Below are 57671 nucleotides of genomic sequence, written 5' to 3' on the forward strand. Positions count from 1 at the left end.
CCCCGGACCCCGCCGGCCACGCCGCCGGACCACCCGCCGGGGGGCCGCCGTCCCCTGCCGTCCCCGCCCGAGAAGGAGCACACCGTGGCCACGATCGATGACGTCGCGAAGACCGCCGGGGTCTCCGCCTCGACCGTCTCCTACGTCCTGTCGGGCAAGCGCCCGATCTCCGCGGCGACGCGGCACCGGGTCGAGCGTGCGATCGAGCAGCTCGGCTACCGACCCCACGCGGGGGCGCGCGCCCTGGCCTCGGCACGCACCAACGTCATCGCACTCATGGCGCCGCTGCGCGTGGGCGTCAACGTCGGGGTCATCATGCAGTTCGTCGCCGGGGTCGTGACGAGCGCGCGGGCGGTCGACCACGACGTCCTGCTCCTGACCCAGGACGACACCACGGGCCTCGACCGGGTCGCGAGCGGCTCGATGGTCGACGCCCTGGTCATGATGGACGTCGAGGACGACGATCCCCGCATCCCGGTCCTGGTGGGCCTCAAGCAGCCGACCGTGCTGATCGGGCTCCCCCGCGACCCCGCGGGCCTGAGCTGCGTGGACCTGGACTTCGAGGCCGCCGGGCGCACCGCGGTCCGGCACCTGCTCGACCAGGGGCACCGGCACGTCGCGCTGATCGGCTCGCCGCCAGCGGTGCTCGAGCGGCACACGTCCTACGCCGAGCGCATGCTGCGCGGGTTCACCACGGCGTGCGAGCAGGCCGGCGCGACGTACGCGATCGAGCCCGCCGAGTCGTCCGTGGCCGGGGCGTACGACGCGGTCGACCGGCTGCTCGACGCGATGCCGGGCGTCACGGGCGTCGTCGTGCACAACGAGGTCGCCCTGCCGCACGTGCTCGCGCACCTGCGCGAGCGCGGCAAGTCGGTGCCCGAGGACGTCTCGGTCGTGGCCGTGTGCCCCACCGACGTGGCTCTCGCGATGCAGTCCCCCGTGACGAGCGTCGACATCCCGGCCGAGGCGATCGGCCGGGTCGCGGTCGAGATGGTCGTGGCACGCCTCGGGGGCGACCAGCCGGCCGAGACCAGGCTGCTCGCCCCCGTGCTGACCGACCGTGGCAGCACCCGCAGGGCGCCGCGGTAGCCGCCGGTCGTTCGTCCGGAGCCGTCAGTTCACCCCTTGATGGCCCCGAAGATCACGCCCTTGGTGAAGTGCCGCTGGACGAACGGGTAGATCGCGAGGATCGGGATCACGGCCAGGACCATGACGGCCATCTTGACCGGCAGTCCCGTCACGGCCCCCGCCGCGACGTCCACCTGGTTGACCCCGCTGCCCGGCAGGGTCACGCCCTGGAGCACGTACGAGCGCAGCACGAGCTGGAGCGGCCACTTGGCGTTGTCGTTGATGTAGAGCATCGCGTTGAAGAACGCGTTCCAGTAGCCGACCCCGTAGAACAGCGCGACGACCGCGATCGACGCCTTGGACATGGGCATGACGATCCGGCCCAGGATGCGCCAGTCCCCCGCGCCGTCGATGCGCGCGGCGTCGGTGATGCTCCGGTCGATGCCCATGAAGAAGGCACGCAGGATGAGCACGTTGAACGCCGACACCGCGCCCGGCAGGATCAGCGACCAGTACGTGTCGATGAGCCCGAGCGCGCTGACCAGCAGGTAGGTCGGGATCATGCCTGCCCCGAAGAACATGGTCACGAGCAGCGTGAACAGCAACGGGCGGTGCCCGAACGAGCCCGGACGGCTCAGCCCGTAGGCCGCGAGGACCGACACCGACGTGGACAGCAGCGTGCCCACGAGCGTGACACCGATGCTCACGAGCGCGGCCTGCGTGACGATCCCGCCCGCGAGGATCTGCGAGTACGCGCTCAGGCTCAGCGACCCGGGGATCGTGACCAGGCCCCCCGAGCGCGTGATGTCGGCCTGCGAGGACAGCGACGTGAGGATGATCGTGTAGAGCGGGAAGACCACCACGAACACGATCGCGGCGAGGATCACCACCTTGGCGACGGCCCCCACGGGGTGCGGGTCGCCCTCCCACGGGGCGCGGTGCTTGGACCGCCGGCGCCGCTTGAGGGGCGTGGCTCCGCCCGACGCGCCGGGGGTCGCTCGGCCGGGATCGCCCGGGGCGCCCGTGGTGTCGGGCCCGCTGCGCGGGGCCCGGTCCGCGTTCGTCGTGGTGCTCATGCTCGCTTGTACACTCCCGCTTCTCCGAAGACGTGCGCCAGCTTGTTCGCGCCGAGGACCAGCAGCAGGGAGACGATCCCCTTGACCAGCCCTGCAGCGGCCGCGAAGGCCCAGTCGCCGTTGACGACGCCCTGGTAGTAGACGAACGTGTCGATGACCTCGGACACGCCCGCCCCGACGGCTCCTCGCTGGAGGATGAGCTGCTCGAACCCGACCGTGAGCGCGTCGCCCAGGCGCAGGATGAGCAGCAGGATGATGACGGGCCGCAGCGCGGGCAGCGTGATGTGCCACATGCGGCGCCACCGGCCCGCGCCGTCCATGGCCGAGGCCTCGTACAGCGCCGGGTCCACGGTGCTGAGCGCGGCGAGGAAGATGATGATCCCCCAGCCCGCGTCCTTCCACACGGACTGCGCCGTGATGAGCAGCAGGAACGTGTCGGGGTTCGTCATGAGGTCGAACCCCTGGTGCCCGGCCGCGGCGAGGTGCTGGTTGATGAAGCCGGCCCCGCCGAAGATCTGCTGGAAGATCGTCACGACGAGCACCCAGGAGAAGAAGTGCGGCAGGTAGACGATCGACTGGATCATGGTCCGCACGCCCGGTGTCACGACGCTGTTGAGCAGGAGCGCGAGGACGATCGGGACGGGGAAGAAGAACACGAGCTGGAACGCCGTGATCGTCAGGGTGTTGACGATCGCGTCGAGGAAGAGCGGGTCGGTGAAGATGCGCTCGAAGTTGGCCCACCCGATGAACGGGCTGCCACCGATCCCGACGTAGGGCGAGTAGTCCTGCCACGCGACGACGTTGCCGAGCATGGGGACGTACGCGAAGACGACCAGCAGGATCACCGCGGGCAGCGTCATGAGGATCAGCGACCGGTCGCGCCGGAGGCGGACCCGCCAGGGGATCGTGCGGACCGCCGGGGCGGGCGGGGCTGCGGGGTCCGCGACGGCGGCGGCGCCCCCTCCCGGGCCCGACGGCGTCGCGTCCGCCGGGCCCGGAACCTCGCCGTCGCCGGTGGCCGCGGTGGGCACCCGGCCCCGGTCTCCGACGTGGAGCGTCACTGCGCGTCCAGGATGTCCTGGTAGAACGCGCGCAGCTCGTCACCGCCGGCGGACTTCCACGTGGTGATCGCCGCGTCGAGGTCCGTCATGGACTTGCGGCCGCGCGCGATGTCCTTCTCGAGGTCCTCGAACGGCTGGGCGATCGAGGCGTACTGGTTGGGCTCGGTGATCTGCTGTCCGTAGAAGACCGGGTCGACGGTCGTCTTCGCGGCGTCGGCCATCCAGGTGCAGAAGGCCTCGACGAAGCCCGGGTACTGGACCTTGGCGTTCACGACCGGCGGGTCGGTGAGGAAGATGAAGGTCGGCTGGAGCTCGGTCGCCGCCCGGTCGGTCGAGACGGGGAGGTTGTTCTCGTCCAGGTCGTAGTGGACGCCCTCGACCCCGTAGTTGATGAGCGCGAACTCCTCGGTGCCGAACGGGGACGCCAGGAAGTTCGCGACCGTCAGCAGCTCTTCGATCTTGGCCTTGTCGGAGTTCTTCTTGAGGAAGCTGAAGATGTTCGCGGGGTTGCCCTTGAAGAGCGTGGCCTTGCCGCCGTCGGCCGCGAAGGGGGCGAAGGGCAGCTGCGAGTAGGCGGCGTTGATGGGGAGGTTGCGTCCCAGCGCCTCGTGCCAGCCGCCCAGGCCGTCGCTCGAGATGAGGACCTGGCCCGACTCGAAGCGCTGCTTGGCGTCGCCGGAGTTGTCCGCGACCGCGTCGGGGTGGACCGAGCCCTGCGCGTAGAGCTTGGACTGCCACTCGAGCGCCGCTCGGTACTCGTCGGTCTCGACCCGGTGGACCAGCTTGCCCGCGTCGTCGACCTTCCACTTCGGGGGGACGGAGTACATCTGCGTGGCCGTGACCCACAGGTCGTTGGCCCCCCACCGCTTGGCCGCAGGGTCCGTGACCTCCTTGGCGAGGTCGAGCAGCTCCTGGGCGTTCGTGGGCTGCGCCGTGATGCCGAGCTCGTCGAACACGTCCGCACGGTAGAACGTGGCGTCGGTGATGATCTCGCCGGGGAAGGGCAGCGCGTACAGCTTGTCGTTGAAGACGCAGAACTTCCAGGTGTCGGTCGAGATGTTCGCGAGGTTGGGGTACTTCTTGACGGCGTCCCCCGCGAGGAACGGCGTGAGGTCCTCGAACAGCGCGTCGACGGCCTGACCGAAGCGCGGCGGCACGTTCCAGGAGGGGATCGAGACCCAGTCCGGGACGTCCTTCGCGGAGGCGAGCACGGCAGCGAGCTTGTCCCCGTAGGTGTTGCCGTCGCTGATCTGGAACGCGAGCGTGGTCCCCGACGCCTCGTTGACCGCGTCGAAGTACTGGTTGCCCTTGGTCGGCGGGATCGTGCCCCACAGCGGCGTCATCGCGGTGTAGGTGCCGCCGCTCCCGGGCGGCTTCGGGTACGCCTTGACGAGCTCCTTCGGGATCGAGGCGTAGCCCGCCGTCGAACCGTTGACGCTCGGGAAGTCGGGCGAGACGTACTCGACCGGGAAGTACCCCGGGAGCACGCCCGCGCTGACCTTGCCTGCCGTGGCGGCGTTCACCCCGGCGCCCGCGGTGCTGCACGACGAGAGCAGCGAGGGCACGCCGACCACGGCGATCCCGGCGCCGAGCAGGCCGAGGAACGAGCGGCGGTTGAGCGTGCCCTGCATCGGTGCGGTAGCTGATTGCCTCTTCATGGGCGTTCTTCACTCCTTCGTGGATAACGCGGCACGGCATCGTGCCATGGTGCGGACCGGCGGAGCCAGACCGTTCGTGGATGCTCGTCGTCAGCCTCGAAGAACGTCGAAGCGGTTCGACGCCCAGGACTCTATGGCACGCGCACCGGGTGAAGCAATAGCAACCGTGGAAACGCGACCACCTTGCCTCGGCGCACGATCTGGTGGACGATACCGACACCCCTCTTGGCCTGTACGTACCCGGTTCATTGTCGAACCGTTTCGAAGAACGAGGAGCCATGCACTCTCTCCACGACGCCCCCGACCTGGCTCGGGACGCCCCGGTCCTGGACCCCGCCGAGGCTCGGGCCGGCGCGGTCCTCGCGCTCCTGACGCTCGACGAGAAGGTCGCAATGCTGCACCAGGCGGCCCCGGCCGTCGAGCGCCTGGGGCTCGCCCCGTTCCGCACCGGCACCGAGGCCCTGCACGGGGTCTCGTGGCTCGGCACCGCGACGGTCTTCCCCCAGCCCGTGGGCCTCGCGGCCTCGTGGGACGAGGACCTGCTCACCCGTGTGGGCGACGCGGTCGCGACCGAGGTGCGGGCCAAGCACGCGGGCGACCCGTCCGTGAGCCTCAACGTCTGGGCGCCGGTCGTGAACCCGCTGCGCCACCCCCTGTGGGGTCGCGGCGAGGAGTGCTTCTCCGAGGACCCGCACCTGACCACCGAGCTCGCGACCGCCTACTCCCGGGGCCTGCGCGGCGCGCACCCGACGGTCTGGAAGACCGTCCCGACCCTCAAGCACTTCCTCGGCTACTCGAACGAGGTCGACCGGTCGGTCACGAGCTCGCACCTCCCGCCCCAGGCGCTGCGCGAGTACGAGCTCCCCGCCTACCAGGGCGCGGTCGCCTCAGGCGCGGTCGGGGCCGTCATGCCGTCCTACAACCTCGTCAACGGGCGTCCCAACCACGTCGCGCGCGAGCTCCTGGACGAGCTGCGGAGCTGGGCCCCGGGCTCGATCGCGGTGGTCTCCGACGCCGCCGCCCCCACCAACCTGGTCGAGTCCGAGCGCTACTTCCCGACGCACACCGCCTCGCACGCGGCTGCCCTGCGGGCCGGCGTCGACTCGTTCACCGACAACGACGCGGATCCTCGGCTCACGATCGAACGTGTCACGGCGGCGCTCGCCGCCGGGCTGGTCACCGAGTCCGACGTCGACCGCGCGGTTCTGCGCCTCCTCGTCCTGCGCGCCCGGACGGGCGAGCTCTCCCCGCCCGACCTGGATCCCTACCGGTCGATCGCCCCCGACGCGATCGACCTGCCCGAGCACCGTGCGCTCGCCCGCGAGGCGGTCGCGCGAGGCGTCGTCGTGCTCTCGAACGAGGGGGTGCTCCCGCTCCGTGCCACCCCGACCCGGGTCGCGGTCGTCGGCCCGCACGCCGACCGCGTGGTCCACGACTGGTACTCGGGCACGCCGCCGTACACCACGTCGATCGCCGCGGCCCTCGTCGCGCGCTACCCGGACGCCGAGGTCCTCGTCGCCGACGGAGCCGACCGGGTCGCGCTGCGCTCACGCTCGACAGGCGCGTACGTCGCGGTGAGCGACGACGCGTCGGTCCTGACCGCGTCGTCCCCGACCGCGTCCCCGAGCACCCACCTCGACGTGACCGACTGGGGCGAGGGCGTCCTGACGCTGCGCTCGGTCGTCAGCGGCCGGATGCTCACGGGGGCCTCGTGGATCCTCGCGGCCGACGCCGAGCGGATCGGCGGCTGGGTCGCGCAGGAGACCTTCCGCTCGCACCGCCACCCGGACGGGTCCTGGTCGCTCCAGCACGTCGGGAGCCGCCGGTGGGTGCGCGTCCAGCACGGCAGCGGCCTGCTGGTCGCCGACGCCGACGACACAGAGGCCGCCGAGCGGTTCACGGTGCGGACCGTGCGGGCCGGCGCCCCGGAGGTCGCCCGGGTCGCCGCGGAGGCCGACGTCGTCCTCGTCGCCGTGGGCAACGACCCGCACGTGCTGGGCCGGGAGACCGAGGACCGCCCGAACCTCGACCTGCCGGCAGGCATGCAGGAGATCTGGAGGGTCGCGCACGAGTCGGGCCGCCCCGCCGTGCTCGTGGTCGTCTCGAGCTACCCCTATGCCCTGGGACCCGTCGCCGACGAGGCCGCCGCGGTCGTGTGGACGTCGCACGGCGGGCAGGAGCTGGGGCCAGGACTCGTCGACGTGCTCTCGGGCGACCTCGAGCCCACGGGACGCCTCGCCCAGACGTGGTGGCGCGACACCCGGGACGCGGGCGAGATCCTCGACTACGACGTCGTGTCCGCCGGGACGACCTACTGGTACAGCGACGCCGACCCCCTGTACGCGTTCGGGCACGGCCTGTCCTGGTCCGCGGTCGCGTACGACGCGATCACGCTCTCGACGCCCGGGCTGACCGCCACGACCGGGACGACCACCGGGGAGCTCGCGGCCGCGGTGTCGCCCACCTCGGGCCCTGGGGGCGTTCCCGGCACACCCCTCGTCGCGACCGTGCGCCTGCGCAACACGGGCGCCCGGCCGGTCGACGAGCTCGTGGCCCTGTACGCGCTCGCCCCGGACCTCCCCGTCACGGCGCCGCGACGTCGCCTCGTGGCCCGCACGCGGGTCCACCTCGCGCCGGGCGAGGCAGCGAGCGTCGCGCTCGAGATCGACGTGTCGCGCCTCGCCGTCTGGGACGTCGGCGTGAGCGCGGACGGCCCCGGCACCTCGACCCCCGGGGCGTTCCACCTCCAGCCGGGCGACTACGAGATCGGCACGGGCCCCTCGAGCGTCGACCTCCCGGTCCGCGCTCCGCTGCGCGTCATGGGCGCTCCCCGCCCCGCGCGACCGCTCGGCGGTGCGGCGCTCCACGCCCACGGGTTCGACGCCTACGACGGCGTGCTCACGAGCGACCGCACCCCTGAGGAGGGCTCGGCGATCGAGGTCGCGGCCGGCAGCAGGTCGGGCTGGGCGCGCTACGACGGTCTCGTGCTCGACGGCGTGCGGCGCGCGACGTTGTCGGTCGCCTCGACCGCCGGGCCCGGCACGGGCGGAGCGCCCGGCGGGAGCGGGGACGGGTCCCGCCCGGGCACCCGTGGTCCGGGGTCGCCGGACGGCCCGACCGTGGGGGCCGTCGAGCTCCTGGTCCGTCGCGCCGGGGACCGAGCCGGCACCTGGGAGCCCGTGGGCCGGGTCGAGGTCCGGGCCTCGGGCCGCTACGCGTGGCAGGACGCGGCCCTCGACGTCCCGGACACGATCACGGGTGCCGTGGACCTCCTCGCCCGGCTCGAGGGCGCCGCCAGGCTCGCCTCGATCCGGTTCTGAGGCGGGCGAGGTGGGCGTCTCGGCGCGAGGCGCGCCCGCTTGCCGGGACCCCGGCGAGGCCGCCCGCCCGTGGGAGGCGCGGCCCGCCGTCGGGCAGCGAGCCGCGCGTGGGCCGGGTCAGACGACCGGCCGGCCCCCGCGCCACACCGCGAGGGGCGTCAGGTCGGCGTCGGTCACGACGACGTCGGCGCGTCGCCCGGCCTCCAGCGCACCGATGTCCGAGCGTCCCAGGACGCCGGCGGGCGTGTACGAGGCAGACTTGACCGCGTCGACCAGCGGGATCCCGAAGCCGGTCGTCGCCCGCACCACGTCGAGCAGGTGGAACGTGCCGCCCGCGATCGAGCCCTCGGGCGTGCCGTCGTCGAGCCGCGCGACGCCGTCCGCGACCGTCACGGCCATGGGGCCGAGCTGGTAGGTGCCGTCGGCCATGCCCGCAGCGGCCATGGCGTCCGTGACGAGCACGATCGCGTCGGGCCCCACGAGCTCGAACACGCTGCGCACGGTCCCGGCCGCGAGGTGGGTGCCGTCTGCCACGAGCTCGACCACGAGCTCTCCGCGCGCCGCGGCCGCCAGGCACGCCGCGACGGGGCCGGGCGCCCGGTGGTGCAGTGGCCGCATGCCGTTGAACAGGTGCGTCGCGGTCAGGCGCGGCGCGGGGCCCACCGGCTCGCCCGCCGCGGCCTGCGCTGCTCGGCGCGCCGCGAGGGCTGCGACCCCCTCGACGATCGCCGCGTCCGTCTGCTCGGACGAGGCGTCGGTGTGCCCGATCGACGGGACCGCGCCGACCTCGACGAGCGTCTCGACGACGCCCCCGGGACCGGTGTTCCCAGGGACCTCGGGCGCGAACGTCATAGTGCGGAAGTGTCCTCGTCCGGCCTCCGCGATGGCACGGACCAGCTCGGCGTCCCCCGCGAGCATGTCGTGCGGGTTCTGGGCGCCGCACCGCACCTCCGACAGGAACGGTCCTTCGAGGTGGATGCCTGCGATCTCACCGGCGTCGCCCAGGTCGGCGAGCGTCGCGACCCGGCGCAGGAGCGTCTCGCGCTCGGCCGTCACGAGCGAGGCGACGAGGCTCGTCGTCCCGTGACGCCGGTGCTCGCGCACCGCGACGAGCGCCTGCTCCGCGTCCTCGGCGTCGGGGAAGCTCGCTCCGCCGCCGCCGTGGTTGTGCAGCTCGACGAGCCCCGGCAGGACGACCTGACCGTCGACGGGGGCGTCGGCCGCCTCGACCTCGGCGCCGTACCCGGCGGCTGCCGCGTCACGACGGTCACCGACCCACGCGATCGTCGCCCCGTCGAGGACGACGACGCCGTCCTCGACGACCTCCTGCGGGGTGACCACGCGCCCACGCAGGGCGGAGCGGGCGGCTCCTGCGGACGACGGGACGATGGGCTGCGGGGCGGCGTTCGACGTCATGTCCTCATTCTTGCGCACTTCGTTCGGACGACGCACGAATGGTCACCGCACCTGCCGGTCAGCGGTCGAGGACCGAGACGGCCCGTCAGCCCTCACGCAGGAGCCTGCGTGCCGCCCTGGCGAGGTGTGCGATGTACAGCCGCTGGAACGTGGGGACGAACAGACGCAGCGCCGAGACCCAGCGGACCGCGGGGTTGCTGAAGACGTCGACCACGAACCACACGTCCCCGGCGGCGTCCCGCTCGACCACGAACGCCTCCTCGCCCACGAACACGTGGCCGGGCAGCGTCCCGTAGCCGAACCCGATGCGCTGCTCCTCGCGCTCGACCCACACGATCTCGCAGGGCTCGTCGAGCCGCACCCTGCCCACGCCGAGCCGCGTGACGACACGGCCCCCCGGCTCCGCGACCGGGGCCGACGTCTCGATCCGCACGTGGGCGGCCGCGTGCACCTGCCAGGTCAGGAGCTGCTCGCCCAGGCGTCCGAGCTCCGCGACCGTGCAGGGCCGCTCGGACAGCCGGTGGCGCAGGCGGAGGTGGGCGTACCCCGCGGGCAGCTCCGGGGCGCGCGTCGCACCCACCTCGGGGTAGGTCGTACGGCTCTGCGTCATGCCTGTCTCCGTCCTGGGGTCCTGCTGGGTCTGTGTGGCCGGATGGCCGTTCCTTGCAGCGCGGGGCCTGCGGGCCCCCTGCGCTCGATCCGCTCCCCCGCCGCGCCCCGGACCGCTCGGAGCCCCAGCAGCGTGCACAGCGCGAACCCGACCGCGTTGGCCACGCCGTGCGTCGACGCCATCTGCCCGATGCTCGGGTGGGGCAGCCCCGTCGCCTCACCCACCGCCCACCACACCGCGAGCAGCATCGAGCAGGCCACCGCGACGGATCCGGTGACGAGCAGTCCTCGCGCCCAGCCCCGGGCCGCGAGCCCGAGGACGGCCCACGCGGTGCACCACAGCGCCCCCGTCAGCACGAGCGCGCCGACCAGCTCGGCCGCGTCGCCCACGAAGTAGCCCACGAGGACGAGCCCCGTGCCGACCGGGACGCCCCACGCGCCCGCTCGCGCGGCGCGGCCCCGGTCCGGGGCCCCGTGGGTTTCGGAAGTGTCCGGGTCGCGGGGGTCGTCGTGCCCGGCACCTTGCCCGGCGACGAGCCCCGCGACCAGGGCCGCGGCGAACCCCGCGAAGAGCATGTGCGGAACCGTCAGCGCGAGGTAGGTCCCCGAGAAGCCGAGCAGCCCCCAGCCGCTGCGGTCGGCGAGCATCGCTGCGGCACCGACGCTCGGCAGGACGAGCGCCACGCCGACCGCGAGCCGCACGCCGAGCGGGCGTGGCGCCGTCGGGCCGGGGAGCGCCGAGCGGACCGCGGCGACGAGCAGCACCGCCGATCCCGCGAGGAAGGGGGCGGTCGCGACCTGCGCCCAGGGGGCGGGCGGGAGCCACGCCCCGGCGGCGGCCGCCGCCCCGGCCACGGGCCACCACGGCCCGCCCGCCCCGGGCACGACGCGGGGCCCGAGCAGCGACAGCCCGAGCGGGAGGACCACGACGAGCCCGAACGCGACCACGAGGTCCACGAGCAGGGCGGTCGATGCGGACACCTCAGCCTCGAAGGGACGACGTCAGGCGCACGACGTCGTCGACGACCCCGCGGGCGACCGGGAGACGGGACAGGCGCACGAGCTTGCCCACGATCGGGCTCGCCCCGGCGACCAGGCGCCGCGTGCGCGCAGTGCCCGACGACGAGTCCTGGACCCAGAAGAGCGTCACCCCGAGCTGGGCGAACCACAGCAGCTCGGGGAGCTGCGCCCGCAGGGAGGGCGGCACCGCGGGCGAGGCGCCGGCCACGAGCTCCTCGAAGATCCCGAGCGAGAGCTCGCGAGCCTCGCGCGACGCCTCGCTGAACGGGTTGGCGGCCGCGCCCGGCCGGATCGCGACCGAGACGAACTCCGCGCCGAACGAGTGGTAGGGCGCGAAGACGTCGATCGACGCGTCGAGCACGCGGCGCAGCCGGTCGGCGAGGGACCCGCCCTGCGCGAGGATCTCGTCGGCGGCGACCCGGTGCGCACGCAGGACGTCGAGGTAGAGCTCCTGGACCAGGTGGTCCTTGGACGGGAAGTAGTAGTAGGCGTTGCCCGTGCTCACGCCCGCCGCGGACGCGATGGACCGCATGGTCGTGGCCTCGTAGCCCTGCTCGCGCAACATCGCGAGGGCCACCCCGAGGACCTTGGCCCGGGTCTCCTCCGACTTGGGGGTGGGGCTCATGAGGTCGCCCCGGTCGCGGTGCGCGGGTTTTTGAACATGTTCAAAAATGTAGCACGAGAGAAGCCCGCACACCGCGCGGGTGTACGGGCTGCGGGTCAGAAGAGGCGCGAGTCCACGTCGTCGACCCCGCGCATCGCGTCGTAGTCCAGGACCAGGCAGCCGATCCCCCGGTCGGTCGCCAGGACGCGCGCCTGCGGCTTGATCTCCTGCGCCGCGAACACGCCGCGCACGGGGGCCAGCAAGGGGTCGCGGTTCAGCAGGTCGAGGTACCGGGTGAGCTGCTCGACGCCGTCGATGTCTCCGCGGCGCTTGATCTCGACCGCGACCGTCGCGCCGTCCTTGTCGCGGGCCAGGATGTCGACCGGACCGATCGCCGTGGGGTACTCCCGGCGGATCAGGGTGTGCCCCGTCCCGAGGAGCTGGATCTGCGCCGCGAGCATCTCCTGCAGGTGGGCCTCGACGCCGTCCTTGATGAGGCCCGGGTCGATCCCGAGGTCGTGAGCCGAGTCGTGCAGGACCTCGTGCAGCTCGATCTCGAGGCGGTCGTCGCTCTTGGCGTGCTGAACCGCCCAGACCTGGGTCACGCCGCGCTCGCGCGCCGTCTCGTCGGGCTCGGTGACCGCCATGGAGCACGGGGGGCTCATCCAGTTCAGCGGCTTGTACGAGCCGCCGTCCGAGTGCAGGAGCACGCTGCCGTCCGCCTTGACGAGCAGCACACGGGTCGCGAGCGGGAGATGGGCCGAGAGCCGACCCGTGTAGTGGGCCGAGCACTGGGCAACCACGAGACGCACGAAGAACTCCTCAGACCGGGATGACGCAAGACCGGGGACGACGACGGAGAGCGACGCTGGCACAGCGCCGACCGGGACGGACGGGTGAGCCGGCAGCTCACGGGGTGCGGCGCCGGCGGGGCGGACGGGTGGGCGACGTTGTCCAGGAGGGCAGGCGAGCCGCTGCCGGACGGCCAGGCTACCGGCAGGGCCTCAGACGACCACGCCGCGGCGGCCGGGAGGGGCGGCCTCGAGCCACGATGCCAGGCCCGCGTAGGCCCCGCTCGACATGAGCAGCTCGAACCGCGTGCCCTCGTACGAGCACTCGACCAGGAAGAGGTCGCGGTCGGGGGCCTCGACGGGGCGACGGGACACGATCACGAGGTCCTGGCGGCGCCAGGACCGCGCGGGGCGCAGAGACAGGGACCAGCAGCGCCACCAGTCGATGCGTCCGACGCCGTAGTGCGCGATGCCGAGCGACCACGAGGCCTGCTCGGCGCCCGCCGGGCGGGCGCTGCACTCGAACGAGCCGACCCGGTGGGCGATGGCCCGAAGACGCAACGCTCCCAGCCCGACCACGACCAGGACCACCAGAAGGAGTCCGATCGCGATCCAGGCGGGGAGCGGCACGTGTGCTACCTGGTCCCGTCAGTGGCCGGAGACGGCGGAGGCGTCGAGCACCTCGGCGTCGTCGACCACGAGCATGACCTGGTTGGAGTCCACCGAGAGGAACCCGCCGGTGACCTTGACGGCGATCTTCTCGCCGGAGACCCCGGTGATCCGGACGGTGCCCGCCTCCAGGACGGACAGGACCGGTGAGTGGTCCGCGAGGATACCGATCTCACCGTCGGCGGCCGGCGCGCTCACGGCGCGCGCGGTACCGGACCAGATCTTGCGGTCCGCCGCCACGAGGTCGACGTTCAGTTGTGCCACTTGAACTCCTTCATGTCGGTGCACGGGTCTGACGAAGCGCGCCGCGTGCTCGGCCGGTGGGCCGAGCGCGCGGCGCGCTCACGTCGAATCAGACGCCGTACTCCTTCTGGATGCGGGCCCAGTTGCGCTCGAGGTCCTCGAGGCCACCGATGTTGAAGAACGCCTGCTCCGAGATGTGGTCGAACTCGCCGTCCGCGATCTTCTTGAACGCCTCGATGGTCTCCGTCAGCGGAACCGTCGAACCCACGACACCCGTGAACTTCTCGGCCATGTAGGTGTTCTGCGAGAGGAACTGCTGGATGCGGCGCGCACGCGCCACGACCGTCTTGTCCTCCTCGGAGAGCTCGTCCACACCGAGGATCGCGATGATGTCCTGGAGCTCCTTGTTGCGCTGCAGGATCGACTTGACGCGCGTCGCGACGTCGTAGTGCTCCTGGCCCACGTACCGCGGGTCGAGGATGCGCGACGACGAGGTCAGCGGGTCGATCGCCGGGTAGAGACCCTTCGAGGCGATCTCACGCGAGAGCTCGGTGGTCGCGTCCAGGTGGGCGAACGTGGTCGCCGGCGCCGGGTCGGTGTAGTCGTCGGCAGGGACGTAGATCGCCTGGAGCGACGTGATCGAGTGACCACGCGTCGAGGTGATGCGCTCCTGGAGCAGACCCATCTCGTCGGCCAGGTTCGGCTGGTAGCCCACCGCGGAGGGCATGCGCCCGAGCAGCGTGGAGACCTCGGAACCGGCCTGCGTGAAGCGGAAGATGTTGTCGATGAAGAGCAGCACGTCCTGCTTCTGGACGTCACGGAAGTACTCCGCCATGGTGAGCGCGGAGAGCGCGACGCGAAGACGCGTGCCCGGCGGCTCGTCCATCTGGCCGAAGACGAGTGCCGTCTTGTCGAAGACGCCCGCCTCCTCCATCTCGACGATCAGGTCGTTGCCCTCACGCGTGCGCTCGCCGACACCGGCGAACACCGAGACACCACCGTGGTTCTGCGCCACACGCTGGATCATCTCCTGGATGAGGACCGTCTTGCCGACGCCCGCACCACCGAAGAGGCCGATCTTCCCACCCTGTACGTACGGCGTCAGGAGGTCGATCGACTTGATGCCGGTCTCGAACATGTTGGTCTTCGACTCGAGCTGGTCGAATGCCGGGGGCTTGCGGTGGATGGGCCAGCGCTCGGTGATCTCGAGCTTCTCGCCCTCCGCGAGGTTGAGCACGTCACCGGTCACGTTGAACACGTGGCCCTTGGTGATGTCACCCACGGGGACGCTGATCGGCGCACCCGTGTCGGTGACGACCGCGCCACGGACCAGGCCGTCGGTCGGCTTGAGGGCGATCGCACGGATGAGCGAGTCACCCAGGTGCTGCGCGACCTCGAGGGTCAGTCGGAAGGACTTCTCCCCCTCGCCCTGACCGGACAGGTCGATGTCCACGGTCAGCGCGTTGTACATCTCGGGGATGGCGTCGGACGGGAACTCGATGTCGACGACGGGGCCGATCACGCGGGCGACACGGCCCACGCCGGGTCCGCTCTGGTGCTCGACCTGGGCTTCCACGGTGGTGGCGGTCATTACTGGCCTCGCTTCGCAGGGCCGGAGAGTGCTCCGGCAGGTTCGGTGCAGGTGATGGAGATCAACGTGTTCGTCATGCGGTACCTCACGACGCCGCGAGGGCGTCGGCACCCGAGACGATCTCGCTGATCTCCTGGGTGATGTCGGCCTGTCGTGCCTGGTTCGCAAGTCGCGTGTACATGCGGACCAGGTCCTCGGCATTGTCCGTCGCGGTGTGCATCGCACGCTGGCGGGCAGCCAGCTCCGACGCGGCCGCCTGCAGGAGGCAGCTGTAGATGCGGCTGCGCACGTAGCGCGGCAGCAGTGCGTCGAGGACGGCCTCGGACGAGGGCTCGAAGTCGTACAGCGGGAGCACGTCGTGCTGGCCCGCGGGTGCGACGCCCTCGACGACCTCCAGCGGGAGCATCCGCACGACCCGGGGACGCTGCGTGACCATGTTCACGAACTGCGTGTACACGATGTGCAGCTCACCGACGCCACCCTCGTCCGCCGGGGCGAGGAACGCCTCCAGCAGGGTGTCGGCGATGTCGCGGGCGACGTCCGCCGTCGGCGCGTCCGAACCGCCGGTCCACGACTGGGCGAGCTCACGGTGACGGAACGTGTAGTAGGTGACGGCGCGACGCCCGGCGGCGTAGAGCGCGACCTCCTTGCCCTCGTGCGTGAGGCGCTCGACGAGCCGCTCCGTCTCGCGGATGATCGACGCCGAGTAGGCGCCAGCCATGCCGCGGTCCGAGGCGACCACGAGCACCGCGACACGGTTCGTGTCGGTGCGCTCGGACGTCAGCGGGTGCCGCGTCGTGGAGTGCGTCGCGACCGCGGAGACGGCCTGCGTGATCGCCTGGGCGTACGGGCCGGCCTCGGCGGACCGGGCGCGGGCGCGCCCGATCCTCGACGCCGCGATGAGCTCCTGCGCGCGGAACATCTTCTTCAGGGACTGCGTCGACTTGATCCGCTGCTTGTAGACGCGCTGGGATCCGGCCATGTCAGGCCTTCTTCTGCCGGACGATCTGCTCCTGCTCGACGACGACGCCCTCTTCCTCGTCAGCGTCCCCACCGACGAGCGGCGAACCGTCGCCCTTGAGGAAGCCGTTGCGGAAGTCGTCGATGCCCTGAGCGAGCGCAGACTCGACCTCGTCCGAGAGCTTGCCGGTCGAGGCGATCGTGCCGAGCACGTCCGTGTTGCGGCGCAGGTGGTCGAGCAGCTCGCTCTCGAAGCGGCGCACGTCCTCGAGCGGCACGTCGTCCAGCTTGCCCTTGGTGCCGGCCCAGATCGAGGCGACCTGGTCCTCGACCGGGTACGGCGAGTACTGACCCTGCTTGAGGAGCTCCATGAGGCGAGCACCACGGGTCAGCTGGCCGCGCGAGGCCGCGTCGAGGTCCGAGGCGAACATCGCGAAGGCCTCGAGCGAGCGGTACTGGGCGAGCTCGAGCTTGAGCGTGCCGGAGACCTGCTTCATGGCCTTGACCTGTGCGGCACCGCCGACTCGGGAGACCGAGATACCGACGTCGACCGCGGGGCGCTGGTCGGCGTTGAAGAGGTCCGACTGGAGGAAGATCTGGCCGTCGGTGATCGAGATGACGTTGGTCGGGATGTACGCCGACACGTCGTTCGCCTTGGTCTCGATGACGGGCAGGCCAGTCATCGAGCCCGCACCGAGCTCGTCCGAGAGCTTCGCACAACGCTCGAGCAGACGGGAGTGCAGGTAGAAGACGTCACCGGGGTACGCCTCGCGGCCCGGCGGGCGGCGGAGGAGCAGCGACACGGCACGGTAGGCCTCGGCCTGCTTCGACAGGTCGTCGAACACGATGAGGACGTGCTTTCCGCCGTACATCCAGTGCTGGCCGATGGCCGAGCCGGTGTAGGGCGCGAGGTACTTGAAGCCTGCCGGGTCGGAGGCCGGGGCCGCGACGATCGTCGTGTACTCGAGCGCTCCGGCCTCTTCCAGCGCGCCGCGGACGGCGGCGATGGTCGAGCCCTTCTGGCCGATCGCGACGTAGATGCAGCGGACCTGCTTGGTCGGGTCGCCGGTCTCCCAGTTCGCCTTCTGGTTGATGATCGTGTCGATCGCGATCGCGGTCTTGCCCGTCTGGCGGTCACCGATGATCAGCTGGCGCTGGCCGCGGCCCACCGGGATCATCGAGTCGATCGCCTTGAGGCCGGTCTGCAGGGGCTCGTGGACCGACTTGCGGTCCATGACGCCGGGGGCCTGCAGCTCGAGGGCGCGGCGGCCCTCGGTCGCAACCTCGCCGAGACCGTCGATCGGCTGACCCAGCGGGTCGACGACGCGACCCAGGTAGCCGTCACCGACGGCGACCGAGAGGACCTCGCCGGTCCGGCGGACCTCCTGGCCCTCCTCGATCCCGGTGAACTCACCCAGGACGACGACACCGATCTGGCGAACGTCCAAGTTCAGGGCAAGGCCGAGGGTGCCGTCCTCGAAGCGCAGCAGCTCGTTGGCCATTGCGCCCGGAAGGCCTTCCACCTGGGCGATGCCGTCGCCGGCAAGGATGACACGACCGACTTCCTCTGTCACCGCACCCTGGGGCTCGTAGGACTTCACGAAGCTGTCCAGCGCGGCCCTGATCTCGTCGGGCCGGATCGTCAGCTCAGCCATTGCTCTTCTCCTGTCGTGGCCGCCCCGCGAGGTGCGGGAACGGTCGAACGTTCTTGTCAGTTCGCCGGCTCGGGAGCCGGCAGGGTGTCGACGACACCGGGGGCCGCGAGGACCTCAGTGTTCGGGCGAACAGGTCAGCTGACCAGTCGTCTGCGTGCATCGGCCAGGCGGGAGAGCACCGTCGAGTCGACGACGTCCGCTCCGACCTGGACGCGCAGGCCGCCGAGGACCTCGGGGTCCACGGTGACGTTCAGCTGGACTGCCCGGCCGTACGCGCGCTCGAGGAGCGCGGACAGACGGTCCTGCTGTGCCTGGCTGAGCACCGCACCGGTCGTCACCGAGGCGACGAGACGACGACGACGCTGTGCGGCGACCTCCCCGAGCCACACGAGGGTGGCCACGAAGCGACGCCCCCGGGGTGCGATGGTCGCCCGCTCCGCGAGGAACTGGGTGACCGGGTCGACCTTGCCCGCGAGCAGCGCGTCGACGAACGCCTTGCGACGAGCGGGGTCCGTGGAGGTCTCGGTGAGCACTCGACGTGCCTCGCGCTCCCCGACGAGCGACCGCGTGATGCGGAAGAGCTCGTCCTCGACGCGCTCGAGCGCGCCGCGGGCCTCGGCCGAGGCCAGGACCGCGTCGACACCGAGGTGCTCGACGGCGTCCGCGATGTCCACGTCGCGCGCCCAGCGTCCGCGGGCGACGCCCGAGACGAGGTCGACCACACGACCGTCGAAGCCCTCCCGGAGGAGGTCGGCGGCCAGGGCCGCCTTCTCCTCGCCCGACCGCGACGGGTCGGCGAGGGCGCGACGCAGGGGCACCGAGGCGTCCAGCGCCGCGGCGACGGTGAGGAGCTGCTCGCCCAGGGCGAAGGCTCCTTCACCCGCCGCGCGCAGCACCGGCTCGAAACGCTCCTGAGCCTGCGCGAGGGAGGCTCCGCTCGTCCCGCGCATCAGCCCTCCTTGCCGTTGGCCGCCGCGCTGGCAGCCCCGGCTCCCGCAGCCTCGAGCTCGTCGAGGAAGCGGTCCACGACACGCGACTGACGTGCGGAGTCCTCGAGGGACTCGCCGACGATCTTCGACGCGAGCTGGGTCGCGAGCGTCCCCACGTCGTTGCGCAGCGAGACCGACGCCTGCTGGCGCTCGGCCTCGATCTGGCGGTGTGCCGTCTCGACGATGCGAGCGGCCTCCTCGCCGGCCTTGACCTTCTGGTCGGCCACGATGGCCGTGCCCTCGGCGCGCGCGTCCTCACGGATCTTCGCAGCCTCGGTGCGTGCCTCCTGGAGCTGCTGGTGGTACTCCGCCAGCGCTGCCGCGGCCTCGGCCTGAGCGGACTCAGCCTTGGCCAGGCCACCCTCGATCTTGGCCGTGCGCTCGTCGAGCACCGCCTGGAACTTGGGAAGGACCATCTTGTAGAAGACGACCGCGATGATGATCAGGACGACCGCCGACCAGAAGAGGTCGTAGAACGGCGGAAGGAACAGCTGGATGGGGTCGACCTCGCCAGACTCTGCGGCGAGGACCGCCTGGGGGCCGATGGTCGACATCAGAAGATGAAGCCAGCGACGAAGCCGAGCAGGGCGAGGATCTCGACGAAGGCCAGACCGATGAACATGGTGCCGCGGAGCTGGCCGGCGACCTCGGGCTGGCGGGCCATGCCCTCGACCGTCTTGCCGATCAGGATGCCGAGGCCGATGCCCGGGCCGATCGCGGCGATGCCGTAGCCGATGGTGTTGATGCTGCCTTCGACAGCGGCGAGGGTGGTGACGTCCACGGTGTTTCCTTCCGTTGGGCGCCCGGTCGTGCGAACGGGCGTCAGGTGCGTTGCGTCAGGTGGAGCTCAGGGACGGCGCCGACGCCGAGGCGGCGGAACCAGGGTCTGCGGTGCGGGTCAGTGCTCTTCTTCGATCGACATGTTGATGTAGACCGTGGCGAGGAGCGCGAAGATGTACGCCTGCAGGCCCGCGACGAAGACCTCGAAGAGGGTGATCGCGATGCCCCCGGCGAGCGTCAGGGCGCTGATCGCCTTGAGGGCCGGAGCGGCCTCGAGCAGGAGGAAGTTCGTGGCGGCGAAGCACAGGACCAGCATGATGTGGCCGGCGACCATGTTCGCGGTCAGTCGGATGACCAGCGAGGCCGGGCGGATGATCAGGAGCTGGAGCAGCTCGATCGGCGCCAGGATGAAGTAGATCGGGAACGGCACGCCCGGGGGGAACAGGTTCGCCCGGATGTAGCCCCACAGGCCGTGCTGGCGGATGCCCGCGGCCCAGTAGGCCACGAAGACCCACAGGGCCAGGAGGATCGCCACGCCGGCGACCGAGGTGCCCGAGAGGTTCAGGCCGGGCACGACGCCCGTGAGGTTGAACGCGAGGATCGTCACGAAGATCGTCGTGATCATCGGGACGTAGCGGCGAGCCCGCTCGGTCCCCATGATCTCCTCGACGATGTTCACGCGAGCGAAGTCGAGGACCATCTCGACGCCGTTCTGGAACCTGCCGGGCACGAGCTTGGCGCGCCGGGCCGCGATGAGGAAGATCGTCAGCAGGACGATCGTCGCGATCACACGGATGAGCTGCAGCCGGTTGAACTCGAACGGGGTGCCGGCGAAGAGGATGGCGTCGGGGAAGAACTCACCGATCGTCGGCGCGTGGAAGCCGCCTTCGCCTTCTGCAGCGGCAACGAAGGGAGAGGGGGTCGCGAGCGTGAACAGGGTGGACTCCCAGTGGTCGTCGGTTTCCGGGGCCGTGCGCGGGCACGCCGTCGGACCAGGCCTTCATGGATTCGCCGATAGCCTAACGCATGTTCGGACCTTCACAGGTCACTCACGTCGGGCAGATCTGCGCGAGGTGGGTCTAAGATGCCCCGGCACCGGTCGCTGTGCGCCCCGGCGGCCGAGTCTCGCTGCGCCGTCGGGAGCGGTCCCGACCGGCCCGCGACCTCAGGGCTTGGGCGTCACGTACGGGATGCGACCGCGGTCGACCGCACGGTAGTCGAGCAGCGCCGAGCCGATCACTCCCACGAGGAGCACCACGGCGAACACGACCCGGTCGTAGAACTCGTAGTTCCGCAGGACCGCGAGGACGATCCCGAGCAGGACGATCTTGACGAGCCAGCTGCCCAGCACCACGGCGGCGGTGGTCGTCGGGGTCGAGCGGGCCGTGCGGGCCATGGCCACGATCGTCGTCCCGGAGAACACGAGCGCGATCCCGACGCCCATGAGAGCTCCCCACACGCCGGCCGTCCCGGCCAGGAGCGCGCCGAGCGCGACACCCAGGACGAGCAGCCCGACGAGCAGGATCAGGGTGTCGCGCAGCGCGGTACGGAACACGGCGCTCACGGCGTCACCGACCGCGTCGGCCGTGACCTCGCCGGGCTGGGCCTGCGAGGCCGGCTGCTCCGGAGGGGTCGTGGGGTCGTCGGCGCCGTGGGGCGTGGGAGTCGTCATCGGGAGGTTCCTTCAGGGTGGGCCGGGCCGGTGCGGGCCGGTCGGGGGTCAGGATCGGGGACGGGCGCGGTGGCGCTCGGCGTCGCGCCCGAGACCGTGCTGCGGACGACGGGCGAGGCGCCGCTCGGCGCTCCCGCGCGCCGCGGGACGGTCGTGGGGATGCCCTCGGGCGCGGTCACCGCGTCGTCGTCGAGGAACCGGCCACGGGAGCGCAGGGGCCCGAGCGTGAGCAGCAGCGCGATCACGATCGCCACGCCGAGCCCGATCGCCACGGTCTCCGCGGGCCACCACACGAGCGACACGGCCCCGAACGCGAACACCGCGGTCCACAGGTACATGATGATCACGGCGCGGCGGTGCGAGTGCCCGAGCGCGAGGAGCCGGTGGTGCAGGTGGAGCCGGTCCGGGTGGAAGGGTGACTTGCCCGTCCCGACCCGGCGGAGCACCGCGAGGACCATGTCGAGCAGCGGGAGCAGGATCACGGCCAGGGGCAGCAGGATGGGGATGAGCGTGCGCTGCTTGCTCGGGTCCACCGCGACACCGGGGTCGATGTTGCCCGTCACGACGATGACCGCCGCGCCGAGCACGAGCCCGAGCACCATGGAGCCCGAGTCCCCCATGAAGATCCGTGCCGGGTAGAAGTTGTGGGGCAGGAACCCGAGGCAGATGCCGACGAGCCCGGCCATGACGAGCGTCGCGAGGTTCGAGTAGTCGGTCGGGCTCGCCGCGACGGTCAGGCTGTACGTGTAGACGAAGTAGGCCGTGCCGCCGATCGCGATGAGGCCCGCGGCCAGGCCGTCGAGCCCGTCGACGAAGTTGACGGCGTTCATCACCACGACCACCACGAGCACCGTGACGATGAGCGAGAGCCGGGGCGAGCCGATCGTGAGCCCGCCGATGGGGAACGTCACGAGCTGCACGCCCTGCCAGGCGATGAAGAGCGCCGCGAGCACCTGTCCCGCGAGCTTGGTCATCCAGTCGAGGTCCCAGATGTCGTCGGCGACACCGAGCAGGCACACGATCACTGCGCCGCCGACGATGGCCCAGGCCTGCTGGTCGGTCGCGAAGACCCCGCTGAGGAAGGGCATCTGGGACGCGAACGTCACCGCGACCACGAGGCCCGCGGTCATCGCGAGCCCTCCCAGGCGGGCGGTCGGGACGGTGTGCACGTCGCGGTCGCGCACGGCCGTGATGGCGCCCGTCCTCGCCGCGACCCAGTAGGCGAGGGGCGTCAGGAGGTACGTGACCGCGGCCGCGATCAGCAGGACGAGCAGATAGACCCTCACCCGTCGTTCGCCTCCGGGTCGCTCGTCGTGGCGGTCGGGGCGGCGTCCGTGGTGGGTGCGGGCACGAGCCCGGGCTCGGACGGCGCGTCGCCGACCACGGCTGCACCGTCTGAGGGCACCTCGTCGGAGCCCGCGGCGTCCGAGGCCGGCTCGGGGGCCTGCGCCTCGTCGTCGGGCTCCTGCGGCTCCTCGCCGAGCCCGAGCACGGGCGCGATCACACGCATGCGCTCGAGCGAGACGGCCCCCTCTCGGACGACGCGCAGGTGCGGACCGGTCGCGTCGACGATGGTCGAGGCCACTCCCCCGGGTGCGTCGCCGCCGTCCAGGTAGACCGTGACCGAGTCGCCGAGCTGCTCCTGCGCCGTCGTCACGTCGAGGGCTGCGGGGCGACCCGTCGCGTTCGCGCTCGAGACCGCGAGCGGTCCCGTGCGGCGCAGGAGCGCGAGGGCCGCGGGGTGGTCCGGCATGCGCAGCGCGACCGTGCCGTGCGTCTCCCCCAGGTCCCAGGCGAGCGACGGCTGGGCGGGCAGGATGATGGTGAAGCCACCGGGCCAGAACGTCTCGACGAGCGCGCGGGCGTCCGCGGACACGTCGGTCGCGAGGCCGTCGAGCGTCCGCGTGTCCGGGACCAGGACGGGCGGGGGCATCTGCCGCCCGCGCCCCTTCGCGGCGAGCAGGGCCGCGACGGCCTGGGCGTCGAACGCGTCGGCGCCGATCCCGTAGACGGTGTCGGTCGGCAGGACGATCAGCCCGCCGCGCGAGACGGCGTTCACCGCCTCGTCGATCGACGATCCCCAGGCGTTCGGGTCGGTGACGGGGTGCACAGAGCTCACGGTTCTCAGTCTTCCATGTCCGAAGGGTCCGCTTGCGCGGCCGGTGCGTCGCTCGTCGCGCGCACGCGGCGCGCGACGACCATGCGGGGTCTGCCGGTCAGGTCGTCGACGGTCCGGATCTCGTCGAACCCGCCGACCTGGGCCACCATGTCACGGGCCGCCTCGGCCTGGACCTCGGCGTGCTCCATGACGTAGAGCCCGCCGTCGACCAGGAGCCGGGCCGCGGCGCGCGTCACGCCGCGCGGCACCTCGAGGCCGTCGTCGCCCAGGCCGTAGAGCGCGACCTGCGGGTCGTGCAGCGCGACCTCGGGGTCGCGCGGGACCGCGCCCGGCGGGACGTAGGGCGGGTTGGACACGACGACGTCGCACGCCCCGTCGAGGTCGGCGAACGCGGTGCGCGCGTCCCCTCGCACGAGGTGCACGACGGCGCCGCTCGCCGCGCGCGTGCGCGCCACGTTGCGCTCGGCCCAGGAGTGGGCGTCGCGGTCGAGCTCGACCGCATGCACCCGGGCCGCGGGGACCTCGGTCGCGAGGGCGAGGGCGATCGCGCCCGAACCCGTGCACAGGTCCACGGCGACGACGGGCTCTCCGGGTCTGCGCGCAGCGACCTCGAGGGCCTCGTCGATCGCGACCTGCGCTACCTGCTCGGTCTCGGGGCGCGGGACGAACACGCCCGGCCCCACGAGGAGCTCGAGGTGCCGGAACGGCGCCGAGCCCGTCAGGTGCTGGAGCGGGACGCGCTCGGCGCGGGCCGCGAGGAGACGGGACATCTCGTCGAGCACCTGCTCGGCCGTCCGGTCCACGCCCGGCGCGCTCCCGCTCGCGAGCAGCAGCGACGCGACCGGCCTGCCGAGCACGGCCGCGGAGACGACCCGTTCGCGCGGCACGCCCGCGACGTGCGCGAGCAGCAGCTCGGCGTCCACGCGCGGGGAGTCGATGCCCGCCTGCGCCAGACCGGCCGCAGCCTCCCGCAGGAGGCGCGAGACGTCGTCGGGCAGGCCTGCGGGCAGCGCGCCCGGGCCCGGGACCCCGACCGTCGTCACGACGCCGCTGCGGCGAGGCGAGCCGCCTCGTCGGCGTCGATGGCCGAACGGATCACGGGCTCCAGGTCGCCGTCGAGGACCTGGTCGAGGTTGTACGCCTTGTAGCCCGTGCGGTGGTCCGCGATGCGGTTCTCCGGGTAGTTGTAGGTCCGGATGCGCTCGGACCGGTCGACCGTGCGCACCTGGGACCGGCGCAGGTCGTTCGCGGCGGCCGCCTCCTCCTCCTGGCGCGCGGCCAGGAGGCGGGCGCGCAGCACGCGCATGGCCTGCTCGCGGTTCTGGAGCTGGGACTTCTCGTTCTGCATCGAGACCGTGATCCCCGTGGGCAGGTGCGTGATGCGCACCGCGGAGTCCGTCGTGTTGACCGACTGCCCGCCCGGGCCCGAGGACCGGTACACGTCGATGCGGAGCTCGTTCTGGTCGATCTCGATCTCGCCCGCGTCCTCGACCTCGGGGAACACGAGCACGCCCGCGGCCGAGGTGTGGATGCGGCCCTGGGACTCGGTCACGGGCACGCGCTGGACGCGGTGCACGCCGCCCTCGTACTTGAGGTTGGCCCACACGCCGTCCGCGGGATCCGTGGCGCCCGCTCGCGCCTTGACCGCGACCTGGACGTCCTTGTAGCCGCCGAGGTCCGAGTCGGTGGCCTCGATGATCTCGGTCTTCCAGCCCCGGCGCTCGGCGTAGCGCAGGTACATGCGCAGCAGGTCGCCCGCGAACAGCGCGGACTCCTCGCCGCCCTCGCCCGCCTTGATCTCGAGGATCACGTCGCGCCCGTCGTCGGGGTCGCGCGGCACGAGGACCCGGCGCAGCTTCTCGGTCGCGGCCGCGGCCGTCTCCTGGAGCGCGGGCAGCTCGGCGGCGAACGAGCTGTCCTCGGCCACCAGCTCGGCCGCGGCCTCGACGTCGTCGGTCGCGTCGCGCCACGCGCGGTAGGCCGCGACGACCTGGCCCAGCTCGGCGTAGCGGCGCCCGAGCGTGCGCGCACGGCCGGCGTCCGCGTGGACCGCGGGGTCGGCGAGCAGCGTCTCGATCTCGGCGTGCTCGGCGAGCAGGTGTTCGACGGCGGCGAAGGACTCGGTCACGAGGGTGTCCTGACGAGAGGGATGGTTAGGGCTGTCCGGCTGCGTGCGACTCTGCGCGGCCGGTATGGCTGGGTGCGGCTCGGTGCGGCTGCCTCCGGCACGTGCGCGCCGGGCACCCGCCCACCGGGAAAGACGACAGCGCCGGTGGAACGAGCACGCCGCCTGCCCCTGGAGAGGTTGGACGGGCGCTCGGACCACCGGCGCTGGAGAGTCGCTACTTGTCGGCGGCCTTCTTGCCGTAACGAGCCTCGAAGCGAGCCACGCGGCCACCGGTGTCGAGGATCTTCTGCTTGCCCGTGTAGAACGGGTGGCAGGCGGAGCAGACGTCGGACGAGATGCGCCCGGACGTCTCGGTGCTGCGCGTGACGAACGTGGAACCGCAGGTGCAGGTCACCTCGGTCACGACGTACGTGGGGTGGATATCAGCCTTCACAGGACTCTCCTCAGTGGGGTGCCCCCGGGTCGCCTGCCTGGACAGCAGCCGTGAACCGGGGACGGGGAAACCAACAGGACATTGTGCCAGACGGGTCCGGCACACGAAAAATCTGCGGGTCGGCCGGCCGTCAGGACGAGGGTGCGACCGACCCGCAGGACGGGTCAGACGGCGCGGCCGACCTCTTCGTCGTTGTGGATACCGCCCGGCGTCGTCTTCTGCACCTGGAGCAGGAACTCGACGTTGGACTTGGTCTCCTTGAGCTTGCCGAGCAGCAGCTCGATCGCCTGCTGCTGGTCGAGCGCACCCATCACGCGGCGCAGCTTGTAGACGATGCGGAGCTCGTCCTGCGGCATGAGGATCTCCTCGCGGCGCGTGCCGGACGCGTTGACGTCCACGGCCGGGAAGATGCGCTTGTCCGCGAGCGAGCGGGAGAGCCGGAGCTCCATGTTTCCCGTGCCCTTGAACTCCTCGAAGATGACCTCGTCCATCTTGGAGCCGGTCTCGACGAGCGCCGAGGCGAGGATCGTGAGCGACCCACCGTTCTCGATGTTGCGCGCCGCGCCGAAGAAGCGCTTGGGCGGGTAGAGCGCCGAGGCGTCGACACCACCGGACAGGATGCGCCCCGAGGCCGGAGCCGCGAGGTTGTAGGCGCGCGAGAGACGCGTGAGCGAGTCGAGCAGCACGACGACGTCCTGGCCCAGCTCCACGAGACGCTTGGCGCGCTCGATCGCGAGCTCGGCGACGATCGTGTGGTCGGACGCCGGACGGTCGAAGGTCGAGGCGATGACCTCGCCCTTGACCGTGCGCTCCATGTCGGTGACCTCTTCGGGTCGCTCGTCCACGAGCACGACCATGAGGTGGACCTCAGGGTTGTTCGTCGTGATCGCGTTGGCGATCTGCTGCATGATGATCGTCTTGCCGGCCTTGGGCGGCGCGACGATCAGGCCACGCTGCCCCTTGCCGATCGGCGCGACGATGTCGATCACGCGCGGCGTGAGGCGACCGACCTCGCCCGTCTCCAGACGCAGGCGCTCCTGCGGGTAGAGCGGCGTGAGCTTGTTGAACTCGGCGCGGTTGCGGGCGGCCTCGGGGGCCATGCCGTTGACCGAGTCGAGACGGACCAGCGCGTTGAACTTCTGGTTGCGCGGTCCCGTCTGCTGGAAGCTCTCGCCGTCGCGGGGCTGACGCACGGCACCCATGATCGCGTCGCCGCGGCGCAGGCCCGCCTTCTTGACCTGTCCGAGCGAGACGTAGACGTCGTTCGGTCCGGGCAGGTAGCCGCTCGTGCGCACGAACGCGTACTGGTCGAGGACGTCGAGGATGCCCGCGACGGGCAGCAGGACGTCGTCCTCGGTGACCTCGATCTCGTCGAGGCCCGCGACGTCGATGTTCCCGCCGCGCGTGCGTCCGCGCTTGCGGTCGCGGTCGCGGTTGCGGTCGCGACCCCGACGGCGGCGTCCGCCACGCTCGTCGTAGTCGTCGCCGCCCTGCTGGTCGCGCTGACCCTGCTGACGGTCGGTGCGCTGGCCGCCCTGCTGGTTGCCCTGCGCCTGCTGGTCGCGCTGACCCTGCTGACGGTCGCTGCGCTGACCGCCCTGCTGACGGTCGCCGCCCTGCTGGTCACGCTGACCCTGCTGGTCACGCTGACCCTGCTGCTGACGCTCGCCGCCCTGACGGGCCGCACCGCCCTCGGGGGCCGTCTCGCGAGCCTGCTCGGCCTCGCCGCCGCGCGGAGCACCGGCGCCCCGACCGGAACGACGCGAACCGCGCTCGGAGCCCGTGACGAGACCGACCGCGGCGGCTGCGCGTGCAGCGCGCTCGTCGGGGGTCTCGCCGGCGACCGGACGGTCGCCGCCGTCGCGGGCCGCACGCGCGGTCTGCTCGAGCAGCGGGGCGATGATGTCGGCAGCCTTGTCGCTGCTCTCGCCCGTGCCGGCGCGCTCGGCGCGTGCGCCTCGCTCGCGGCGAGGACGCTCGATGCTCTCGGTCGCCTGACGTGCGGGCGCCTCGACGGCGGGCAGCACGACCTTCTCGGCCGAGGTGTCCTTCTCCGGCGCGCGACGCGCAGGAGCGGACGCTCCGGCGGGGCGCCCGGAGGCGCTCGTCTCGCCGGAGGTGGAACGGATGACGTCGACAAGATCGCTCTTGCGCATCTTGGACGTGCCCTTCACACCGAGCTGCGAGGCGAGTGCCTGCAGCTCGGGGAGGCGCAGCGTCGAGAGTGCGCCTGCACGGGCGGTGTCGGTGGTGTCTGTCACGAAGGACCCTTCCCCTCGTTTGCGCCCACTTGCTCTGTGCGAGGGGTGGGCCGCGGGTGATCGACGCTCGGCACGTGACGGCCGGAACGCAGTGGAACCACGCGTCAGTGGTACGACGACGTCAGCTGACGTGGGCTGGATTGCCTTCTCGCGGGGTATGAGGCGCAGTCAGTCGTTGCTCTGCCGATGCCCGGGGACTCGGCGGAGATTCGTCGAGGAATCACCGAGGCATCATCACGAACCTGCGAAGGCTCAATGGATTCTACCATCCGTAGCACCTGGGAAGACCAGTCGCCGCACCGGTCGACGCGTCGCTCAGCGCATCGATGCCGACAGGCCCGTGCTGCCGACGACCCGCTCCGAGCGGACGCCCTCCAGGTCGATCCCCGGACGGTAGGCCCGCCACAGGTCCGAGCCGTGCAGGAGCTCGCGCAGGACCGCGTCCGCGTGCTCGCGGTCCTGCGCACGGCCCAGGAGCAGGACCGTCGGCCCGGCTCCCGAGATGGTCGCGGCGAGGCCGTCGAGACGCAGCGCACGCACGAGCTCCCACGAGGCCGTCATGACGCCCGCGCGATACTCCTGGTGGAGACGGTCCTCGGTGGCCTCGAACAGGTGCTGGGGCGAGCGCGTCAACGCGTCGACGAGCAGGGCCGCGCGGCCCGCGTTGAGCGCTGCGTCGGCGTGCGGGACGGTCTCCGGCAGCACGCCTCGAGCGCGGCTCGTGGCGAGCCTCGTCGAGGGGACCAGGACCGTGGCCTCGATGTCCGGGTGGACGTCGAGCCGCACGGCGTGCGCGCCCTCGCGCCCCTCGACCGTGCTGGTCCAGGCGATGGTCGCGCCGCCGTAGATCGCCGGGGCCGCGTTGTCGGGGTGCCCCTCGAACTCGGTCGCGAGCTGCAGGACCGCCGCGTCGTCGAGCGCTGCGGGGTCCGCGACGAGCGCGCGGGCCGCGGCGATGCCCGCCACGACCGCGGCCGCGGACGAACCGAGCCCCCGGCCGTGCGGGATCGCGTTGGTGCAGGTCAGGTGGAGCCCGGTCTGGGGAGCCCCGACGAGCTCGAGGGCCGCGCGCAGCGCGCGCACCACCAGGTGCCGTTCGTCCCCCGGGACCTCGCCGGCCCCCTCCCCCTCGACGTCGACGACCACGTCACCGTTGCCCAGCGCGCGGACCTCGAGGACGTCGTAGCGCGCGAGCGCCAGCCCCAGGGCGTCGAACCCGGGCCCCAGGTTCGCGCTCGTGGCGGGCACGCGCACCCGCACATGGTCGGCTCCGAGCTGCATCGCGGTGACCTCTCGTCAGGTGAAGTGTGGGAGATGCCCGTCCGCTGCCCGCCCCGGCGTGCAGCCGGGGCGAGCGGCAGGGGCGGGCAGGACGTGCGAGGTGTGCTCAGCCGAGCTGGAGCGCGTCGGCGATCGAGACGACGTCGGCGCTGACCCGGATGGGGGTGACGTCGGCACCGTCGAGCGTCTTGAGGGCCCACTGCGGGTCCTTGAGGCCGTGGCCCGTGACCGTCACGACGATGCGCGCACCGGCCGGGACGAGGCCACGCTCGGCCCGCGAGAGGATGCCCGCGACGCCCGCCGCAGAGCCGGGCTCGACGAACACGCCGGCCTCGGCCGACAGGATGCGGTGCGCGGCGAGGATCTGCTCGTCGGTCACGGCCTCGATGACGCCGCCCGACTCGTCGCGAGCAGCCTCCGCCTGGGCCCACGACGCGGGGTTCCCGATCCGGATCGCGGTCGCGATGGTCTCGGGGTGCGTGATGGGGTGGCCCGCGACGATCGGGGCCGCGCCGGCAGCCTGGAAGCCCCACATGATGGGGGTCCTGGTGCTGACCGCAGGCAGGTGCGCCCCCGGCGCGTCCGGGTCGCCCAGGCCCGCGTACTCACGGAAGCCCTTCCAGTACGCCGTGATGTTGCCCGCGTTGCCCACGGGCAGCGCGTGGATGTCCGGGGCGTCGCCCAGCGCGTCGACGATCTCGAACGCGCCGGTCTTCTGGCCCTCGATGCGGTCGGGGTTCACGGAGTTGACGAGCTCGACCGGGTACGCCTCGGCGAGCTTGCGCGCCGCGACCAGGCAGTCGTCGAAGTTGCCGTCGACCTGGAGCAGCTTGGCGCCGTGCGCGATCGCCTGGCTCAGCTTGCCCATCGCGATCTTGCCGTCCGGGACCAGGACGGCGCAGACCATGCCGGCCTTGGTCGCGTACGCGGCGGCCGACGCCGACGTGTTGCCCGTCGACGCGCACACCACGGCCTTCGCCCCGCGGCCCGCGGCCGAGGAGATCGCCGCGGTCATGCCGCGGTCCTTGAACGAGGCGGTCGGGTTCATGCCCTCGACCTTGAGGAAGACCTGGGCCCCGGTCCGGGCCGAGAGCGCGGGCGCCTCGACGAGGGGCGTGCCACCCTCGCCGAGCGTCACGATGCGCTCCTGGACGTGGGCGGGCAGGCGGTCGGCGTACTCGGCGATGATGCCTCGCCACTGGTGGGCCATCAGGCTCCCTCGACTCTCAGGACGGACGTGATCTCTTGGACGGGTTCGAGCACCGCGATCGCGTCGACCGTCGCGGCGAGCGCGGCCTCCGCAGCGGCGTGGGTCGTGATGACCAGGTGGGCGACGCCGGTCGACCCGTCGTCCTCCGCACCGTCTGCTCCGGGCACGGAGGGCTCCGACGGCTGGCGGACGGCCTCGATCGAGACACCCTTCGAGGCCAGGACCTGAGCCACCTGGGCCAGGACGCCGGGACGGTCGTCGACCGCGAGGCGGACCTGGTAGCGCGTGACCGCGGTGCTGGCCGGCAGGATCGGCAGGGCCGCGTAGGTGGACTCCTCGGGGCCCTTGCCGCCCAGGACCCGGTGGCGGGCCGCCGACACGACGTCGCCCAGCACGGCCGAGGCCGTGGGGGCACCGCCCGCGCCACGGCCGTAGAACATGAGCTCGCCCGCTGCGTCCGCCTCGACGAAGACCGCGTTGAAGGCTCCCCGGACCCCGGCGAGCGGGTGCGTGAGCGGCACGAGCGCGGGGTGCACGCGCACCGAGACGCCGTGCGCGCCGTCGTCGCCCGTGACGGACTCCGCGATCGCGAGCAGCTTGATGACGTGACCGGTCTGAGCGGCCCACGCGACGTCGTCGGCCGTGATGCGCGTGATGCCCTCGCGGGCGACGTCCTCGAGCGAGACCCGCGTGTGGAACGCGAGGCTCGCGAGGATCGCGGCCTTGGCCGCGGCGTCGAAGCCCTCGACGTCGGCCGTGGGGTCGGCCTCGGCGTAGCCGAGGTCCTGGGCCTGCTTGACCGCGTCGTCGAACGACATGCCCGTGCTGGCCATCTGGTCCAGGACGTAGTTCGTGGTGCCGTTGACGATGCCCAGGATGCGGCGCACGCTGTCGCCCGCGAGCGACTCGCGCACCGGTCGGACGATCGGGATCGCGCCCGCGACCGCAGCCTCGAAGTAGATGTCGACGCCCGCGGTGTCCGCAGCCTTGTAGAGCGTGGGGCCGTCCTCGGCCAGGAGCGCCTTGTTCGCGGTCACCACCGCGGCGCCCGACTCGATCGCGCGCAGCAGCAGCGTGCGGGCCGGCTCGATCCCCCCCATGACCTCGATGACGATGTCGGCGCGCGCGACGAGCCCCTCGGCGTCCTCCGTGAGGAGCGAGCGGTCGACCGACGCGGCGAGCGGGCGCGGCGCGGACGCGTCGCGCACCGCGATCCCCACGAGCTCGAGCGGCGCCCCGACGCGCGAGGCCAGGTCCGCGCTCTGCTGCGTCAGCAGCCTGGCCACCTCGGACCCCACGACGCCGCACCCGAGCAGCGCGACGCGCAGCGGACCTTGCTCCTGCTGGCTGGCTCCCACGAAGCTCCTCCTCCATCACCCCGGCCCGCACGGTCAGCGGTGCCGTCGTTCTCGGCCCCCTGCCGGACGCGGTCGCGTCGGAGGTGGCCGCTCGGTCCCGACGGGTCGCGACGCCGTGCGTCGCTCCCCGACCGGTCGATCCTGAGCATGTCGATCCTCGCTCTGCTGCCCGGATCCTGGGCGCCCGTCTCAGGATACGGGTGCCAGGTGCGGGCTCCGGCGAGAGCCGCGCGCCCGGCCCGCTAGCCCTGGTCGAGCGCGAGCAGGTCGTCCTCGGTCTCACGACGGACCAGGACCCTGGTCCCGCCGTCGGCCACGGCCACGACCGGGGGTCGGGGCACGTGGTTGTAGTTCGAGGCCATCGAGCGCCCGTAGGCTCCCGTCGCCGCGACGGCCAGCAGGTCGCCCGCCCGGACGTCTCCCGGCAGGAGCACGTCGTGGACCACGATGTCACCGCTCTCGCAGTGCTTGCCGACCACGCGCGCGAGCACCGGCTCGGCGTCCGAGAGCCGGTTCGCGAGCTCGGCGTGGTAGTCCGCGCCGTACAGGGCGGGACGGATGTTGTCGCTCATGCCGCCGTCGATCGAGACGTAGGTCCGCACGATCGTGCTCCCAGCCTCGCCGTCCGGCCCGCCGACGCGCACGGGCTTGACCGTGCCGACCGTGTAGAGCGTCAGGCCCGCGGGCCCGACGATCGCCCGGCCCGGCTCGATCGAGAAGCGTGGCAGGGGCGTGCCGAGGTCCGCCGACGAGGCCGCGACCGAGGCAGCGACGTCCTTCGCGATGCGGTCGGGGTCGAGCGCGACCTCTCCCGGCAGGTAGGCGATGCCGTACCCGCCGCCCAGGTCCACCTCGGGGACGAGGAAGCCCGTGCGCTGCGCGAGCGCGGCCCGCAGCTCGAGGACCTTGCGCGCGGCGACCTCGAAGCCCGAGGGGTCGAGGATCTGCGAGCCGATGTGGGAGTGGATGCCCAGGAGCTCGAGCTCGGGGTGCGCGAGCACCGCGAGGAGCGCGGTCATGGCCGGGCTGTCCTCGGTCTGCGCGCCCGTCCCCGTCGCGACGTGGCCACCGGTCGCGAGGGAGAGCCCGAACTTCTGGTCCTCGTGCGCGGTCGAGATGTACTCGTGACCGCCCGCGTGCACACCCGTGGTCACGCGGATCATGACCGGGGCCGGAGCCCCGCCGCGTGCGCGCGAGGCTGCGGCCACGCGCTCGACCTCGACGAGCGAGTCGACGATGATCCGGCCCACGCCCGCGTCGAGCGCTCGCGCGATCTCCGCGTCGGACTTGTTGTTGCCGTGCAGGCCGATGTGCTCGCCGGGCACGCCCGCGCGCAGCGCGACCGCGAGCTCGCCGCCCGTCGCGGTGTCGACCCGCAGGCCCTCGGCGTGGACCCAGCGGGCCACGGCGACCGACAGGAACGCCTTGCCCGCGTAGTACACGTCGACGCCCGCGCCGACCTCGGCGAACGCCGCCTCGAACGCGCGACGGTACGAGCGGGCGCGCTCGCGCAGGTCGGCCTCGTCGAGCACGTAGGCCGGGGTGCCCTGGGCGACCGCGAGCTCACGCACGTCGACCCCCGCGACCGTGAGCGCGCCGTCGGGCCCGCGGCGCACGCCGCTCGACCACGGCTCGCCCGGCACGTAGGTGCCGGTCGGCGAGAAGGCGGGCGGCGTCGTCGGGCCTGCCGACGCGCTCACATGCGCTCCGGCGCGGACACGCCCAGCAGGCCGAGGCCGTTGGCGAGGACCTGACGCGTCGCGTCGTTGAGCCACAGGCGCGTGCGGTGCACGTCCGTGACCTCCTCGTCGCCCAGCGGCGTCACGCGGCACTCGTGGTACCAGGAGTGGTAGTCGCCCGCGAGCGCCTCGAGGTAGCGCGCGACGCGGTGCGGCTCGCGCAGCTCGGCCGCCTGGCCCACGACGCGGGGGAACTCGGTGAGCGCACCGAGCAGGATCGACTCGGTCTCGTGCGTCAGGAGCGACGGGTCGAACGCCTCGCTCCCGTCCTCACGGAACCGCGAGACACCGTGCGCCTCGGCGTTGCGCGCGACGTTCGCGGTGCGGGCGTGCGCGTACTGCACGTAGAAGACGGGGTTCTCGTTGGTCGCCTTGGACAGCAGGTCGAGGTCCAGGTCGATGCTCGAGTCGGTCGAGGAGCGCGCGAGCGAGTAGCGCGCGGCGTCCACGCCCACGGCGTCGACCAGGTCCTCGAGCGTCACGACCGTCCCGGCGCGCTTGGACATGCGGACCGGCTGGCCGTCCTTGACCAGGTTGACCATCTGTCCGATGAGGATCTGCAGGTTCTTGCCCGGCTCGTCGCCGAACGCCGCGCACACGGCCATCATGCGGCTCACGTACCCGTGGTGGTCCGCGCCGAGCATGATGATGACGTCGTCGAACCCGCGCTCGCGCTTGTCGAGGTAGTACGCGATGTCGCCCGCGATGTACGCGGCCTCGCCGTCCGACTTGATGATGACGCGGTCCTTGTCGTCACCGAAGTCGGTCGTGCGCAGCCACGTCGCGCCGTCGGCCTCGAACACGTGGCCGCCCTCGCGCAGGCGCTGGACCGCGCGCTCGACCGCGCCGGACTCGTGCAGCGAGTCCTCGTGGAAGTAGACGTCGAAGTCGACGCCGAAGTCGTGCAGCGCGGCACGGATCTCGTCGAACATGCGCTCGACGCCGCGCGCACGGAAGACCTCCTGGGCCTCGTCGTCGGGCAGCGTGCGCGGGTCCGGGTCGCCCGCGGCGATCGCGTCGGCGATGACGGCCTCCGCGATGTCCGAGATGTACTGGCCGCCGTAGCCGTCCTCCGGGGCGTCCTGACCCTTGGCGCGCGCGAGCAGCGAGCGCGCGAAGCGGTCGATCTGCGCGCCGTGGTCGTTGAAGTAGTACTCGCGCTCGACCACGGCGCCCGAGGCCTGGAGCACGCGGGCCAGCGAGTCGCCGACCGCGGCCCAGCGCACGCCGCCGATGTGGATGGGGCCCGTGGGGTTGGCCGAGACGAACTCGAGGTTGATGCGCGTGCCTGCCTCCGAGTCGTTGTTCCCGTAGGTCGCGCCCTGGGCGAGGATCGTGCGGGCGAGCTCGCCCGCGGCCGCCGCGTCGAGCGTGATGTTCAGGAAGCCCGGCCCCGCGATGTCCACGGACTTGATGCCCGGGTGCGCGGCGAGGCGCTGCGCGAGGTCCTCGGCCAGGACGCGCGGGGCGACGCCGGCCTTCTTCGCGAGCTGCAGGGCGACGTTCGTGGCCCAGTCGCCGTGCTCGCGCTGGCGGGGTCGCTCGACGTGGACCGACGCGGGGACCGCGTCGGCAGGCAGGGCGAGGGTGCCGTCGGCGACGGCGGAGGCCAGGGCAGCGCTCAGCGCTTCGGAGAGCTCGTTGGGGGTCACCCGACGATTCTAGCGAGGGACGCCAGGGCTTTGCGTCGCCGTCCGCGGCGGGCGGACGGGCGGCCACCGGTGCGTGCTGCGACGTCGCGCCGCGCGTCGCCCGGCGGGTCTGCCCCACCGGCCCGACGGCGTCGCTCGCCTCGCACCGTCGGCCTCCCCGGGCGTCACTCCCCCGGGCGGGCCCTGCGTCCCCACGAGTCCTCGATCATGGACGGCCGGCACCCCGCGACCGCGGCGAGCAGGATCACGACGAGCGTGCCGAACAGGAAGACGAAGGTGCTGGTCCAGGTGCCGCTGCGCCCGTAGAGGATGCCCGCGGTCAGCGGCCCTGCCCCCGCGACGAGATAGCCCACGCCCTGCACGAACCCCGACAGCGCCACGGCCCCTGCCGAGGTACGGCTCCGCAGGTTGATGAGCGCGAGGCCCAGGGGGAACGTCGAGGCCCCGAGCCCCGCGAGGACGACCCACACCCAGGTGGCGGGGCCGGCCTGGGCGCCCATGAGCCCGGCGTAGCCGACCGCGAGCATCGCGACGAAGAGCACGACCAGCAGGTACGGGTTGCGCATCCGGGCCGCAAGCAGCGGCGTGACGATCGACATGGGCATGCCGACGAAGGCGTAGAGCGCGAGCGCGCTCGCCGCGACCGGCTCGGACATGCCCGAGTCGATCAGGACGTGCGGCAACCACGCGAACATCACGTAGGTGTTGAGCGAGTTGAGCCCGAACATGACCGCGATGCCCCATGCGAGCGGGCTGCGCCAGGCGCGACCCTCGTGGCGGTGACGCCCGTCGAGGCCCACGGTGTGCTCGGGCGAGTGCTCGAGCACCGACGCGAGCTCGGCCCGGGCACGCGCCGAGCGCACGATCACGACGGTCCACGGCACGGCCGCGAGCAGCCCCACGAGCGCCCACCCGCCCAGCGCCGGGCGCCAGCCCAGCGACGACGCCATGCCGACCACCAGGAGTGGCGGGATCGCGGTGCTCAGCGAGAGCGTCACGGTGTAGGCCGCGGTCACCGCGCCGATCCGGTCGGGGAAGTACCTCTTGACGAGCGGCGGGAGCAGCACGTTGCCCATGCCCATGCCCGCGAGCGCCACAGCGGTCCACACCAGGAAGCCGGGGGCCGAGGTCGAGACAGACCGCAGGACCTCGCCGACCGCGCTGATCAGGAGCGCCGCGACGAGCGTGGGCTCCAGACCGAACCGGCGGGAGAGGGCAGGCACGAGCGAGCCGAAGACCGCGAACGCGATCACGGGGACCGTGCCGAGCAGCCCCGCGAGCTGGTCGCTCAGGTCGATGTCGACCCGGACGACGTCGAGGATCGGGGAGACCGCGGCGACCGCGATCCGCAGGTTGAACGCGGCCAGGACGATCCCGGCGAGGACGACGAACCGCCCTCTCCACGGCCGGAGGGTGCTGTCGGGGGTCGAGCTCGAGTCCTGGCGATCCACTCAAGGAGGGTACGCACCGGTCGCCCCGGGCATCCGTCCCAAGGGGGCTCCTGGGGTGGTGAGTCCGGTCACCCCGCCCCGACGGGCGGGCAGAACGTGCGGATCCGGGCAGGTGGGAGCACGAACCCGCCGGAGGCTGGTAGTCTCGTGCACCGTGCCGGATGCTCGTCAGAGCGAACGCATGCTGCCCTCGTAGCTCAGTGGATAGAGCGTCTGCCTCCGGAGCAGAAGGTCGTAGGTTCGAGTCCTATCGAGGGCACCGCAGACCAAGCCCCTGGACCCTCGGGTCCGGGGGCTTCGTCGTGCCCGGGAGCCGCCGAGCCCTGGACCCGGGTGGTCCCCGCACCCACGACGATCCAGGGGTGCCGGGCACGACTACCGCGGGACGCAACGCGCAGTCGGATGCCGATAGTCTCGCGCCTGACAGCCCGCAGCGGGTGTGAGGACGGCAGGAGCAAAAGTGAAGGCTGGCGACGAGAAGCTCGGTTCGGTGTTCGACGGAAAAGTCCGGTACAAGATCCCGATCTTTCAGAGGCCGTACGTCTGGAAAGAAGAGGCGAACTGGATCCCGTTGTGGGACGACCTTGCGCAGGCAGTCAGCCTGGTCGAAGCGGAAGGCCTGGGGGGCGAGTACGACGAACAACCTCGCGAGCACTTCCTCGGTGCGCTGGTCACGCAGGCACGCTCACCCGTCCCGCGCAGAGTCCCCACAAGACAAGTCATCGACGGGCAGCAACGACTGACGACGCTGCAGGTCTTCCTCGCTTCCGCCTTCCGCGTCGCCGCCGAACTGGGGGCAACGAGCGCTGCGAGCGCGTTCGAGAGCCTCGTACGCAACAAGGTCGCTGACGATACCGAGTACCCGCAAGACCGGTTCAAGCTCGTCCCCTTGCCGACGGATCGCGCCGCGTTCGAATGGGCCGTGCGCGGGCCCGGCGACGTCAGGACTCCCCCATCGCCCCACCACCTGCTCGTGCAAGCGGCTCAGTGGTTCGACGAGACGGTGCGTGCCTGGGCCCTGGAGGCGGAACTGCCGACAGACCGCCTCGACCTATTGCATTTCGTCGTGACCGAACGCATCAAGGTCGTCAGCGTCTTCCTCGACTCTCGCGATGATCCACAGGTAATCTTCGAGGCGTTGAACTACAAGGGCGTCCCTCTGGATGCGGCTGACCTCGTCAAGAACCTCTTGTTCCAGCGCCTAACACTGCAGGGCGAAGGGCGACTAGAGCAGGACCTCCATGAATCTTCATGGAAGCCACTCGATGCGAGGAACTGGCGCGAGAAAGTCACTACCGGGCGAATTGCTCGCGCGCGAGTCGACACCCTCCTCGCTTACTGGCTAAGTTCCCGGCGAGGCGAGCTCGTTTCTGTGGAACACCTGTATGCCGAATTCAAGGTGTGGCTGACTGGTAGCCCGCAGCCACGTGCCGCTGAAGTGATCACGGATCTCCGCCGCTGGGCGGACACCATGGATGAGTTGCTTGCTCGCCCTATGACCGACTCGGTTCGTCAAGTCATCGATCGGCTCGAAGCGACCAACACGACGACTCCATGGCCAATCGTGCTCTCTCTTTTCGCCACGGAGGGAGTACCCGACGAACAAGCGGTGTTGGGCACGGAAGCGCTCGATTCATTTCTGATGCGACGTGCGATCTGCCGCCTCACACCCAAGGACTACAACCGGCTGTTCGGAGCAGTTCTCCGCGCGCTCAAGACTGCGGACCCTCGCAGGGCCGGCCAAGTCGTCGTCGACGAGCTGGCTCATCAGACTGCCGACTCGCGCTCATGGCCGACCGATGGCGAGTTCGTCGAAGCACTCATGAAGGACGATCTGTACAACAAGGTCTCTCGCGCTCGGCTCCGCGCGCTCCTCACAGGAATCGATACAGCATTGGCCACGTCACGGGCCGAGCCCGGGGCACCCCAGAAGGCCAAGTCTAATCTGACAATCGAACACGTCCTACCTCAGGCATGGCGCACACACTGGCCGCTTCCCACCGAGATCGATATGGATCCAGAGGTCGCTGCAGCCAAGCGCGACATCCACGTCAACCAATTGGGAAACCTCACTCTCGCGACAGGACCGCTCAACTCAGAAATGCGACATAGCGCCTGGCTCCTCAAACGTCGAGCTCTTCAGTCCCACTCGCTCGTGCGCCTGACGACGGCTTCCATTCTCAGCTTGCCTGCGGGGATCAACAGCTTTACGCCCGAGGAGTGGTCCTCGCAGTGGGATGAGACACGCATCGCGCTGCGCGGCCTGTGGCTGGCGCGAGTGGCCTTGATCAGATGGCCCCGGCCCATGCCCGCTGAGGACCCGCGACTCACCTAGCACGGCGTGAGCAGAAGGTCGTAGGTTCGAGTCCTATCGAGGGCACCGCAGACCAAGCCCCTGGACCCTCGGGTCCGGGGGCTTCGTCGTGCCCGGGAGCCGCCGAGCCCTGGACCCGGGTGGTCCCCGCGCCCTCTGCACCGGTGTAGCGTCCGCACTACTGGGCCACCGTGGTCTCGTTGACGGGACAAGCGTGACAACAGCATCGAACGACTCCATCCTGGGCCTCCTCGGAGCGTCACGGAAGCCCGACGAGCGCCGGCTCCCCCTCCACCCGGACCACCTCGAACGGATCGCGCCCGAGCTGCGGGCCCGGATCGTCGTCGAGCGCGGCTACGGCGAGCGCTTCGGGGTGAGCGACGAGCAGATCGCGCCCTGGGTGCGAGCGCTGGGCACGCGCGCCGAGGTCATCGAGGCCGCCGACGTGGTCCTGCTGCCCAAGCCGCAGCACGAGGACCTGCGCGACCTGCGCCCCGGGCAGACGCTGTGGGGCTGGCCGCACTGCGTCCAAGACCGCGAGCTGACGCAGCTCGCGATCGACAAGAGGCTCACGCTCGTCGCGTTCGAGGCCATGCACCACTGGGCGGCCGACGGCGGGTTCGGCCTGCACGTCTTCCACAAGAACAACGAGATGGCCGGCTACTGCTCGGTGCTGCACGCGCTCGAGCTGTGCGGCTCGACGGGCGACTACGGCCGACGCCTGACCGCGGTCGTGATCGGGTTCGGCGCCACGGCGCGCGGGGCCGTGACGGCCCTCAACGCGCACGGCATCCACGACGTCCGCGTGCTGACCAACCGCCGGGTCGCAGCGGTCGCGGCGCCCATCCACTCGGCGCAGATCGTCCAGTTCGACCACGACGACGAGCCGTACCTCAGCGAGGTCATCACCGACGAGGGCCGTCTCCCGCTCGCGCCGTTCCTCGCGGAGAGCGACATCGTCGTCAACTGCACGCTCCAGGACCCCAACGCGCCCCTGCTGTACCTGCGCACCTCGGACCTGGGCGCCTTCCGGCCCGGCAGCCTGATCGTCGACGTCTCGTGCGACGACGGCATGGCGTTCGACTGGGCCCGCTCCACGACCTTCGCCGAGCCCCTGGTCACGGTCGGCGAGAGCATCAACTACTACGCCGTGGACCACAGCCCGTCCTACCTGTGGAACTCGGCGACCTGGGAGATCAGCTCGGCCGTGCTGCCGTTCCTCCCGGCCGTCATGGCAGGCCCCGCGGGCTGGGACGAGAACGAGACGGTCCGCCGCGCGATCGAGATCCGCGACGGGGTCGTGCTCAACCCCGCGGTGCTCGAGTTCCAGCACCGCGAAGCCGCGCACCCGCACCTGCCGGTCACGGACCCCGCGTGAGCGAGCGCGTACGGTATGTCCCATGACCGACGGTGGTAACGGAGACTTCGAGTTCGAGCGTCGCTTCCTCCTGAAGGACGTCCCGGTCGACCTGCTCGACGCACCGGCCCTGATCGTGCAGAGCTACTTCCTGGCGCAGGACGGCTTCGCGATCCGCCTGCGGGTCCAGGCGAGCGCGACCGACGCGACGCTCGCCGCGAGCACGTCTCCTCTGCACGTCCTGGAAGAGCACACGTTCGACTTCTGCGCCCTCACGGTCAAGGGCCCCACGAACGGCGGCACGCGGTACGAGGCCGAGCGCGAGATCGACGTCAACGTGGGGATCGAGATGATCCGGCGCGGTGGCGGTCGCATCGTCAAGACGCGCTACTCCGCGTGGTTGGGCGCGGACGGCTGGGTCATCGACGTGTTCGGGGGCGCCAACCACCCCCTGGTCATCGCGGAGTGCGAGCGCTCGGGGCCGGTCGTCGACCTGCAGATCCCGTCGTTCTGCCTCACCGAGATCACCGACGACCGCCGGTTCTCCAACGACTACCTCTCGCACACCCCGTACTCGGGGTGGGCAGCCTCGTTCGCGGCCGAGCTCGCGGTGTCCGGGCCGCGCTTCCGCCAGGACTTCGGGCACAACGCGCGCCTGCCCGGGGAGTAGCCGGGCGGCGTCGACCGGGCCGCGCGCGGCTCGTGCACGGCCCGGGCCTGCTCAGGACAGGTCGTCCTCGACCGGTCCGCGCTGCCCGACGGGCGTGGTCCCCAGGCCACGCGCGTAGTAGACCCACGGGAACCACGTCCCGATCCGCTCCCACCCCTCGGCCTCGAGCCCGAACCTGCTCGCCCCCAAGACGTAGACGCGCTTGTGCTCCCACTGCTGGGTGGTCCGCTCGATCGTGTGGAACGCCGCGCCGAACCCGATCGAGCGCCACCCGTGACGCCCGTAGACCTCGAGCGCGGCCATCTCGGTCAGGGCCGTGACAGGGGCGAGGGTCCGGGTGTCGCCCGGGACGGCGCCCGCGATCAGGTCGTCCACGAGGCCCGGAGCCCCGTCGCCGGGCCCGGCGGGTCGCCCGAACCGCTGCTGGGCCGCCTGCCGTGTGATGCCGAGGGCCGTCCCCACGGCCTCCCAGCTGTGCCCTGCGGAGCGGGCCGACGACACGGCCGTCGCGAGCAGCTCCTCGGTCGCGAGGTGGGCGCGCGCCGTGAGGGCCACGAGCTCGAGGTGCGCGGCGGGCTGGGTCGCGATGCGGTCGCCGATCCCGGGGTCGGCGGCTGCCACGGCCTCGGCGAGCAGGTCGTCGAGCGACCGCGGGTCGCGGGGTTCGAGGCTGCCCCAGGCGGGTGCGCCGCTCACGGCTCGCGACCCTCGTCGATGCCCGACGCCGGAGCACCGGTCACTTCTTCTGCCCGCCACTGGTTCGCCATGTGTCAACCCTGGCTTGACACGATGCCCTTGTCAAGAGGTGGTTGACACCAAGGTGCGGCGGGCGCCCGGCGGGGAACACGCCGTCGGGCCGTCCCCCGCGCCTCACTGCCGACCCGGGCGGAGAATGCAGGGCATGGACGAGGCCGTCGTACTCCTGGTCATCACCGGCGCCCTGGCCGTCACGGCCGTGGCGCGGCACTGGGACCTGCCAGCTCCCCTCCTGCTCGTCGTGGTCGGGCTCGGCGTCTCGCTCATACCCGCGGTCCCGCACGTCGAGCTGGCCCCCGAGGTGCTGCTCGGCGTCATCCTGCCGCCGCTGCTCTTCTCTGCGGCCACCGGGAGCTCCTACCAGGACTTCCGCACGTCGCTCAACGCGATCGTGCGCCTGGGCGTCGGGCTCGTGGTCGTCACGGCGCTCGCCGTGGCCTGGGTCGCGACGATCCTGCTCCCCGACCTCCCGTTCGCCGCGGCGCTCGTCCTGGGCGCCGTGGTCGCCCCGCCCGACGCGGTCTCGGCAGCCGCGGTCGGGCGCCGCCTCGGCCTGCCCCGCCGCGTCATGACGCTCCTGGGCGGAGAGAGCCTCATCAACGACGCGACCTCGCTCACGCTCTACAAGGTCGCGCTCGCCGGGGTCGCCACGGGCGCCTGGGTCTGGACCGAGGGGATCGGGGTCTTCGCGCTCGCGGTCGTGGTCGGCGTCGGGATCGGGCTCGTCATGGGCATCGGCATGCACGCTGCCCGGCTACGGCTCGCCGACCCGCTCCTGACGAGCGTCGCGGGGATCATCCTCCCCTTCGCGGCCTACTGGATCGCCGAGGAGCTCAGCGGGTCGGGCGTGCTCGCGGTCGTGGCTGCGGGCCTCTACCTGGGGCACACCGCGCCGACGGCCGGCTACGAGACACGGCTCGTCGAGGAACCCCTGTGGGACAGCCTCGACCTGCTGCTCGAGGCCATCACGTTCGCGCTCATCGGGCTCCAGCTCAAGTTCGTGGTCCAGACCGTCGTGACGTCCGACGAAGGGCTCCGCACGGCCGTCTGGGTGTCCCTCGCAGCCCTCGCGGTCACCATGGCGATCCGTCCCGTGTACGTGTTCGCCACGTCCTGGCTCGACCGCGTGCACCTGCCGGGGTCCAAACGCTCCCGGGCCGACGAGCTCGGTTGGCGCGAGTCGCTCGTGGTCTCGTCGGCCGGGATGCGCGGCGTCGTGACGCTCGCGGCGGCGGCCGCCATCCCCGCGACGCTCGGCGGCGCCGAGTTCCCCGGCCGCGCCACGATCCAGCTCGCGGCCTTCACGGTCGCGATCGGCACGCTCCTGCTGCAGGGCGCGACGCTGCCCTGGGTCATCCGACGTCTCGGGGTCGGCGGGGAGGACGAGGCCGCGAGCGACGCGGCCGAGGAGGCACGCGTCCGCCGTCTCATGGCCGAGGCGCAGGCCGAGACCATCTCGCGCGCCACGAAGGAGTGGGCTCCCCTGATCGGCGAGGAGAAGGCCGAGGCGACGCGCGCGGCCATGTCGGCCGCGATCGTGGGGCGCGCCCAGGCCGCGGCCCGACTGCTCTCACCCGAGTCCGAGGCCGAGGAACCGGCCGAGCAGGCCCCGTCCCGGGCGCGCCCCACGGGCGGCAGGGCCTATCCGATGGCCCGCCTCGGGGACCGGTCGGACGACCTGCGCCGGCTCCGCGCGCTGCGCGCCGACATGAACCGGGCTCAACGCCAGGTGCTCGTCGACGAGCGCGACGCGGGTCGCCTCAACGAGACAGTGATGCGCAGGATCCTGCGCGAGCTGGACATCGAGGCCGAGGCGCTGGCCGAGTCGTGGGTCAACCGCATCTGACGGCTCCCTCGCGCGGGCCGGCGTGGTCGGCACGGTCGGCGCGGGCCGGCGTGGTCGGCACGGTCGGCGCGGGCCGACGCGAGCACGGTCGGCGCAGGCACAGCCGGGCAAGACCGCTGGAACGAGACCGCTCAGGTGAGGCCGCCGAGCGCGATGACGCCCTCGGTGAACTCGAAGTGCCACGGCTCGTACGCCCCGCCGCCGCCGCGCTTGGCCCACGACGGGTTGGCCCAGCCGTACAGCTCGCCGTTCTTGTTGATCCAGGAGTAGACCTCCCGGTTGCCCGTCTCGGTCGAGCACAGGTCGATCGCGAGGCCCCAGCCGTGGAACGACGTGCCCGGCTTGGCCGCGAAGCCGCCCCGCGTGCCCTTGAGAGAGACCTGGGAGGCCAGGGTCCGGTAGCTCGACACGAGGCAGATGTCCCGGCCGAACGTCGCGCGGAACGACTCGTTCATCGCGGACAGCGCGACCGCGGCGTCCGGACGCAGCGACTCGCCCGCCTGCCACAGGTCGCACAGCTCGTGCCCCGTGAGCTTGCCGTTGCTGCTCGTGACCTCGATGCTCGGGTCGCAGTTCGGGAGCGGTGCACGCTCGACCGAACGGCTCGCGGCCTGGGCCCGGCCCTCGATCTTGGGCGCCGACGCCACGTACTCGGACGTGGGCTCGGCCGCGACGGGCGCGCTCACCAGGTCCAGCGCCGTGGGCCCGACGGGCTTGCCGTCCGGGGCGTAGGGAGAGACAGGACCGTCCTGCGCGCCCGCGGAGAGCGGCATGGCGATGGTCGCGACCGCCAGGGTCCCGAGGACGGCCATGCGGGGTGCCCAGCGCTGGTGGGAGGGGATCTCGGCCCGACGACGGCCCTTGTGCCCGGTCTCCGCCTCGCGTCGGGCGCGGCGTGAGTCGGAGGTCGAGGACGACGACTCCACCAAGCCTCCACTCCGAGCGGCCGCCGGGCCGCCCGCAGGCAGCCCCTGGACGACCAGGACCGACGAGCGCGTGGACCGCGCCCAGCCTCGCAGACCGGACGACCCTCCCGTTGCAGGAGGAACCGTGCGAACGAAGCAACGAAACAATAACGGTGGGTGACGAGGAAACCAAGTCCCCAGTTCAGGGCCCCGCGCAGCGCCGCCTCAGTGCACTCGGCGCTGCATCGCGTCCCGCACCTCGCCCACGAGCTCCTCGAGGATGTCCTCGAGGAAGACGACTCCCACGGCGCCCTGCGCACCCACGGGCGCCCCGTCGTCGGGCACCGCGCCCGAGGTACCCGGGACCGCGTCCACGCGGGCCAGGTGAGCCCCCGACTGCTGCATGGCGCGCAGCGCGTCCTCGATCTCGTCCCCCGGCTCGGCCGTCGCGAGCGCGCGCACGCGCCAGGACGGGACCGGCCGGAACCGGTCCTGGCCGCTCGCGTAGAGCACGTCCTTGAGGTGCAGGTACCCGACCAGCTCGCCCCGCGCGTCGGCCACCGGGAAACGGCTGAAGCCGGTCTTCGCGACCAGGCGCTCGATCTCGTCGGGCGTGCACCCCTCGACCACGGTCACGAGCCGGTCGACCGGGACCATGACCTCGGCGGCCGTGCGCTCCGAGAACTCGATGGCCCCCGAGAGCAGCCCCTGCTCGTCGCGCAGCAGGCCCTCGGCCTGCGAGTGCTCGACGATCGACTGGACCTCCTCGGCCGTGAACACCGACGCGACCTCGTCCTTGGGCTCGACGCCCGCCCAGCGGACCACGTGGTTCGCGAGCCAGTTGAGCGCGACGATGATCGGCCTGAGGATGCGCCCCAGGACCACGAGCGGCGGGCCGAACCACATGACGGCCTTCTCCGGTCCCGCGACCGCGAGGTTCTTGGGGACCATCTCGCCCAGCACCACGTGCAGGTAGACGACGATCGCGAGCGCGACCACGAACGCGATCGGGTGGACGAACGCCTGGCTCACGCCGAGCGCGTGCAACGGCACCTCGAGCAGGTGCGCGACCGCGGGCTCCGCGACCACGCCCAGGCCCACCGAGCAGACCGTGACGCCCAGCTGGGCGCACGCGAGCATGAGCGAGACGTGCTCCATGGCCCACAGGACCGTCTGCGCGCGCCGGTTGCCCTGCGCCGCGAGCGGCTCGATCGAGCTGCGACGGGCCGAGAGGATGGCGAACTCCGCGCCGACGAAGAACGCGTTGGCCGCCAGGAGGACGATGCCGAGGATCAGTGCGGGAGTCGTGCTCATCGTGCACCTCCGGCAGGCTCGGAGCCCTGGTCGCCCGAGCGCGGGCGCGCACCCGGCGGGCGCTCGGGGGCGGGCCAGCGCGTCGTGCCCGGCCTCTCGCCCTCGATGCCCTGGTCGGGGACGATGTCCGGGCGGTCGCCGTCGGGCGACTCGAGCCGGACCCGCAGGCGCTCGACACGACGCCCCTCCATGGCCTCGACCCGCAGCACCACGTCACCCGCACGGACCTCGTCGCCCGCGACGGGCACCCGGCCGAGGTCTGCCATGACGAGCCCGCCGAGCGTCTCGTACGCACCGTCCTCGGGGACCTCGAGGCCCGTCGACTCGACGAGCTCGTCGGGCCGCAGGACGCCCGGCACGATCCACGAGCCGTCCGCGCTGCGGGCCACCCCGGCCCGCCGCGGGTCGTGCTCGTCCGCGACGTCGCCGACGAGCTCCTCGACGACGTCCTCGAGCGTCACGACGCCCGAGGTGCCGCCGTACTCGTCGACGACCACGGCCATCTGCAGGCCGAAGCCGCGCAGCTCGACCAGCAGCGGCCCCAGCGCGACGGTCTCCGGGACGCGCGGGGCGTCGACCATGAGCGCGGCCGCGGGGACCTCGGAGCGCCGCTCGTGCGGCACACCGATCGCGCGACGCAGGTGCACCAGCCCGACGACGTCGTCCCTGTCCTCGCCGATCACCGGGAAGCGCGAGTGCCCCGAGGTCCGGGCCAGGGCCACGACGTCCTCGGCCGTGTCCTCGCGACGCAGCACCACCATGCGCATGCGGTCCGTCATGACGTCCACCGCGCTGAGCTCGTCGAGCTCGATCGAGTTGGTCAGGAGCGTGGCGACCGAGGTGTTCAGGGTGCCCTCCTGGGCGGAACGCTTGACGAGCGCCGCGAGCTCGGAGGCCGAGCGTGCGCCCGAGAGCTCCTCGCGCGGCTCGACGCCCATGCGCCGCAGGATCGCGTTGGCCGACCCGTTGAGCACCGAGATCACGGGCCGGAAGAGCTTGGTGAACTGGCGCTGGATCGGCACGACCTGCCGCGCGGTCTGGTACGGGAGCGAGAGCGCGAAGTTCTTGGGGATGAGCTCGCCGAACAGCATCGAGAACAGGTTGACGACGACCAGCGCGAGGACCACGGCGAGGACCGTGGCCGCACCGGCGCCGAGCGCCGTGCTCCCCAGCGCGTCGCCGATCAGGTTCGCCAGCGCGGGCTGGGCCGTGTAGCCGAGCAGGATCGTGGTGATGGTGATGCCCACCTGTGCCGAGGACAGCTCGGTCGACAGGTGCTTGAGGCCTGCCCGGACGCTGCGGTCACGACGGCCGCTGCGCTGCTCGGCGGCCGTGGCCCCCTCGCCGTCGCGCTCCCCGTCACGGTCGCCCGTCCTGGACAGCACGGCGGGGTCCAGGGTGACGAGGGCGAACTCGCTCGCCACGAAGACGGCGGTCCCTGCGGTCAGGAGCACCCCCAGCGCGACCATCAACCAGTCGCCTACCACGGGGTGCTCCACGGATATCGGGGTTTGCTCTTCATCGTGGCAACGATGTTATCCGCCGTCGGGCCGCCGTCCATCCGGAAACTCCACCCGGCGCCGGCCGTCGCGAGGCGGACGGGCGCCCGACATCCCCCGGTTTCGCCCCGACCTCCGACCATCGCAGGCCGGTTTGTGCCACGCTGGTGCCATGACAGCCAGCGCATTCCCCACCGGCAGCGGCGCGACGAGCGGGGCCGGACCTGCGGGTACGCCCGCGCAGCAGGCCGCGAACATCCTCGTCGTCGAGGACGAGCCGGCGATCGCCACCGCGATCGCCCAGCGGCTGAGCGCCGAGGGATGGCGCGTCGAGGTGGCGCGCGACGGGCTCTCGGGGGTCGAGGCCGCGACCCGGCTGCGCCCCGACGTGATCGTGCTCGACGTCATGCTCCCCGGCATCGACGGGCTCGAGGTCACGCGCCGCATCCAGGCCGAGCAGCCCGTGCCGATCCTCATGCTCACGGCGCGCGACGACGAGACCGACATGCTGATCGGGCTCGGCGTGGGGGCCGACGACTACATGACCAAGCCCTTCTCGATGCGCGAGCTGGTCGCGCGGGTCAAGGCGCTCCTGCGGCGCGTGGACCGCGCGGCCCAGGCTGCGACGTCGACCCCCACGGACCCGCCCATGGTCGTGGGCGACGTCGTGATCGACCGCGCCCAGCGACGCGTGCACCGCGCCGGCGAGGAGGTCCACCTGACCCCCACCGAGTTCGAGCTGCTCGTCATGCTCGCCAGCTCCCCCAAGACCGTCCTGACGCGCGAGCGCCTCCTCGCCGAGGTCTGGGACTGGGCCGACGCGAGCGGGACCCGCACGGTCGACTCCCACATCAAGGCGCTGCGCCGCAAGCTCGGCCCGGACCTGATCCGCACCGTCCACGGCGTCGGCTACGCGTTCGAGCCCCCGGTCGCGTGACCTCCGGACCCCGGACGCTGCGCCCCCACCTCCCGGACGTCCGGCCCCTCGACTCCTTCCGGTCGCTCAAGATCAAGCTCGGCGTGCTGGTCTTCGCGACCGTCACGCTCGCCGTCCTCATCACGTGGCTCGGCCAGCAGAACAAGCTCGGGCCGACGCGGACCTTCCCCCTCGCGATCGTGCTCTCGCTCCTGCTCACCCAGATCCTGGCGCGCGGCATGACCTCGCCCCTGCGGGAGATGACGGCCGCCGCGCGCTCGATGGCCGACGGCGACTACACGCGCCGCGTGCGGGCCACGAGCCGAGACGAGGTGGGCCAGCTCGCGGTCGCGTTCAACATCATGGCCGAGGACCTCGCCTCGTCCGACCAGATGCGGCGCGAGCTCATCGCCAACGTGTCGCACGAGCTGCGCACCCCCATCGCGGCGCTGCAGGCCCAGCTCGAGAACGTGGTCGACGGTGTGAGCGAGGCGAACCCCGCGACCATGGAGATGGCCCTCGCGCAGACCGAGCGCCTGACCCGCCTCGTGACGTACCTGCTCGACCTGTCGCGGATCGAGGCCGGCGCCGCGGCGCTCAACATCCAGGACGTCCCGCTCGGCGACTTCCTCGAGGAGAACGCCGACGCGGTCTCCATGGTCGAGGCCGGCAAGCACCTCCAGTACGTGATCGACGTGACGCCCGAGGACCTGACGCTCCCGGCCGACCCGGAGCGCCTGCGCCAGATCATCACCAACCTCCTCCAGAACGCGATCCGGCACTCCCCGCAGAACGGCGAGATCCGGCTCGAGGCCTACCCCGTGGACGACGAGGTCGTCATCGAGGTCATCGACCAGGGGCCGGGCATCGCGAAGAAGGACCGTGAGCGGATCTTCGAGCGCTTCGCGCGCGGCAACGCACCCTCGCACGGGCACTCCTCGACGGGCGGCACCGGGATCGGCCTCGCCATCGTCCGCTGGGCCGTCGACCTGCACGGCGGGCGGATCGAGGTCGCCGACTCGCTGCAGGGGGCGACCATGCGCCTGACGTTCCCCGCCCAGCCCCACCCGCACACCACGGGCCTGCCGGACGACCTGCCGGAGATCCTGGGCACCGCCCTGGGCGAGCCCTGGGACCCCAGGCGCGACACCGGGGAAGACGGACGACCCGACGCCAGCGCGTGAGACCTTCGTCACACTTGCGGCCGCGCATACCCGGGGATGGCCTAACCGACCTCGTCTTTGGCCGGTGAACAGGTCGTCGTTGCCCCCCGTTTGCCTCAGGTAGACATCCGGTGAAGAACGACCGCACACCTTGCGCCGACTGGCGTCCCGGGGCGCCCCGCACCGCTACCGAGGGCCTACGCTTGACGGGTCCGGTTCCGGACTAGGTACCCGATATCCAGTGACGATCAGTGGTGAAAGTGGGCGATCCTCGCGTGTCCCCGAAGGCTGAGTCAGAGTCGATCAGCGCAGCTAGTTCTGTGTTCGGCGCCAACGAATGGCTTGTCGACGAGCTGTACGAGCAATACCTCCAGGACAAGAACGCGGTCGACCCCGCGTGGTGGGACTTCTTCGCGGACTACCGTCCCGGGGAGAAGTCTGCCGAGGCGAACGGGAGCCCCGCTCCCGTGAACGGTGCGTCCGCCCCCGCCGCCGGCCCTGCCCCCGCGGTCCAGATCCCCGCGAAGGCCCCGGCAGAGCCGCCGGTCGCCGCAGCGCTCCCCACCCCCGCGACCGACGGCTCGGCCGCCGGCGAGTCGGCGCAGCGACGCAGGTCGCCCGTCGTCCCCGCGGACCCGACCGTCAACGCGGCGATCGCCGCGATCAAGGCCACCCGACCGGTCGCGACGGCACAGCCCGCGACCGCGCCGTACGCAGCGGTCGCGACCGCGCCGTCCCGCTCGGACTCGCCGGAGACCGGCGACGACGTGCAGAAGCTCCGCGGCCCGGCCGCGCGCGTCGTGGTCAACATGGAGGCCAGCCTCGAGGTGCCCACGGCGACCTCGGTGCGCGCCGTCCCGGCCAAGCTCATGGTCGACAACCGCATCGTCATCAACAACCACCTCGCCCGTGGGCGCGGCGGCAAGATCTCGTTCACGCACCTCATCGGGTTCGCGCTCGTCGAGGCGCTCACCGAGATGCCCGCGATGAACGCGAGCTACACCCAGATCGACGGCAAGCCGGCGGTCAAGAACCCCGCGCACGTCAACTTCGGTCTCGCGATCGACCTCGCCAAGCCCGACGGCACCCGCCAGCTCCTCGTGCCGAGCGTCAAGAGCGCCGAGCAGATGGACTTCGCGCAGTTCTGGGCCGCCTACGAGGACCTCGTGCGCCGGGCCCGTGGCAACAAGCTCACGGTCGACGACTTCGCGGGCACCACGATCTCGCTGACCAACCCGGGCGGGATCGGGACCGTGCACTCGGTCCCCCGCCTCATGCAGGGACAGGGCACCATCATCGGTGTCGGCGCCATGGACTACCCCGCGGAGTTCGCGGGCGCCTCGGTCGAGCAGCTCGCCCGTCTCGGCGTCTCGAAGGTCCTGACGATCACCTCGACCTACGACCACCGCATCATCCAGGGTGCGCAGTCCGGCGAGTTCCTGCGCATCCTCGGGACCAAGCTGATCGGTGAGGACGGCTTCTACGACCGCGTCTTCGCCGCCCTGCGGATCCCCTACGAGCCGGTCCGCTGGACCCGCGACAACACGACGGACGCCGAGATCGAGGCGGCCAAGCCCGCCAAGATCGCCGAGCTCATCCACTCGTTCCGCTCGCGCGGCCACCTCATGGCCGACACGGACCCGCTCGCCTACCGTCAGCGCAAGCACCCCGACCTGGACGTGCAGACGCACGACCTCACGCTGTGGGACCTGGACCGCACCTTCCCGACCGGCGGTTTCGGCGGCAAGACGAAGTCCACGCTGCGCGACATCCTCGGCCTGCTGCGCGACTCGTACTGCCGCTCGATCGGCATCGAGTACATGCACCTGGCCGACCGCGCCCAGCGTCGCTGGCTCCAGGAGCGCCTCGAGTCGGGCTACGCCCGCACGCCGCGCGAGGACCAGCTGCGCATCCTGCGCCGCCTGAACTCGGCCGAGGCGTTCGAGACGTTCCTCCAGACCAAGTTCGTCGGGCAGAAGCGCTTCTCGCTCGAGGGCGGCGAGTCCGTCATCCCGCTGCTCGACGCCGTCCTCTCCAAGGCGGCCGACGGGGGCCTCGACGAGGTCTGCATCGGCATGGCCCACCGTGGTCGCCTCAACGTCCTGGCGAACATCGCCGGCAAGAGCTACGCGCAGATCTTCGCGGAGTTCGAGGGCAACCAGGACCCCAAGAGCGTCCAGGGATCGGGCGACGTCAAGTACCACCTCGGCACCGAGGGAACGTTCTCCGCCGAGTCGGGTGCGCAGACGCGCGTCTACCTCGCGGCGAACCCTTCGCACCTCGAGGCCGTGGACCCCGTGCTCGAGGGCATCGTGCGAGCCAAGCAGGACCGCATCGACCTGGGCGGCGACGGCTTCTCGGTGCTGCCGATCCTCATCCACGGCGACGCGGCCTTCGCGGGCCAGGGCGTGGTCCCCGAGGTCCTGAACCTCGCCCAGCTGCGCGGCTACCGCACCGGCGGCACCATCCACGTGATCATCAACAACCAGGTCGGCTTCACCACGGGCCCGTCCTCGTCGCGCTCCACGCTGTACTCGACGGACGTCGCCAAGGGCTACCAGGTCCCGATCTTCCACGTGAACGGTGACGACCCCGAGGCGTGCGTGCGCGTCGCCGAGCTCGCCTTCGCGTTCCGCGAGCAGTTCGACCGCGACGTGATCATCGACATGATCTGCTACCGCCGCCGTGGTCACAACGAGGGCGACGACCCCTCGATGACCCAGCCGCTCATGTACAACCTCATCGAGGCCAAGCGCTCGGTCCGCAAGCTCTACACCGAGAACCTCGTCGCCCGCGGAGACATCACGCTCGAGGAGGCCGAGCACGTCCTGCAGGACTACCAGGCCCAGCTCGAGCGCGTGTTCACCGAGACCAAGGAGGGCGGCTTCACCCCGTCGCCGTCCTCGGAGCCCGTCGCGGGCCTCGAGCGTCCCGAGTCCCAGCGCGAGGACGCCGGCACGATGGTCGGTTGGAAGACCGCGATCGACCAGTCGGTCATCGAGCGGGTCGGCCAGGTGCACGTGGCACCGCCCGAGGGCTTCACGGTCCACCCCAAGCTCGCGCAGCTGCTCGAGAAGCGTCACCAGATGTCCGCGAACGGCGGCATCGACTGGGGCTACGGCGAGCTGCTCGCGTTCGGCTCGCTCCTGGTCGAGGGCACCCCGGTGCGCCTGGCCGGGCAGGACTCGCGACGCGGCACGTTCGTGCAGCGTCACGCGGTGCTGCACGACCGCGAGACCGGCGCCGAGTGGACCCCGCTGCTGTACCTGTCGGCGGACCAGGCGAAGTTCTGGGTCTACGACTCCTCGCTGAGCGAGTACGCGGCCCTGGGCTTCGAGTACGGGTACTCGGTCGAGCGCCCCGACGCCCTGGTCCTGTGGGAGGCGCAGTTCGGCGACTTCGTCAACGGCGCCCAGACCGTCATCGACGAGTTCATCTCCTCGGCCGAGCAGAAGTGGGGCCAGAACTCCTCGGTCGTCATGCTCCTGCCGCACGGCTACGAGGGACAGGGACCCGACCACTCGTCGGCCCGTATCGAGCGCTTCCTCCAGCTGTGCGCCGAGAACAACCTCACGGTCGCCCAGCCGTCGACGCCGGCGTCGTACTTCCACCTGCTGCGGCAGCAGGCGTACGCCCGCCCGCGCCGCCCGCTCGTGGTCTTCACGCCCAAGCAGCTGCTGCGCCTCAAGGCCGCTGCCTCGGCGGTCGAGGACTTCACGACGGGCACGTTCGAGCCCGTGATCGGGGACGCCTCGGTGGACCCGGCGAACGTGGACCGGGTCCTGCTCTGCACGGGTCGGGTCTACTACGACCTGCTCGCCGAGCGGACCAAGCGCGGCGACGACAAGACCGCGATCGTGCGCCTCGAGCAGCTCTACCCGCTCGACGTGGACGGCATCCGCACGGAGCTCTCCAAGTACGCGGGAGCCGACGTCGTGTGGGTCCAGGACGAGCCGGAGAACCAGGGTGCGTGGTCGTTCATCCACGTGAACCTGCCCGAGGACATGCCGCGCGTGCGCGTCGTCTCGCGTCCCGCCTCGGCCTCGACCGCTGCGGGTACCGCCAAGAAGCACCAGGCCCAGCAGGCCGTCCTCCTCGAGCAGGCCTTCGCCCGCTGACCGGACGCTCTCGCTGAGCGCTGCACGACGAAGGCCGCCTCCCGTCCGGGGAGGCGGCCTTCGTCGTGGTGTGCGCCGGACCTACCAGCGTGCGTGGATCGACTCGCGCAGGTACCGGTCGTAGATCTCGCGGATACCGGACGTGAAGAGCGGGCCGAGCACCTCGGCCGACCCGGCTTCCGCGTTGGCCCGCGCCTGCACGACGTTGCGCGCGCCGGGGATCACGGTCGAGACCCCGGGCTGCTGCCAGATCCAGGCGATCGCGGCCTGCGCGGGGCTGACGTCCGGTCCGAGCACGTCGTGCACGAGCGCGGTGAACTCCCCCGCGGCCGTGATCCCGGTCTCGAAGTCGACCCCGGAGAACGTCTCGCCGACGTCGAACGCCGAGCCGTCCCGGTTGAAGCTCCGGTGGTCGTTCTCCGCGAACGTCGTCTCGCGCGTGTACTTCCCGGTCAGCAGACCCGACGCGAGCGGGACGCGGGCGATGATGCCGACGCCTGCCTCGGAGGCTGCGGGGAGCACCTCGTCGAGCGGCTTGAGCCGGAACGGGTTGAGGATGATCTGCACCGTCGCGGTCCCGGGTCGGGCGATGGCCGCGAGCGCCTCGTCGACCGTCTCGACGCTCACGCCGTAGGCCGCGATCGCCCCCTCGGCCACGAGCGTGTCGAGCGCGTCGTAGACCTGGTCGTCGTCGACGACCGACGAGGGCGGGCAGTGGAGCTGGACGAGGTCGAGCCGGTCGGTCCGCAGGTTGCGGCGCGAACGGTCGATCCACTCGCGGAAGTTCGCGAGCGTGTAGCTCTCGGGTACCTGCGGTGCCCGCCGGCCCATCTTGGTCGCGACCGTGATCCCTGCGCCGGGGTTGTCGGCGAGGTAGGAGCCGATGATCTCCTCGCTGCGGCCGTCTCCGTAGACGTCGGCGGTGTCGAAGAACGTCACGCCCGACTCGGCCGAGGCGTCGAGGACGGCGCGGGCGTCGTCCTCGCTGACCTCTCCCCAGTCGGCCCCGAGCTGCCAGGTGCCGAGCCCGACGACCGAGACCAGCCTTCCTGTGCGTCCGAGCACTCCTCGTTCCATGTGTTCCTCCTCGTCCTGCGGTGGTGCTCCCGTCGCCCGGGGGCCGGGGACGGTGCGTCGCTCGGCCTGCTGCCCGCGGTGGGCGGCACGACCGGGTTCTACTGTCGCTGCTCGCGCGGTGTTCCGCACCCAGTAACGTATGTGATCGTGAACATCAAACCACCGTCCGGCGCCCAGATCCGCATCGAGCACGGGGACCACCGCGTCACCGTCACGGAGGTCGGCGCAACGATCCGCGAGTACTCGGTCGAGGGGCGCGACGTCTTCACCCCCTTCGCCGAGACCGAGCTCGCTCCCGCGTCCCACGGAGCGGTGCTGCTCCCCTGGCCCAACCGGCTGCGCGACGGGCAGTACACGTTCGACGGCGTCGAGCTCCAGCTCCCCCTCACCGAGGTCCCTCGCCGCACCGCGATCCACGGCCTGGTGTGCTGGGAGCGCTGGGACGTCGTCGAGCAGTCCGCGTCGGCCGTGACACTCGAGCTGCACCTCGTCCCGACCCCCGGCTACCCGTTCGACCTCCTTGCCCGCGTGACCTACGCACTGTCGGACGCAGGCCTGCGCGTCACGACCCGCACGACGAACGTGGGCGGCACCGACGCCCCCTACGGCGTCGGGTTCCACCCGTGGCTCTCGCCCGGTGACGCGTCGGTCGACGAGTGCACGCTGCGCCTCGACGCGAGCACCCGGGTCACCACCGACGAGCGCCTCCTGCCCACGGGCACCGAGCCCGCGGCCGGCGACTTCGACCTGCGCGAGCCACGCCTGCTCGCCGGGATCGACCTCGACGACGCCTACGTCGACGTCCTGCGCGACGAGGACGGCCTGTCCTGGATGCAGCTCAGCGCCCCCGACGGCCGCACGGCCGCCGTCTGGATGGACTCCTCGATGGACACCTGGCAGGTCTGCACCGGAGACCACGTGTCGGCCACGGCGTACCGGCGCACGGGTGTCGCGGCCGAGCCCATGAGCTGCATCGCGGACGCGTTCCGCACGGGCGAGCGCCTGGTGCGCCTCGCTCCGGGCGCGTCGCACGAGGCGACGTGGGGCGCCACGCTGCTCTGAGCCGGTCGGGCCCTGCGGGACGCTGCCGCCGGTCACCTTCATGGTCGCCTCCGGCACCAGTTGCCGTCCGTCGGGCCCGACCTCCCGCACGGGACCCCGGTCGTGACAGACAATGGTGTGCGAGCGAACGAGGAGCACATCACCGTGGGAGAACCTGAAGTACGGATCTGCGTGGTCGGCGACGAGCTGATCGCGGGCGTCGGCGACGCCAAGGGCCTCGGCTGGGTCGGGCGCGTCGTCGCCCGCACCCGATTCCCCGGGACGGCGATGGTCTTCCCGCTCGCGATCCCGGGCGAGACGACCACGGCGATGAGCCAGCGCTGGGACCTCGAGTCGGCCAAGCGGTTCCACCCGGACCCGGAGTCGGACAACCGTCTCGTCATCGCGCTCGGGCGGCACGACCTGGACGCCGGCCTGTCGGTGGCCAGGTCGCGCCTCAACCTCGCGAACGTCCTGGACGTGGCCGAGCAGCGCAGGCTCCCCGTGTTCGTGGTGGGCCCACCGCCGGGACGGCCCGAGGACAGCGACCGCCTCGCCGAGCTCTCGGGGGCGTTCGCCGACGTGGCGAACCGGCGACGGGTCCCGTACGTCGACACGTTCACGCCGCTCGTGACGCACGAGCAGTGGCTCGCGGACCTCGCGACGGGCGTGGGCGGGTACCCGGGGCAGGCGGGCTACGGGCTCATGGCCTGGCTCGTCCTGCACACGGGCTGGCACGCCTGGTTGGGTCTGCCCGACGACGTCACGTAGGCCGGGTGGGCACGTCGCCCGACGTTCGCCGAGGGCGGCCGTCGTGCGGCGGCCGATCAGGACGACGACAGACCACAGCGGCTCGTGCCCCTACCGGGGCACGAGCCGCTGTGCGTCGCGCCCCTGCGGGCGCGGGAGCCTCAGGCCCGCGAGACCGTGAGGTTCCCCGAGATCGAGCTGGCCGAGACGTAGGCGCCGCTCGTGCCGTCGGAGTGGTCGACTGCCGTGGTGCGCGACTGCGTGCTGGGCAGCGGGGCGCCGTCGAGCACGACCTTGCCCGTGACGGCACGCGCCTTGAGGTTGACCCCCGCACCCTGTCCGAGGCGGAGCGTCACGTCTCCCGAGACGGTCTTGGCCGTCACGAGCGGCGTGGTCTCGCGGGCCTCGACGACCACGTCTCCGGTGACCGTGCTGGCCGTGACCCGGCCGAGCCGTCCGCCGACCTCGACGCGGCCCGAGGCCGTGCCGACCCGGACGTCCCCCTCGTGCGCGGTCACGGCGACCCGTCCGGCCGCGGACTTCACCGCGAGCACGCCGACGGTGTCGTCGACCGTCACGGCACCGTCCGCCGTGGTGACCGAGACGTCCGCGCGGGTGCCCGTCACGGAGACCGCGGCGCGTGCCGTGGCGACCTTCACGGGCAGGTGCGCCGGGAGCACGACGCGCAAGGTCGCGGTGTCCTTGTCCTTGAGACCTCGGACGCGGTCCACGACGCCCTCGACCCCGGCGAAGTCGTAGGCGATGCGGAGCTCGCCCGCGTGCGACGTGACGTGCAGCGGTCGCGGGCCCACCTCGGTGACGTCGACGCTCGCGCCGGACTCGCGCGTCGGGTCGCTCACGACCTCGACAGCGCCGTTCGTGAGGCCCACGACGAGCGAGGCCACCTCGCCGACCTCGATCTGCTGCGGTGCTGCGATGACCCAGGACTCGGTGCCCATGTCGTTCTCCTTCTGCGTCTGCGTGTCGTGCCGGTCGTCGTGCTGCTGGACGTTCTGGTGTTCGTTCTGGTGTTCGTTCTGGTGGTGCTGGTCCTCGGTTCCCTGGTCGCCCGGACGCGGGTCAGGGGGCGGCGGCGTGTCGTGGCCCGTCATCGGAGCGTCCCCCGGACGG

48 protein-coding genes and 1 tRNA gene (1 of these 49 running past the window's edge) are annotated in these 57671 nt (G+C 71.8%); 12 read left to right on the forward strand and 37 right to left on the reverse strand.

Going from position 1 to position 57671, the window contains the following annotated elements:
* Positions 1-84: 84 nt before the first annotated feature.
* Positions 85-1089 (forward strand): LacI family DNA-binding transcriptional regulator, encoded by a 1005-nt coding sequence (locus OERS_RS07855; protein ID WP_068625367.1) that lies wholly within the window; start codon positions 85-87, stop codon positions 1087-1089.
* Between the two features lie 29 nt (positions 1090-1118).
* Here OERS_RS07855 and OERS_RS07860 read toward each other — a convergent pair whose 3' ends face one another.
* The 3 genes from OERS_RS07860 to OERS_RS07870 all read right to left on the reverse strand — a co-directional run bounded on the left by OERS_RS07860 (position 1119) and on the right by OERS_RS07870 (position 4863).
* Positions 1119-2144 carry a carbohydrate ABC transporter permease gene (locus tag OERS_RS07860; RefSeq protein ID WP_068625368.1) on the reverse strand — a complete coding sequence of 342 codons (1026 nt, stop codon included), beginning with the start codon at positions 2142-2144 and terminating at the stop codon, positions 1119-1121.
* Positions 2141-3049 (reverse strand): ABC transporter permease, encoded by a 909-nt coding sequence (locus tag OERS_RS07865; protein ID WP_231907548.1) that lies wholly within the window; start codon positions 3047-3049, stop codon positions 2141-2143. The genes OERS_RS07860 and OERS_RS07865 overlap by 4 nt, the downstream gene beginning before the upstream one ends.
* A 152-nt stretch (positions 3050-3201) precedes the next feature.
* Complete coding sequence (locus OERS_RS07870; protein WP_068625369.1) at positions 3202-4863, reverse strand: type 2 periplasmic-binding domain-containing protein; 1662 nt, start codon at positions 4861-4863, stop codon at positions 3202-3204.
* A 278-nt stretch (positions 4864-5141) separates the two neighbouring features.
* On the opposite strand from OERS_RS07870, the gene OERS_RS07875 reads away from it, so the two are divergent.
* Positions 5142-8183, forward strand: a complete 3042-nt coding sequence (locus OERS_RS07875) for a glycoside hydrolase family 3 C-terminal domain-containing protein (protein ID WP_068625370.1) — start codon at positions 5142-5144, stop codon at positions 8181-8183.
* A gap of 117 nt (positions 8184-8300) precedes the next feature.
* Here OERS_RS07875 and OERS_RS07880 read toward each other — a convergent pair whose 3' ends face one another.
* The 27 genes from OERS_RS07880 to OERS_RS08010 all read right to left on the reverse strand — a co-directional run bounded on the left by OERS_RS07880 (position 8301) and on the right by OERS_RS08010 (position 36814).
* On the reverse strand, positions 8301-9599 hold the full coding sequence (locus tag OERS_RS07880; RefSeq protein ID WP_068625371.1) for an N-acetylglucosamine-6-phosphate deacetylase: 1299 nt from the start codon (positions 9597-9599) through the stop codon (positions 8301-8303).
* 85 nt (positions 9600-9684) lie between these two features.
* The gene (locus OERS_RS07885; RefSeq protein ID WP_056646205.1) at positions 9685-10209 is read right to left on the reverse strand and encodes a DUF1990 family protein; all 525 of its coding nucleotides are present in this window, start codon (positions 10207-10209) and stop codon (positions 9685-9687) included.
* Positions 10206-11189 (reverse strand): YndJ family protein, encoded by a 984-nt coding sequence (locus tag OERS_RS07890; protein ID WP_068625372.1) that lies wholly within the window; start codon positions 11187-11189, stop codon positions 10206-10208. Before OERS_RS07890 ends, OERS_RS07885 begins: the two co-directional genes overlap by 4 nt.
* Before the next feature lies 1 nt (position 11190).
* Positions 11191-11853: a TetR/AcrR family transcriptional regulator gene (locus OERS_RS07895; protein ID WP_068625373.1), complete on the reverse strand. Its 663-nt coding sequence runs from the start codon at positions 11851-11853 to the stop codon at positions 11191-11193.
* A 95-nt stretch (positions 11854-11948) separates the two neighbouring features.
* Positions 11949-12644: an endonuclease NucS gene (gene nucS, locus OERS_RS07900; RefSeq protein ID WP_056646199.1), complete on the reverse strand. Its 696-nt coding sequence runs from the start codon at positions 12642-12644 to the stop codon at positions 11949-11951.
* A gap of 192 nt (positions 12645-12836) precedes the next feature.
* Positions 12837-13253: a DUF2550 domain-containing protein gene (locus OERS_RS07905; protein ID WP_056646196.1), complete on the reverse strand. Its 417-nt coding sequence runs from the start codon at positions 13251-13253 to the stop codon at positions 12837-12839.
* 18 nt (positions 13254-13271) lie between these two features.
* Positions 13272-13556, reverse strand: coding sequence for a F0F1 ATP synthase subunit epsilon (locus OERS_RS07910; protein WP_056646193.1), 285 nt, complete (start codon positions 13554-13556; stop codon positions 13272-13274).
* Positions 13557-13644: 88 nt separating this feature from the next.
* Entirely contained in the window at positions 13645-15126 is a 1482-nt protein-coding gene (gene atpD, locus OERS_RS07915) for a F0F1 ATP synthase subunit beta (RefSeq protein WP_068625374.1), read from the reverse strand.
* 85 nt (positions 15127-15211) lie between these two features.
* Complete coding sequence (locus tag OERS_RS07920) at positions 15212-16108, reverse strand: F0F1 ATP synthase subunit gamma (protein WP_056646186.1); 897 nt, start codon at positions 16106-16108, stop codon at positions 15212-15214.
* Between the two features lies 1 nt (position 16109).
* Complete coding sequence (gene atpA / locus OERS_RS07925) at positions 16110-17741, reverse strand: F0F1 ATP synthase subunit alpha (RefSeq protein ID WP_068625375.1); 1632 nt, start codon at positions 17739-17741, stop codon at positions 16110-16112.
* A 134-nt stretch (positions 17742-17875) separates the two neighbouring features.
* Positions 17876-18691: a F0F1 ATP synthase subunit delta gene (locus tag OERS_RS07930; protein WP_068625376.1), complete on the reverse strand. Its 816-nt coding sequence runs from the start codon at positions 18689-18691 to the stop codon at positions 17876-17878.
* Positions 18691-19284 carry a F0F1 ATP synthase subunit B gene (locus tag OERS_RS07935; RefSeq protein WP_056646177.1) on the reverse strand — a complete coding sequence of 198 codons (594 nt, stop codon included), beginning with the start codon at positions 19282-19284 and terminating at the stop codon, positions 18691-18693. The genes OERS_RS07930 and OERS_RS07935 overlap by 1 nt, the downstream gene beginning before the upstream one ends.
* Positions 19284-19511: an ATP synthase F0 subunit C gene (gene atpE / locus OERS_RS07940; RefSeq protein ID WP_030149959.1), complete on the reverse strand. Its 228-nt coding sequence runs from the start codon at positions 19509-19511 to the stop codon at positions 19284-19286. Before atpE ends, OERS_RS07935 begins: the two co-directional genes overlap by 1 nt.
* Positions 19512-19628: 117 nt before the next feature.
* Positions 19629-20447: a F0F1 ATP synthase subunit A gene (gene atpB, locus OERS_RS07945; RefSeq protein WP_056646174.1), complete on the reverse strand. Its 819-nt coding sequence runs from the start codon at positions 20445-20447 to the stop codon at positions 19629-19631.
* Between the two features lie 228 nt (positions 20448-20675).
* Positions 20676-21182, reverse strand: a complete 507-nt coding sequence (locus OERS_RS07950) for a hypothetical protein (protein WP_068625377.1) — start codon at positions 21180-21182, stop codon at positions 20676-20678.
* Positions 21179-22468, reverse strand: a complete 1290-nt coding sequence (locus tag OERS_RS07955) for an MraY family glycosyltransferase (protein WP_083201311.1) — start codon at positions 22466-22468, stop codon at positions 21179-21181. Before OERS_RS07955 ends, OERS_RS07950 begins: the two co-directional genes overlap by 4 nt.
* Positions 22465-23301 (reverse strand): L-threonylcarbamoyladenylate synthase, encoded by an 837-nt coding sequence (locus OERS_RS07960; protein WP_369800617.1) that lies wholly within the window; start codon positions 23299-23301, stop codon positions 22465-22467. The genes OERS_RS07955 and OERS_RS07960 overlap by 4 nt, the downstream gene beginning before the upstream one ends.
* A 5-nt stretch (positions 23302-23306) precedes the next feature.
* Positions 23307-24299, reverse strand: coding sequence for a peptide chain release factor N(5)-glutamine methyltransferase (gene prmC / locus OERS_RS07965; RefSeq protein ID WP_068625406.1), 993 nt, complete (start codon positions 24297-24299; stop codon positions 23307-23309).
* Positions 24300-24340: 41 nt separating this feature from the next.
* The gene (prfA, locus tag OERS_RS07970) at positions 24341-25429 is read right to left on the reverse strand and encodes a peptide chain release factor 1 (RefSeq protein ID WP_056646168.1); all 1089 of its coding nucleotides are present in this window, start codon (positions 25427-25429) and stop codon (positions 24341-24343) included.
* Positions 25430-25643: 214 nt separating this feature from the next.
* A complete protein-coding gene (gene rpmE, locus OERS_RS07975; RefSeq protein ID WP_056646165.1) occupies positions 25644-25862 on the reverse strand; it encodes a 50S ribosomal protein L31 in 219 nt (72 codons plus the stop codon).
* A 164-nt stretch (positions 25863-26026) separates the two neighbouring features.
* The gene (gene rho, locus OERS_RS07980) at positions 26027-28123 is read right to left on the reverse strand and encodes a transcription termination factor Rho (RefSeq protein WP_068625378.1); all 2097 of its coding nucleotides are present in this window, start codon (positions 28121-28123) and stop codon (positions 26027-26029) included.
* A 315-nt stretch (positions 28124-28438) separates the two neighbouring features.
* Positions 28439-29404 (reverse strand): homoserine kinase, encoded by a 966-nt coding sequence (gene thrB / locus OERS_RS07985; protein WP_068625379.1) that lies wholly within the window; start codon positions 29402-29404, stop codon positions 28439-28441.
* Positions 29405-29510: 106 nt separating this feature from the next.
* A complete protein-coding gene (thrC, locus tag OERS_RS07990) occupies positions 29511-30614 on the reverse strand; it encodes a threonine synthase (RefSeq protein ID WP_056646156.1) in 1104 nt (367 codons plus the stop codon).
* Positions 30614-31972 carry a homoserine dehydrogenase gene (locus OERS_RS07995; protein WP_068625380.1) on the reverse strand — a complete coding sequence of 453 codons (1359 nt, stop codon included), beginning with the start codon at positions 31970-31972 and terminating at the stop codon, positions 30614-30616. Before OERS_RS07995 ends, thrC begins: the two co-directional genes overlap by 1 nt.
* A 242-nt stretch (positions 31973-32214) precedes the next feature.
* On the reverse strand, positions 32215-33672 hold the full coding sequence (gene lysA, locus OERS_RS08000; RefSeq protein ID WP_083201312.1) for a diaminopimelate decarboxylase: 1458 nt from the start codon (positions 33670-33672) through the stop codon (positions 32215-32217).
* Positions 33669-35363: an arginine--tRNA ligase gene (gene argS, locus OERS_RS08005; protein WP_056646150.1), complete on the reverse strand. Its 1695-nt coding sequence runs from the start codon at positions 35361-35363 to the stop codon at positions 33669-33671. The genes lysA and argS overlap by 4 nt, the downstream gene beginning before the upstream one ends.
* Before the next feature lie 164 nt (positions 35364-35527).
* Positions 35528-36814, reverse strand: coding sequence for an MFS transporter (locus OERS_RS08010; protein WP_068625381.1), 1287 nt, complete (start codon positions 36812-36814; stop codon positions 35528-35530).
* A 186-nt stretch (positions 36815-37000) separates the two neighbouring features.
* On the opposite strand from OERS_RS08010, the gene OERS_RS08015 reads away from it, so the two are divergent.
* From OERS_RS08015 to OERS_RS08030, 4 genes are all read left to right on the forward strand, one after another.
* Positions 37001-37073, forward strand: a tRNA-Arg gene (locus OERS_RS08015).
* Between the two features lie 201 nt (positions 37074-37274).
* Positions 37275-39149 (forward strand): DUF262 domain-containing protein, encoded by a 1875-nt coding sequence (locus OERS_RS08020; RefSeq protein ID WP_068625382.1) that lies wholly within the window; start codon positions 37275-37277, stop codon positions 39147-39149.
* 193 nt (positions 39150-39342) lie between these two features.
* Entirely contained in the window at positions 39343-40506 is a 1164-nt protein-coding gene (locus tag OERS_RS08025; RefSeq protein WP_068625383.1) for a N(5)-(carboxyethyl)ornithine synthase, read from the forward strand.
* Positions 40507-40528: 22 nt separating this feature from the next.
* Positions 40529-41155 (forward strand): CYTH domain-containing protein, encoded by a 627-nt coding sequence (locus OERS_RS08030; protein ID WP_068625384.1) that lies wholly within the window; start codon positions 40529-40531, stop codon positions 41153-41155.
* Positions 41156-41206: 51 nt separating this feature from the next.
* Here OERS_RS08030 and OERS_RS08035 read toward each other — a convergent pair whose 3' ends face one another.
* Entirely contained in the window at positions 41207-41851 is a 645-nt protein-coding gene (locus OERS_RS08035; protein ID WP_056646141.1) for a hypothetical protein, read from the reverse strand.
* 205 nt (positions 41852-42056) lie between these two features.
* Between OERS_RS08035 and OERS_RS08040 the strand changes: the two genes are divergently transcribed.
* Positions 42057-43757 (forward strand): cation:proton antiporter, encoded by a 1701-nt coding sequence (locus OERS_RS08040; protein WP_068625385.1) that lies wholly within the window; start codon positions 42057-42059, stop codon positions 43755-43757.
* Positions 43758-43888: 131 nt separating this feature from the next.
* Here OERS_RS08040 and OERS_RS08045 read toward each other — a convergent pair whose 3' ends face one another.
* From OERS_RS08045 to OERS_RS08055, 3 genes are all read right to left on the reverse strand, one after another.
* Entirely contained in the window at positions 43889-44683 is a 795-nt protein-coding gene (locus tag OERS_RS08045) for a M15 family metallopeptidase (RefSeq protein ID WP_231907851.1), read from the reverse strand.
* A 204-nt stretch (positions 44684-44887) separates the two neighbouring features.
* Positions 44888-45976 carry a hemolysin family protein gene (locus OERS_RS08050; protein ID WP_068625387.1) on the reverse strand — a complete coding sequence of 363 codons (1089 nt, stop codon included), beginning with the start codon at positions 45974-45976 and terminating at the stop codon, positions 44888-44890.
* The gene (locus OERS_RS08055) at positions 45973-47463 is read right to left on the reverse strand and encodes a hemolysin family protein (RefSeq protein ID WP_211268451.1); all 1491 of its coding nucleotides are present in this window, start codon (positions 47461-47463) and stop codon (positions 45973-45975) included. Before OERS_RS08055 ends, OERS_RS08050 begins: the two co-directional genes overlap by 4 nt.
* Positions 47464-47647: 184 nt before the next feature.
* Between OERS_RS08055 and OERS_RS08060 the strand changes: the two genes are divergently transcribed.
* From OERS_RS08060 to OERS_RS08070, 3 genes are all read left to right on the forward strand, one after another.
* Positions 47648-48412, forward strand: coding sequence for a response regulator transcription factor (locus OERS_RS08060; RefSeq protein WP_225219744.1), 765 nt, complete (start codon positions 47648-47650; stop codon positions 48410-48412).
* Positions 48409-49575, forward strand: a complete 1167-nt coding sequence (locus OERS_RS08065) for a sensor histidine kinase (RefSeq protein WP_083201315.1) — start codon at positions 48409-48411, stop codon at positions 49573-49575. The genes OERS_RS08060 and OERS_RS08065 overlap by 4 nt, the downstream gene beginning before the upstream one ends.
* A gap of 254 nt (positions 49576-49829) precedes the next feature.
* Positions 49830-53672: a multifunctional oxoglutarate decarboxylase/oxoglutarate dehydrogenase thiamine pyrophosphate-binding subunit/dihydrolipoyllysine-residue succinyltransferase subunit gene (locus OERS_RS08070; RefSeq protein WP_068625388.1), complete on the forward strand. Its 3843-nt coding sequence runs from the start codon at positions 49830-49832 to the stop codon at positions 53670-53672.
* 81 nt (positions 53673-53753) lie between these two features.
* On the opposite strand, the gene OERS_RS08075 is transcribed toward OERS_RS08070, so the two are convergent.
* A complete protein-coding gene (locus OERS_RS08075) occupies positions 53754-54749 on the reverse strand; it encodes an aldo/keto reductase (protein WP_068625389.1) in 996 nt (331 codons plus the stop codon).
* Positions 54750-54896: 147 nt separating this feature from the next.
* Here OERS_RS08075 and OERS_RS08080 point away from each other — a divergent pair, with 147 nt between their 5' ends.
* Positions 54897-55811 (forward strand): aldose 1-epimerase family protein, encoded by a 915-nt coding sequence (locus OERS_RS08080; RefSeq protein WP_082849206.1) that lies wholly within the window; start codon positions 54897-54899, stop codon positions 55809-55811.
* A gap of 117 nt (positions 55812-55928) precedes the next feature.
* On the forward strand, positions 55929-56561 hold the full coding sequence (locus tag OERS_RS08085) for a GDSL-type esterase/lipase family protein (protein ID WP_231907850.1): 633 nt from the start codon (positions 55929-55931) through the stop codon (positions 56559-56561).
* A gap of 140 nt (positions 56562-56701) precedes the next feature.
* On the opposite strand, the gene OERS_RS08090 is transcribed toward OERS_RS08085, so the two are convergent.
* On the reverse strand, positions 56702-57652 hold the full coding sequence (locus tag OERS_RS08090; RefSeq protein WP_082849194.1) for a DUF4097 family beta strand repeat-containing protein: 951 nt from the start codon (positions 57650-57652) through the stop codon (positions 56702-56704).
* Positions 57649-57671 carry the 3' portion of a PadR family transcriptional regulator gene (locus OERS_RS08095; protein WP_068625411.1) on the reverse strand. The gene runs 580 nt beyond the window's last position, so 23 of the gene's 603 nt are visible here — the last part of the coding sequence; its start codon lies beyond the right edge, outside the window; its stop codon occupies positions 57649-57651. The genes OERS_RS08090 and OERS_RS08095 overlap by 4 nt, the downstream gene beginning before the upstream one ends.

It is taken from the genome of Oerskovia enterophila (assembly GCF_001692445.1).
Lineage (GTDB): Bacteria > Actinomycetota > Actinomycetes > Actinomycetales > Cellulomonadaceae > Oerskovia > Oerskovia enterophila.

Bases quoted from the DNA above. Each gene is read 5' to 3' on its own strand.
- OERS_RS07860 (WP_068625368.1), bottom strand. From the start codon at position 2,144: ATGAGCACCACGACGAACGCGGACCGGGCCCCGCGCAGCGGGCCCGAC.
- OERS_RS07870 (WP_068625369.1), bottom strand. From the start codon at position 4,863: ATGAAGAGGCAATCAGCTACCGCACCGATGCAGGGCACGCTCAACCGC.
- OERS_RS07875 (WP_068625370.1), top strand. From the start codon at position 5,142: ATGCACTCTCTCCACGACGCCCCCGACCTGGCTCGGGACGCCCCGGTC.
- OERS_RS07880 (WP_068625371.1), bottom strand. From the start codon at position 9,599: ATGACGTCGAACGCCGCCCCGCAGCCCATCGTCCCGTCGTCCGCAGGA.
- OERS_RS07885 (WP_056646205.1), bottom strand. From the start codon at position 10,209: ATGACGCAGAGCCGTACGACCTACCCCGAGGTGGGTGCGACGCGCGCC.
- OERS_RS07895 (WP_068625373.1), bottom strand. From the start codon at position 11,853: ATGAGCCCCACCCCCAAGTCGGAGGAGACCCGGGCCAAGGTCCTCGGG.
- atpD (WP_068625374.1), bottom strand. From the start codon at position 15,126: ATGACCGCCACCACCGTGGAAGCCCAGGTCGAGCACCAGAGCGGACCC.
- OERS_RS07920 (WP_056646186.1), bottom strand. From the start codon at position 16,108: ATGGCCGGATCCCAGCGCGTCTACAAGCAGCGGATCAAGTCGACGCAG.
- atpA (WP_068625375.1), bottom strand. From the start codon at position 17,741: ATGGCTGAGCTGACGATCCGGCCCGACGAGATCAGGGCCGCGCTGGAC.
- OERS_RS07930 (WP_068625376.1), bottom strand. From the start codon at position 18,691: ATGCGCGGGACGAGCGGAGCCTCCCTCGCGCAGGCTCAGGAGCGTTTC.
- OERS_RS07935 (WP_056646177.1), bottom strand. From the start codon at position 19,284: ATGTCGACCATCGGCCCCCAGGCGGTCCTCGCCGCAGAGTCTGGCGAG.
- OERS_RS07950 (WP_068625377.1), bottom strand. From the start codon at position 21,182: ATGACGACTCCCACGCCCCACGGCGCCGACGACCCCACGACCCCTCCG.
- thrB (WP_068625379.1), bottom strand. From the start codon at position 29,404: ATGCAGCTCGGAGCCGACCATGTGCGGGTGCGCGTGCCCGCCACGAGC.
- thrC (WP_056646156.1), bottom strand. From the start codon at position 30,614: ATGGCCCACCAGTGGCGAGGCATCATCGCCGAGTACGCCGACCGCCTG.
- OERS_RS08030 (WP_068625384.1), top strand. From the start codon at position 40,529: ATGACCGACGGTGGTAACGGAGACTTCGAGTTCGAGCGTCGCTTCCTC.
- OERS_RS08040 (WP_068625385.1), top strand. From the start codon at position 42,057: ATGGACGAGGCCGTCGTACTCCTGGTCATCACCGGCGCCCTGGCCGTC.
- OERS_RS08050 (WP_068625387.1), bottom strand. From the start codon at position 45,976: ATGAGCACGACTCCCGCACTGATCCTCGGCATCGTCCTCCTGGCGGCC.
- OERS_RS08060 (WP_225219744.1), top strand. From the start codon at position 47,648: ATGACAGCCAGCGCATTCCCCACCGGCAGCGGCGCGACGAGCGGGGCC.
- OERS_RS08075 (WP_068625389.1), bottom strand. From the start codon at position 54,749: ATGGAACGAGGAGTGCTCGGACGCACAGGAAGGCTGGTCTCGGTCGTC.
- OERS_RS08090 (WP_082849194.1), bottom strand. From the start codon at position 57,652: ATGACGGGCCACGACACGCCGCCGCCCCCTGACCCGCGTCCGGGCGAC.